Origin of the sequence: Kocuria sp. WN036 (genome assembly GCF_002287015.1) — a bacterium.
Classification (GTDB): Bacteria; Actinomycetota; Actinomycetes; order Actinomycetales; family Micrococcaceae; genus Kocuria; species Kocuria rosea.
In genome coordinates, this window is the sequence record NZ_NSKF01000010.1 from 1 (window position 1) to 57671 (window position 57671).

Here is a 57671-nt window from a genome sequence, read left to right on the forward strand (position 1 = left end):
GAACACTCTCTCCGGCAGGCTCAAAGTCCTCGGCATTGACGCCCAACGGGCCCGCAACGCCACCCTGCGCGACCTCACCCAAGAAGTCGACGCACGAACCCTGATCGATCTCCTCGGCTACAGCCCCGACATCATCGCCCAGCACGCCGCCCGATCCGCCACACCCATGTCCGACTACATCGACCTGAAACGCCAACAGCCCCGATGACCTCGATCACCGAAGAAACGGATAACGCACTTTCCCATCAGAGGATGCCATGTTGGCGGAATGTGCGAATTCGCCAGCGGGGACGACTCCCTCGTCACCGAGCCATTGTGGTGGTTCTCTGGGGGCGGTGTTGGCCCCGCGTGAAGCCTCAAAGCCCAGAAGGTGGTCGGCGGACCGTGCTCTGACCTGCGGTTTCTGTGGGGGTTGACCGGGTTTCGCGTTTCATGCGAAGCTTTCGCGTATTATGCGAGACGATCAGCGGGGTCCGGCCGGTGTTGTGCCGGCCCTACTGCGCTCCGGGACGGGTGTGCTTCACGAGGCCGAGACGGTGTGGGCTGCGATGTTGGATGGTTGGGCGGCCCAGCAGTTCGCGCGGAATCTTTCCCCTGGCACGGTCGAGGCGCGGCGGGCGACGGTGCTGCGGTTCCGCCAGTTCGCCGACTGCTATCCGTGGGAGTGGACAGCGGGGACCGTGGACGAGTTCTTCCTGGAACTGCGGGCCCTCAAGGGCGCGGCCCGCTCGACGGTTCTGGGGTATCAGAACGCGCTGCGGATGTTCCTGGAGTATCTGACGGATCCGGCCTACGGGTGGGCTGAGCAGTGCTGGGACCGGTTCGGGAATCACCCCGCGCAGGTCTTCCACGAGTGGAACACCGCCCGCCACGCCCAGGACACGGTCGGGTCCCCGGGCAAGCGCCCCTACACCCGTGACGAGCTCGAGGACCTCTTCGACTGCGCCGACGAGCGGGTGCTGCGCATCCGTCGGGCCGGGGCCAAGGGCTGGATTCCGGCATTCCGCACGGCAACGATCATGAAGGTCGCCTACGCCTGGGGGCTGCGCCGCAACGAGGTGCGCAGCCTGGATCTGGTCGACTTCGCCACCAACCCGCAGGCGAGGCAGTTCGGCGGGGCCGGGATCGTCTACATCCGGCACGGCAAGGCCATGCGCGGGTCCCCGCCCAAGCGCCGGGCCGTGCTGACCGTGCCGGAGTTCGGCTGGGCGGTTGATTGCGTGGCGCAGTGGGCCGAGGACGTTCGTCCCCTCTACGCCCCAGCCGGGTCGACGGGCATGTGGCCCAGTGAGCGTGGCCGGGGCGCGATCACGGCGGACTCGCTGAGCCGGGCGTTCACTGAGGTCAAGCGCGAGGCCGGACTGGACGAGGACCTGGACTTCCACTCGCTGCGCCGCTCCTACGTCACCCATTTGGTCGAGATCGGCTATGACGCGTTCTTCATCCAGCAGCAGGTCGGCCACGCCCACGCCTCGACGACCTCCATCTACACCGGTCTGTCCCCCGACTACCGGGCCCGGGTCGTGGACCGGGCCATCGCCCGCATGGCCGTAGCGGCGACGAGCACCGGCACTGACAAGGAGTCCTGAACGATGAAACGGCACGTGGAGTACACCTGGCGGCTACGAGAGATCATGGCCGCGCGCGGGATGAACAACCTCTCCGACCTAATCCCCCTCCTGCAGGACCGCGGGGTGAGTCTGTCGGCCTCCCAGATCTACCGGCTCATCGGGTCCAGACCCGAACGAATGAACCTGACTCTGCTGGCCGCGTTGCTCGATGCCCTGGACTGCACCTTCGAGGAACTCTGCCCCACCACCGTCGTCGCCACCGAGACCCGCCACCAGCTGACCGGCACCGAGGCGGGCTCGGCGAAGAAGGACGCCATCCGCCCGATCCGGGCCCAGATCCACCGACCCGAATGAGCAGGCCCGAATGAGCGGGCCCGCCCACGGCGGTGGCTGCGTCCGCTGCCACCGCACCGGCTGTTGCCCGGACTCCTGGAAGGTACTCCGGCCTGCACCGACTGCACCGGGATCCCGAGCAATTTCCGCTGCACCCGGTGCGGGCGCGAGGACGAACCCGTGCGCACCGGGTTGTGCGCGCACTGCTGCCTCGCCGATGACCTCACCACCGTGCTCGATGACGGCACCGGGGCCATCGCCGCACCGCTACGGCCGCTGTTCACCGCCCTGATCTGCCAGAAGAACGCGCGTAGCGCCCGGATCTGGCTTACCGTCAACCCGCAGGCCGAGCAGCTGCTGCGGGACATCGCCCAGGGACATCTGCCTCTGACGCACGAGACCTTCCGGGACCACCCGTCAGCGGCCAAGGTCGCCTTCCTGCGGGCCCTGTGCATCGAGCACCAGCTGTTGGAGCCGGTGAACCTCGACATCGAAGGCTTCCACACCTGGTTGCAGACCAAGACCGGCGCCCTGCCCGACCCGGACGCACTGCTGATCAGCCAGTACGCCCGTTGGACCCACCTGAATCGGATGCGCCGCCTTGAGAGCACCGGGGCGCTGAAGAAGGGCACCTTCCTGGCCGCCAAGCAGTCCACCACTATGGCCATCGGCTTTCTGGACCACCTCAGGGCACGTGGGCACGGCCCGCAGGAATGCACCCAGCACGACGTGGATTCCTGGCTGGCCGAGGGGCCCACGACCCGCAGCCTGGCCCGAAGCTTCGTGCGCTGGGCTGCCGAGCACGGACACCTGCCGGCCCTGGACTTCCCCTACCGCACCGCTCGCACCACACCGGTCATCAGTCAGGCCCAACGCCTGGCGCACATCCGCGCCCTCACCGACCTCTCGGCGCCGATTCCCGGAGCACAACGAGTCGCCGCCCTCTTCCTATTGCTCTACGGCCAACCTCTCACCCGCATTTCGCGCATGAGCCTGGACCAGGTCCACGACACCGGAGACCGGCTCACCGTGGCCTTCTCCAATGATCGGCTCGAGATCCCGCCCCCGTTCGACGAGATCGTTCGTGCCCACCTGAATGCCCTGCCGAACACGAACACCTCCGCGCACCGTCAGAACACCTGGCTCTTCCCCGGCACCCGGCCAGGGCAGCACATGCACCAAAACTCGATCATGATGGCCCTGCGTGAGCGCGGCATCGAGATCCTCGGCGCCCGCAACGCCGCACTCCGGGCCCTGGTCCTGGAAATGCCCGCGCCCGTGGTGGCCGATGCCCTGCACTACAGCTATCCCGTCACCGATCGCCACCGCCGCGACGCCGGCGCAACCTTCACCGACTACATCACCAGCAGAAGCACCGGCCCCTGAACGCCAGACTCCCCCGCCCCAAACCGCCCTGCTCACTCAGAAGTCGGTCGAATACGCCGGTCTCGAACACGCAAGGCCAGCACTCACAACGACTTTATTCGCGGTTTCTGCACATCGTGAGGTTCCGGGTAACGGCGTCACTGCACCATGAGGTGCCTCTGACGTGCGCCGATTCCGCATCAGCACCGCAGACGCCAGGTCGTGCATGGCGCGGAGTAAGCCTGCGCCCAGCGGACCCATTCGCATTCTGACCTCGGCATTCGTAGGCGGCGATTGCGTTGCACGCAATCTGTGTGCGAGGGCCGCAATCGGTTTCCGGGGACTGAGGACGATCTTCCGGGCCCGGATGGCGGCGACGTGCGGTTCGCTCACATCGGCGGGCACGCCCCTACTCCTGAGGTGTTCCTGGCCAAGGCCATGAACGGACGCACTTCTCTGCAGTCGGCGAAGGCCTTGTCGCCGGCGACGGCCCGGGTCCGACGCAATGTCGTGACGAGTCTCGTGGACCTTACTTGAAGTGCCAACAGCCCCGATGACCTGCGCTCACTGAAAAACCGGATAACGCGCTTTCCCATCAGTGGTAGCGCTCTTCGGATTCATCGCTGTGTTCATCCATATCTGAACATCAATGATGACCTCATAGGTAACTGCAGATTTGCTCGGCGTCGCACTGGGCGGGGTCGCCTTGGGAGGCGGCCTGGTAGTGCTCGGCCACGGAAGTCCGCAGAGCGGTGAGCTCAGCGATGTGCTGGTCGAGGTCAGTGAGTTGCTGGGCGAGCTGGGCGGCTACGTGGGAACACGGGGCCTGTCCGGCGTCGCGGATCTGCAGGATGTTCCGGATCTCGGCCAAACTGAGTCCGGCGGCCTTGCTGCGGCGGATGAACTGCAGGCGGGCGAGGGTCTCTGGTGGGTAGTCGCGGTACCCGTTGGGACCGCGGTGCACCGGGGGCAGCAGTCCTTGCTGTTCGTAGAACCGCAGGGCTTTGGTGGTCATGCCGGCGGCTGCGGCCGCTTCACCGATCCGCACGGTGCACCTCGATCCTGGACTGTTCTGTGGCCTTCCACGGTAGAGGAAGGTTCCGGTACCGGGCACTGCCTGACCCGGAGTCGTCGGTGGCCACCCGGGGTCGGTGGTCATCCGGGTTCGGTGCGGGCGCGGTCGGTCTCCACGGCCTGCCAGGTCTTGCGGGCGGCGATCAGCACCGGGTCCCACACCGGGGAAAACGGTGGGGCGTAGGAGAGGTCGATGTTCAGCAGCTCTTCCACTGGGGTCTCGTGCCACAAAGCGACGGAGAGCACGTCGATGCGTTTGGCCGCGCCTTCTTCTCCGACGATCTGGGCTCCGAGCAGTCGTCCGGTGCCGCGTTCGGCGATGAGTTTGGTGCGGATCGGTTTGGCTCCGGGGTAGTAGCCGGCCCGGGTGGTGGAGTCGACCACGGCGGTGACCGGATCGAAGCCGGCCGCCTGCGCCTCGGCCTCGCCGAGGCCGGTGCGTCCGACTTCGATGTCGCAGATCTTGGTCACGGCGGTGCCGAGCACTCCGGGGAAGGTGGCGTAGCCGCCGCCGAGGTTGATCCCGGCGGTGCGGCCCTCCTTGTTGGCGTGGGTGCCCAGCGGGAGGCTGACGTGGCGGCGGGAGACGCGGTGGAACTTCTCCACGCAGTCCCCGGCTGCCCACACCCCGTCGATGCCGGTGCGCAGCCGGCGGTCCACCGTGATCGCCCCCGTGGCCCCCAGCGGGATCCCCGCCTGGGCGGCCAGGGTGGTGTTCGGGGTCACCCCCAGCCCGAGGATCACCAGATCGGTGGGGATGGTGGCTTGGTCGGTGACCACGGCGGTGACCTTCCCGTCGGTGGTGGCGAAGCCGGTGACGGTCTCCTCCATCCGCACCTCCATCCCGAAGCCTTCCATCGCGGTGGCGATGAGCGCGCCCATGTCCGGGTCCAGGGCCGGCAGCGGGGCCGGGGGGCGTCCGATCACGGTGATGCCCACGCCCCAGGCGGACAGGGCCTCGGCCAGTTCCAGGCCGATGTAGCCGGCCCCGACCACCACGGCCCGGCCCGGCCGGTCCCGCTCCAGCACCGTCCGCAGGGCCAGGCCGTCGTCGAGGGTCTGCACCCCGTGGATGCCGGCCGCCTCGATCCCGGGCAGTGGAGGGCGGGCCGGGGTGGCCCCGGTGGCGACCATGAGCTGGTCGAAGCCCTCCCAGGCCTCCCGGCCCCGGACGAGGTCACGCACCAGCACGGCGCGCCGGTGCAGGTCTATCTCCAGGACCTCGTGGCCGGTCCGGGCGTCGATGGCGTGGTGGTCGCGGAACTGCTGCGGGGTGCGCGCGATCAGTGCCGTGGTGTCGGCGACGTCCTTGCCGATGAAGTACGGGATCCCGCAGGCCGAGTACGAGGTGTAGTGACCGCGCTCGAACGCCACGATCTCCAACTGGTCCTGGGGCAGCTGGCGGCGGGCGGCGGAGGCCGCGCTCATCCCGGCGGCGTCCCCACCGATGACGATCAATCGTTGGGCCATGGGCTTCCCCTTTCTCGAGCAGTGCTTCGGCTTGCTGTCGCCTTCTGCAGCGGATCATGCCCGGTTGCCCGGGGCGGCGCCCAGCCCCTAGACCTCGAGCTGATCCAGTGCGGCTTGGTAGGCCTCATGGTAGGTGGGGAACTGGGCGACCTGATCGCGCAGGAGCTCCAGCGGCAGCTGCGCCCGGATCGCCAGGGCGGCGTGGTGGATCCATTCCCCGGCCTGCGGGCCGACCGCCCACGCCCCGATCAGCACCCCTCGCTCGGCGTCGGCCAGCAGCCCCAGGTGCCCGCGCGGGTCCTGCTCGTAGGTCCACGGGCGGGCGATGGCGTGGGCCAGGTCCAGTTCGGTGGCGGTGGTGCGGATCCCGCGGTGCTGAGCCTGCTCGGTGGTGAGTCCGGCCGCGGCGATCTCCGGGTCGGCGAACACCACCCGCGGGATCCCCACATAGCTGGCGGGGCGCGGGCGGCCGAGGATCGCGTCAGCGGCGATCCGCCCCTGGTACTTCGCCACATGGGTGAAGGGCATCACCGCGGTGACGTCACCGATCGCCCACAGGTTGTCGGCGGCCCGGGCGTGCTCGTCGATGAGCACCTCACCGTGTTCACCCAGACGTGCCCCGGCCGCCTCCAAGCCCAGGCCCTGGGTGCGGGGGGCGCGGCCGGTGCCGAAGATCACCACGTCGGCGGCCACCTCGCTCCCGTCCTCGAGGATCACCATACTGTCCGCACCGTTCCTGTGGGCCTTGGCGGCCGAGGCGCCCAGGCGGATGTCGACCCCGGCCTCGGCCAGGTAGTCGTGGACGAGCTCCCCCACCCGGGGGTCCTCCCGGCCCAGCAGCCGGTCCCCGCGGTGGATGAGGGTGACCTGCACCCCGAAGCGGGCCAAAAACGTGGCGGTCTCCACCCCGACGGCGCTGCCACCGACGACCACGGCGCGTTCGGGCAAATCGTGGGTGGTGTAGGTTTCCCGGTTGGTCCAGGCCGTGATCTCCTCGATCCCTTCGATCGGGGGGATCACCGCTTCGGAGCCGGTGGCGATGATGATGTGCTCGGCGGTGATCTCCCGGTTCCCGACCCGGATCCGGCCCGGGCCGGTGAGGCCGGCCTCGCCCCGGATCACGGTCGCGCCCTGGGCGGTGTAGCCCTCGGCCTGGGCGGAGTCGTCGAGGTCACGGATCATGTAGTCGCGGTATTCCCGGGTGGAGGCCCAGTCCACCTCAGCCCCGGACACCCCGGCGGCCTTGTGCACCTCGGTGCGGGCCTCGGCCGGGCGCAGCACCGTCTTGGAGGGGATACACGCCCAGTAGGCGCACTCCCCACCGATCAGCTCCCGCTCGATCACGGCGACGTTCTTCCCCGCCGCCAGCAGCCGGCCGGCGGCAACCTCACCACCGGGTCCCATGCCGAGAACGGCCACGTCGAAATGTTCGCTCATGATGTGTCTCCTTCAGATGCGGTGGATCTTTCGGCTCTACTCGTCGTGGCGCCCCGTCCCATCACGGGCAGGGTGTGCGGTGTCCGCAACCGCCCGCCCGGTCGCGGAGGAGGTCGGCGGGGCCTGGGTGAGCCGCTGCTCAGCCGTGCTGATGCCTCCCGGCCGGCCATCGTAGAGGCCTCGTGGCCGGTCACGGTCGCCCCCCTGGGCGGGGGCGGCTGGTGGGGTCCGGGCCTCAGGCGGCGCAGCAGGACAGTTTCGAGACATCGGTGCGGAAGGACTGGGCGGCGATCTTCACACCCTCAGCCATCGTCAGATACGGGCACCACAAGGTCGCCACCTGGTCCACCGTCATCCCCGCGGACAAGATGTAGACCCCGGCCGCGGCCAGGTCCCCGGCCTCCTGGGCCACCGCGGTGATCCCCACGATCCGCCCGGTGTCGGCGTCGGCGACGATCTTGATGAACCCCCGGGTGTCACGGTTCACCAGCGCCCGCGGCACGTACTCCAGGGGCAGCACCCGGCACTCACACCGGATGCCCGCCTCCCTGGCCTGCTTATCCGTCATGCCCACCGCCCCCACCGCCGGGGAGGTGAACGTGACCCGGGGAAGGTGGGTGTAGTCGACCCGCTGTCCCGCGCCGTGGAAGGCGTTCTCCACCGCGGTGACCCCGTGGGCGGAGGCCACGTAGACGAACTCCGGGTGCCCGGTGACATCCCCGGCCGCCCAGATCCGCGGGTGCGAACTCGCCAGGGTGTCCTCCACGAGGATCTCCCCCCGCCCCCCGGTGGCCACCCCCACCGTGCCCAGGCCCAGGCCCTCGGTCACCGCCCGGCGCCCGGTGGCCACCAGCAACCGGTCCGCGGTGAACTCCTGGCGCCCGGCCCGGGTGGTGGCGGCCACCACGACACCCCCGGTGGCCGGATCGGTGCCCACGGACTCGACCGCGGCCCGGCGCAGCACCTGGATGCCCTCATCGGCGAAGACCCCCATAAGGGTCTTCGAGACCTCCGGCTCCTCCCCGGACAGCAACCGGGAACGGGCCAGCACCGTGACCTGCGAGCCCAGCCGGGCGAAGAGCTGAGCCTGCTCCAAGGCCACATAGCCGCCGCCGAGCACGATCATCGACTCCGGGACCTCCGGCAGCTCCATCGCCGTCGTGGAGGTGAGGTAGTCGACATCCTCCAGCCCGGGAATCGGCGGAGCCCACGGGGCCGAGCCGGTGGCCACCAGGTAGTGGCCGGCCCGCACCTCCTCCACCGCCCCGCCGCGGCCGGTGATCTCCAGCACCGGGTCCTGGGCCGTGCCGGTGAAGGCGGCCTCCCCGCGGCGCAAATCCCACCCGTAGTCGGCGATCAGATCCACGTACTTCTCCGAACGCATCCCCTCCACCAGCCCGTCCTTGCCCGCCATCAGCCCCGGCATGTCCACCGGGCCAGCCGAGGCGGCGAGCCCGGGAAACCGACCGGAGGCATCCAGGGCCACATGGCGGGCGCCGGCGGCGGCCAGCAACGCCTTCGAGGGCACGCACCCGGTGTTCACACAGGTGCCCCCCACCGTGGACCGCTCCACCATCACCACCCGTTGGCCCAGGCTCGTTGCCCGGATCGCCGCGGCGAAAGCACCACCACCAGAACCGATGATGGCCAGATCCGTCTCGATCACTGCAGTTCCACCCATGACAACCTCCGCAAATCGGTGAGGACCACTCCCACCGGAAACTTTCCGTGTGCCCTTCTCCGACCCAGCCTGCACCCTCCCCCACAGGGGGAGGTCAAGGTGTCACTGCGACAACAGCCCCCTGCCGGTGCCGGCTGAATACTGACCCTCGGGCGCCGGGCGGGTTCAACGGTGGGTTCACCCCAGGCTCATGGCCCCATCAGCATCAGCCTGGTCGACCCTGACGTGGCGATCCCGCCCAGAACGCAGGACGCCCACTGGGCCGTCCCGACCGCACTACTCAGCTCCTCAGGGGCCTCCTCAGGATGGCCGGCCGATGGTCAGCTGCTGCCGGTGATGGTCGTAGTGCTGAGTGCCGTAGTGGTAGATCTCGGCCAGGCTCATCCAGTCCCGGAAGTACGGGTCCCAGGACACGGGCATGTGCATCCCACGGGCCAGTGCGGCCGCGGCCTCGGTCTCCAGCTGGGCCTGCAGGACCTCGACGGTGCGGTCGAACCACCGGATCAGCCGCGGACCGTGGATCACCCGCGCGGCCCCACGGTCGCTGAAGTAGTTGATCAGGTGGAAGAGCCGGGTGCCGGCCTCCAGCACCCGGGCGAAGGTGCGGCTGACCGGCTCGGGGAGACGACCCATCAGACGCACCAGCGGCAACAGGCGCCGCACGATCAGGTAGCCGAAGAACATGTGGAACAGCAGCTGCCCGTTGGTCCACCGGGTGCCTGACGAGAGCCGGTGCACATCCGCAGGGGTCGCTTCAGTGACCAGGGCGTGGAAGTCCGCGCGGACCCGCTCCAGCTCCTCATGGATGGTTCCGGGGGTGATGGGCGCGCTATTCATCGGCTGCTCCTGGAAGTGATGTCGCTGCCGGGAGCGTTCTGGGCATTGCCTGGCTTGTGGGCGATAAAACGTATGACCCGACCGCCGAAGGACAGCCGGAGGGCGAGTGGGGCAAGGCCGGCCTGGTCGAGGACTGGTCCGAAGGCTTCCGGTTCGATGAGCCGGTGCGGTGACCGGTCGGCACGGTGCACCAGGGATGCCATCGGTGAGGCCAGCAGGTCGTATCCCACGAAGGCCCCGCCCGGTCGCAGGACTCGGGCCGCCTCGGTCACCGCGTGTTCCCACTCGATGACGTGGTGGAGCATCAGAAAGCTCAGAATCGTGTCGAACGACTCGTCCTCGAAGGGCAGCCGAGTGGCATCGGCCTGACGCGCCTGGACCAAGGGGTGTCCGGCCAGGCGGTCCTGCGCGGCCTCGACCATCACCGGGTCGGCATCGGTCATGGTGAGCCGCACCCGGGGGTGGGCTCGGGCGATGGCCTCGGCCATCGCACCGCTGCCTCCACCGATCTCCAGCACGTCCCCGGTGACGGGGAACCCCTGGGTCGCCCAAGGAACCATCCGCCGGGCCACAAGGCCCCATGGCGCGCTGCGACAGAAAGAGGCCTCTAAGGCGGACATCCTCGGCATGGTTTCCACCTTTCGGCGTACGCATCGTGTGCGCCGAGCCTAGTTCCACGATCGACGGTAGTGAACCGTTTAGGCAAAGGATGGGGGCGACCTGGCCATTCACACCGCCCGGGGGCGGGCCCGAGGGAGCCGGGGTCCCGTCGTAGGGCTGAGCTCAGCAGGCGGATGGGTTAGAGGCCGAAGGCGCCGCCTTCGAGGAGGATGACCACGCCCAGGCCGATCAGCACGATCGGGAACAGGATGTGTTCCCATCGTTCCAGGACTTCGGCGATGGGTTTGCGGGTGGCCACGTACTTGGCGATAGCCACCAGCACCGCGACCATGGCCAAAAAGGCGATGCAGTAGGCCACCATCGCGGTGGGGCCCACGGTGACGAATACGGGCACATAGACCCCGATGTTGTCCCCGCCGTTGGCGAAGGTGACTGCGGCGACGGTCCAGATGCTGACCTGTTTGCCGGCGACCTTCCCCTCGTCATCGTCATCATCGTCGTCGCTGCGCCAGACCTTCCAGGCCGCGATGAGGCCGAGGATCAGGGGGATGAGGCCGAAGTAGGGAATGGCCTCGGGCGGCAGGAAGGTGCTGGCGCCCAGGGTCACCAGCACGGAGGCGACCAGGATGCCGCCGAAGCCCAGGTACTGGCCGATCCCGATTTTGGCGGTGGTGCCGCGGGCCCCGGCTCCGCGGGCGAAGAACAGGGAGAGCACGATGATGTCGTCGATGTTGGTGGCCGCGAACAGGCCGATCGCCTGCAGCACGGGGGAGATGAGTTCCATAACCTGTCTTTTCTTCAGTGGGGAGAACCGCCGACCGGGACCTGGCGTGCTGCGCTGGGTCGGGCGGCCGAGCGCAGCAGGCAGGGGAAGGCTGCCGGGAGCCGATGCCCCGGGCACCATCACCGGGGCACTGTCACCGGGTATGGGTCGCGGCGCCCGTCATGGGCACCCGAAGGCGCATCAGCACCCGCTTTCACCCTCAGTGCGTGGGCGGGCCCGGTGAGGGTGATGTATTTGTCAGTGTTCTTGGGTGGAGGTGCCGTAGGCGGGACACAGCGCGACCTGGGAACCGGTGGCTGCCAGCAGGGTCTCGGCGGCGGCGAGCACATCCATCAGCTCCGGGCGGGTCAGAGCGTAGAAGATCTGCCGCCCCTCGGTGCGTCCGGCCACCAGCCCGCACTCGCGCAGGCAGGCCACATGGGCCGAGACGGTGGATTGAGCCAGGCCCGTTTCCTCCACCAGGTCCCGCACTCGGGCTTCACCGCCGGCCAGGCGCCCCACGATGGCCAGGCGAGTGGGATCGGACAGGGAGTGGAACAGGGCCACGGCCGGGGCCAGGCCGGTCGTACAACTAGTGTTCGTCATGACCCGATCCTATCGCCTAAGTCCGATTGATTGGACGGGGTGGATCTGACGTTGCCCGCAAGGGACGGTGCAGGGCCTTTTGTCCAGGGAGTGGTGGGTCTCGGGCTGGAGACTGCCTCGACCCGAGCCTACCCGGCAGAGAAGCTGTTGTGGCCGCCGTGCAGGGGTCTGAGATAGTCATCGGCTCGGTGCGACGGGCGGCCCGGGGGCCTCGCCTGCGGTGGCTGTGGCCAAAGAGCGGCGGGCATGGGCGTGACGAGTAAAGGCCCGGGGCGGGACCCGTGGTGGCCTGGGCCAGGGCCGCCGAGGAGGTCTCGGCGGCCCTGACGTTACGCGATGAGCAGGTGGGGGCTATTCGGCGGAGATGTCCTGGGGGCGCGGAGCCAGCAGCGTACCCAGGATCAAGAGGCCGACCCCGGTGGTGACGAAGACGTCGGCGAGATTGAAGGTGGGGAACCACCCGGTGTGCAGGTAGTCCACCACCCCTCCCCCGTCGAGGCGGTCCAGGAAGTTTCCGATAGCGCCCCCGAGCATCAGGGTCGCTCCGGTACGGGCCAGCCCGGTCAGGGTGGGTGCCGCAACGAGCAAATACCAGATCAGCCCGGCGATGATCGCCCCGGTCGCGGCGATGATGACCCAGGAGGGCAGGGCCGCCCCGAGGCTGAAGGCCACCCCGGTGTTGTGGTGCAGCTGCAGCGTGAGCGGCCCCAGATCTACCGTGGTCCCGTCGGTGAGACGGGCTGAGGTCACGGCTTTGAGAATCAGATCGACGGTGGCCAGCGCCGCTGCCCCGGCCAGCAAGAGGGTCCGGGACCGGCGAGCAGATCGGGACGAAGGGCCGACCTGCCCGGCGACGGGGGCGCTCATGCGGCCGGTTCCAGAGCCGGTGCGGGCTGGGCGGTGGGCAGCTGGGTGCGGCGGGAGATCCGCCCGGCGCGTACCCCGTTGGCGATGATCAGGATTTCGGCCACCTCGTGTACCAGCACCACCGCGGCCAACCCGAGGATCCCGAACAGGGCCAGGGGGATCAGCACCGCGATCAGCGCCAGGGACACCCCGACATTCTGCAGCATGATCGAGCGGGTCCGCCGGGCGTGCTCGAGGGCTTGGGGCAGGTGGTGGAGGTCCTCGCCCATCAAGGCGATGTCGGCGGTCTCGATGGCCACGTCGGTGCCCATTGCGCCCATGGCGATGCCGATGTCGGCGGTGGCCAGGGCGGGGGCGTCGTTGACGCCGTCACCGACCATCGCCGTGGGGCGCTGCGCCTTGAGGGTGCGGATGATCTCGGCTTTGTCCTCCGGGCGCAGGTCGGCGTGGACCTGGGTGATCCCGGCGGCTGCGGCCAGGGCATGGGCGGTGAGAGTGTTGTCCCCGGTGAGCATCGCGGTGGTGTACCCGGCGCGGTTGAGCCGGGTGATCACCTCCCGGGCCTCCGGGCGCAGCTCATCGCGCACCGCGATCGCCCCAAGAACCTTCCCGTCCTGCTCGATGAGCACGGCGGTGGCCCCGGAGCGCTGCATCCGCTCGATCTCGGCGGCCAGGGGCCCCGGGTCGATCCACCCGGGCCGGCCCAGGCGCAGGCGGGCGCCGTCCAGGGTGCCGTAGAGCCCGGCCCCGGGCACGGTGTCCACCTGGGTCACCTCGGCCCGCTCAGGTGTGGCGGCGAGGATGGCCCGGGCCAGGGGGTGTTCGCTGCGGGCCTCCAACCCGGCGGCCAGCCCCAGCACCTGCTGCCGGTCCACCCCGCCAGCGGTGGCGACCTCGATGACGGCCGGGGCGTTGCGGGTGAGGGTGCCGGTCTTGTCCAAGGCGATGGTGCCGATCTTGCCCAGGGTCTCCACCGCGGCCCCGCCCTTGATCAGCACCCCGATGCGGCTGGCGGCTCCGACCGAGGCCACCACGGTGACGGGCACCGAGATCGCCAGGGCGCACGGGGAAGCGGCGACCAGCACGACCAGGGCGCGTTCGAACCACAGGACCGGCTCCCCCACGATGAACCCGTAGGCGATGATCAGGGCGGCGACGATGAGGATGCCCGGCACCAGGCGTTTGGCGATCGCATCGGCCAGTCGCTGGCCGGGGCCTTTGCGGGACTGCTCGGTCTCGACGATGTGCACGATCTTCGCCAAGGAATTGTCCTCGGCGGTGCTGGTGACTTCCACCTCCAGCGGGCCGGTGCCGTTGATGGACCCGGCGTAGACCTCCGCGCCGGGGCCGGCCTCCACGGGCACGGACTCCCCGGTCAGCGCCGAAGTGTCCAGGGAGGTGCGCCCGGTGAGGATCCGCCCATCGGTGGCCACCCGCTCCCCGGGCCGCACCACCATCCGGTCCCCCAGTACCAGCTCAGCCGGGGGCACGGTGACCTGCACCCCGGCCCGGAGCACCGTGGCCTGATCCGGGACCAGCTCCAGCAGCGCGCGCAGCCCGCGCCGGGTGCGCGCCACCGAGTACTCCTCCAGGGCCTCGGCGATGGCGTAGAGGAAGGCCAGCATCGCCGCTTCCTCGATCTGCCCCAGGGCGACCGCTCCGACGGCGGCGATGGTCATCAGGGTCCCGACCCCGATCTTGCCCCGGGCCAGCCGGCGCAGCGTGGAGGGCACGAACGTCCATCCGGCCGCCAGCAGCGCGCCCGTCTCCAGGCTCAGCGCCACCCACAGAGGAACCCCGGCCAGCGACAGGATCCAGCCGGCCAGCAGCAGCACCCCGGCCGCGGCGGCGAACCGGACCTCGCGCACCTGCCAGAAGCCCTCGGCCTCCTCCCCGGCCTCACCGGTTTCGTTCTTCTCGTCGCTGCATCCGCAGGCATCGCTCATCGGGTGATCTCCTGAATCTGGGGGGTGTCACGGGCATCCAGCCCGTAGTTCGGGCACAGACTCACGGCGTTGCCGGTGGCCGCCAGCAGCACCTCAGTGGCGGCCAGCACGTCCATCAGCTCCGGGCGGGTCAGCGAGTAGTACACGCTGCGCCCCTGCGCCCGACCCTGCACCAGCCCGCAACCACGCAAGCACGCCACATGGCCGGACACGGTCGACTGGGCCAGCCCCAGCTCGCTGGTGAGATCACGCACCCGCACCTCCCCGGAAGCCAAGCGCTGCACAATCGCCAGCCGGGTCGGGTCACTGAGGGAGTGGAACAACGCCGCCGCCGGATCCAACACCTCACAAGGGGCATCCGGAACATACTCTGAAATCGTCATGGACCGATGATAACCGTGTTTTGGGCTGACAGTGGTCATGTGCGGTAGTCTCAGGGCGCCCCCTGGCCCGAGGAGATGGTGATGACGATTGGCGGCTACTTCGCCGAGACGGTGAACTCCGGGGCCCTGCTCATCGCCGTGCCCTTGGCGGTGATCGCCGGGATCGTCTCTTTCATCTCCCCGTGCATCCTGCCGTTGGTGCCCGGCTACCTCGGCTACGTCTCCGGGCTGACCGATCCGACCCGGGCCGACAACCGGCGGCGGGTGCTGGCCGGGGTGGGGCTGTTCATCCTGGGTTTCGCGGCCGTGTTCACTGTCTACGGGGCGGCCTTCGGCGCCATCGGGGGCTGGTTGGTGCGGTGGCAGGATCCGCTGATGCGGGTGTTGGGGGTGTTCGTGGCGCTCATGGGCCTGGTGCTGGTCGGGAAGTTCCCCTTCCTGCAGCAGACCAAGAAGCTGTCCTTCCAACCCCGCACCGGCATCGCCGGCGCCCCGCTGCTCGGGGTGGTCTTCGGCCTGGGTTGGACCCCCTGCATGGGCCCGACCCTGAGTGCGGTGCTGGCGCTGAGCACCACCACCGGCGGGGCCTGGCGCGGAGCCCTGCTGGGCTTCACCTACTGCCTGGGCCTGGGCATTCCATTCGTGCTGGTCGCGGCCGGGCTCAACTGGGTCACCACGACCCTGAGCTACATCCGCCGCAACATCCGCACCTTCAACATCGCCGGCGGCTCCGTACTGATCGCCGTGGGGCTGCTGATGGTGACCGGGATCTGGATGCAGTGGATCTATCAGCTCCAAAGCCTCGCCGGCACCTTCATCACTCCTGTCTGAGCCCGGGAGAACATCCCCGGCTTGTGACGCACCGAATCCCAACACCCACCGATTCACCACACCACCACCCAGGAGCACACCATGGCGAAGATCTACCACGACGTCACCGAGATCGTGGGCAGCACCCCGCTCGTCCACCTCAACCGGCTCGACGAGGGCCTGCCCGGCAACGTCGCCGTGAAGCTGGAGTTCTACAACCCGGCGAACTCCGTCAAGGACCGCATCGGGGTCTCCATCGTCGACGCCGCCGAGAAGTCCGGGAAGCTCAAGCCCGGCGGCACGATCGTCGAGGGCACCTCCGGCAACACCGGCATCGCCCTGGCCATGGTCGGCGCGGCCCGCGGCTACAAGGTGATCCTCACCATGCCCGAGACCATGTCCACCGAGCGGCGGGTCATGCTCCGCGCCTACGGCGCCCAGATCGTGCTCACCCCGGGTACGGAGGGCATGCGCGGGGCGGTCGAGAAGGCCCAGGAGATCGTCGAGTCGACCGAGAACGCCGTGCTGGCCAAGCAGTTCGCCAACGAGGCCAACCCGGCGATCCACTACGCCACCACGGGCCCCGAGATCTGGGAGGACACCGACGGCGAGGTCGACGTGTTCGTCTCCGGCGTGGGCACCGGCGGCACCATCACCGGCGCGGGCCGCTACCTGCGCGAGCAGAAGCCGGACATCCGCCTGGTCGTCGTCGAGCCGGCCGACTCACCCCTGCTCACCGAGGGCAAGGCCGGCCCGCACAAGATCCAGGGCCTCGGGGCGAACTTCGTGCCCGACAACCTCGACCGGGAGATCTACGACGACGTCTACGACGTGAGCGTCGAGGACTCCGTGCGGGTCGCCCGGGAGCTGGGCACCAAGGAGGGCATCCTCGGCGGGATCTCCTCGGGCGCCATCGTCTGGGCCGCCCTGCAGGAGGCCGCCAAGGAGGAGAACCGGGACAAGCTGATCGTGGCGATCGTGTGCGACTTCGGGGAGCGCTACATCTCCACCCTGCTCTACGAGGACATCCGCGGCTGAGGCCCTGCCAGGGTTGCCGACCCACATCACCGATCCGCAGCTGCCGTAAGCCATCACTAAGGCCGAGCTGATGGCCCGCGTGCTGGCCGAGAACGGCCTGGGGCACGTGGGTCTCGCCCTCGATTTGGAGTCCCCGTAGCTGTCCGCCGGAGGAGAACCGCGCGTGGTCATTCCCTGGAGTCCGCCCTAACCGCGGCACCTCCGTCTCGGGCCGCATCGCCATTGCCCGGAGAGCCAATGCCCCCGCAGCCGGTGGTCGCCGCCCCGACGGCAACGGTGATTCCCGTTGCTATGATCGACGTATAACGATCATCTCTGAGTGTGCCGGCGTGCGCCTCAGGTCCTCGACAACAGGCCCGCCGTGTTGCGCTCAGAGGCCTATCGGCTTCCCGGTTCATCGTTTCCGGGGTCAGCCCCTACCCGTCCCCGAGCCCGTTTCGACCCTGAGGTGAAATGCCCGTGCCCTCGAACTCTTCACTGCCCACCCACCCGTCCCGCCGCCGTGTGCTCTCCTTGGCCGGTGCAGGAGTCCTCGGGGTGGTCATGGCCGGCTGCGGTGCGGAGGAAGATCCCCTGGCCCAACAGGCCAACACGGGAGATGAGAAGGGCTACATCGCCGGGGACGGCACCGTCTCGGAGTACGCCCCGGATCAGCGGGGGGAGCCGGTGCAGTTCAGCGGCACCCTTTTCGATGGGACCGAGCTCTCGGCCGAGGACTTGCGGGGGAAGCCCGCGCTGCTGAACTTCTGGTACGCGGCCTGCCCTCCGTGCCGGGTGGAGGCCCCGGACCTCGCCGAACTCGCCCAGCAGTTCGAGGGGCAGATCGCCTTCTACGGGGTAAACCTGCGCGATGATCAGGCCACGGCCGAGGCCTTCGAGCGGACCTTCGGGATCCCGTACCCCTCCTTCGAAGACAAGGACGGGAAGGTGGTGATGGCCCTGAACGCCTATGTGCCCCCGCGGGCGGTGCCCACCACGCTGGTGCTCGACGCCCAAGGCCGGGTCGCAGCCCGCATCCTGGGGATCGCAGACCGGTCCATCCTCGAGACCCTCCTCGAGGACACGGTGGCCGAGACAGCATGACTTCCGGCACCCCCTCCGCCGTCCCCGCACAGGGAGCTGAAAGGTCACCATGAGCACCACTAGCAGCAGGCAGAGCACCCCTGAGGACACCCCCGGCAGGGGCCCCCGAGGCTCTTCGCCCACCGGATCCGGCAAGAACCCCAGGGATGTCGAGCTGCCGGCGCTGGGGCCGGTCGGGATGGCCCGGTGGGCGTGGGCGCAGCTGACGAAGATGAACACCGCCCTGTTCCTGCTGCTGTTGCTGGCGGTGGCGGCGGTGCCCGGCTCGACCTTCCCGCAGCGGATCCAGGACACGGGTGCGGTGGCCGACTACATCGATGCCAACCCGACCCTGGGCCCGTGGCTGGACCGGCTGCAGTTCTTCGACGTGTTCTCCTCCGTGTGGTTCTCCGCGATCTACATCCTGCTGTTTGTCTCCTTGGTGGGGTGCGTACTGCCCCGGGCGGGCAAGCACTGGCGGGCCTGGCGGGCGCAGCCCCCGCGCACCCCTAAACGGCTGGAACGGCTGCCCGAGCACCGCCGCCTGGTCCTCGGTGGGCCCGCGGACGCCCCGGCCCCCGACGAGGTCGTGGCCCAGGCCGCCCGCCTGCTGGGCAAGCGCGGCTACCGGGTGGCCGTGCGCGACACAGGAGGACCGGCGCCGTCGGTGGCCGCCGAGCGGGGAATGTGGAAGGAGGTCGGCAACGTCGTCTTCCACCTGGCGCTGCTGGGCGTGCTGGTCTCCGTGGCCGTGGGGTCCCTGTTCGGCTTCAAGGGCCAGAAGATCCTCGTGGAGGGCGATTCGTTCGCCAACTCGTTGATCAACTACGACGCGTTCATCCCGGGCACCAACTTCGACGCCGACCAGCTGGAGCCGTTCTCTCTCACTCTGGAGAACTTCGAGGTCGAGTTTTACCGCGACACCGCCGTTCCCAGTCAGTACGGGACTCCGGTGGACTTCACCGCCGAGGTCACCGTCCAGCAACCCGGAGGACAGCCGCGGCAGGAGACCCTGAAGGTCAACGCCCCGGTCAACGTCGACGGGGTGAAGTCGTTCCTGATCGGCAACGGCTACGCCCCCCTGATCCGGGTGACCGACGGCAACGGCGACGTCGCCTTCGAGGGGCCGGTGGTGGGCATTCCTTCCGACGGGGTCTACACCTCCTCACTCGTGCTCAAGGTCCCCGACGCTGCCCCGGACCAGCTGGGCTTCACCGGCCTGCTGCTGCCCACCGCCGTCACCGGGGCCGATGGGCTCCCGCGGTCGGCGGATCCGGGACTGGCCAACCCGAAGCTGATCCTGTCCTCCTACTCCGGGGACCTCGGACTGGACTCCGGAGTCCCCCAGAACGTCTACGCCCTTGACGTCGAAGGGCTCACCGAGCTCAACGGCATGCTTACCCCCGATGGGCCGATCACCCTGGATGCCGCGGGCCCGGTCTACGAGCTGCCCCAGGGCAAAGGCACGATCGAGTTCCTCGATGTGAAGCGCTACGTGGGCCTGGATATCGTCTACGACCCGGGACGGACGGGCGCCTTCGTGTCCTTCGTGCTGGCCTTCACGGGCCTGTTGATGTCGATGTTCATCGCCCGCCGCCGCCTCTGGGTGAGGGCCTCGGAAGGCGTCGACAAGGACGGGGCCCCAGCCACAATCCTGGAGTACGGTCTGCTGGCTCGCGGGGAGGACCCCCGGCTGGCGGCCGAGGCGCAACGGCTGGGCGAGCTGTTCACCCAGCAGTGGGGCACCGCGCCCCCGCCCGCTGACGCTGCCGCACACCCCAAAACGAGCAGGGCCCGCAGCGGCCCGGCCCACAACTGAGAGGACACCACCGATGACCGTCAATGAGGACCTGGGCGCCTGGAGCCAGTTGTTCATGCTCCTGGCCGCCATGACCTACCTGGTGGCCTTCGTGGCCTTCGCCTGGGACATGGCCTCCCACTCCAAGATCCTGCGCAGGACCCGCCCCGAGCAACACAACAGCTCGGAAGGGCAACTGGTCGGCGCGGCAACCATTGCCACGGTGAACACGGTGGAGGCCGATGATTCCCGGGCCGGGCTGGGCACCGGTGACCGCGGCCGCGGGTACCCGGCCTCCGCCCAGTCGGTGCTGGCCGAACACGTCGCTGACTCCTCCATGCGCTACACCGGGACCCGCCGCCCCGCGGCCCGGGCGGCCGTGACCGTCATGGTCCTGGCCTTCGCCCTGCACGCCGTGGCCGTGATGGCCCGGGCGGTGGCCGCCGGACGGGTGCCCTGGGGCAACATGTACGAGTTCGCCACCACCGGGGCACTCGTCGTGGCCGGGGTCTACCTGGGTGCGCTGCTGCTGAGGGACCTGCGCTTCGTGGGCACCCTTGTCACCGGGCTCGTGGTGATCATGCTCACCGCCGCCACCATCGGCTTCCCCACCCCGGTGGGCCCGCTGGTCCCCGCGCTGCAGTCCTGGTGGCTGGTCATCCACGTGTCCATCGCCGTGGCCGCCTCCGGGATCTTCACCATCACCTTCGCCATGGCCGTCCTCCAACTGCTGCAGGCCCGCCGGGAGAAAGCCATTCTGGCCGGTGAGGCCCCCGGCATGGGCTTCCTGGGCATGGTGCCCTCCGCCCAGGCGCTGGAGAACCTGTCCTTCCGGCTCAACGCGATCGGCTTCGCGTTCTGGACCTTCACCCTGGCCGCCGGCGCCATCTGGGCCGAGCAGTCCTGGGGCCGCTACTGGGGCTGGGACGTCAAAGAAGTCTGGACGTTCGTGATCTGGGTCGTCTACGCCGCCTATATGCACGCTAGGGCCACCCGCGGCTGGACCGGCACCCGCTCAGCCTGGCTGTCCATCGTCGGATACCTGTGCGTCATCTTCAACTTCGCCGTCGTCAACACGGTCTTCACCGGCCTGCACTCTTACTCCGGGCTGTAACCCCGGCGGCGTAGACCGCCAGCTATGGGGCGGGATTCGTCGTGATCCAGCAGGGAACGGATTGCAGAAACAGGCACGGAAAGAACCCATGGGCCGCTGCCCCGCGGCGCTGGGGCGCGCATCAGGGATACTCCCGGCGCCGCCCTGCGATGGCGTCCCGATCACGGCACCCCGCCCCAGCACTTCCTTGATTTCCGGGCCCGAGAAGGACCCCTTTCGCAGCGCCCATCCAGGCACCACCACGGCAAGGCGGATATCTTCTTGGCGCATCGACCGGCCGGTGCCGGTGCCCGGTACTCAGACATCCAGCAAAGGTCACCCGTGAAGCGCTCTGCCACCATCACCGCCCTCGTCCTGGGGTGCGCTCTGGTGCTGCCCGGATATACCGGCAGCATCGAAGAAGCAGCCGAGGAGAAATCCTCCGGAACTCCCGTTGCTGCAAGCGGAGTCAGCGCCCTGGAGGCGGTTGGCATTCACCTAAGGCTTCCCCCCAGTAACATGCACGCGAACCACGTGCCGGAGTGAATCGCACCAGGTCCCGTGGAGGCTCTGTCCCAGGTTTCGCCCTATTAGCGGCCGCCGGCTCCGGCCAGGAAGAAGAGAACGGCGGCAGTGCACAGGAGATATGCGATCAGAGCCCCACCGAGCATGACGACATCGCGGAGGATGAACCCGTAGGAGTCGTGGCGTTCGCGGCGGTAGCTCAGAACGGCGAAGAGTACCGGCATGAGCGCAACGAAAGCCATGACGGTGAGCACGACCGGGTAGTTCTGCACCGGCACGGTCACGATCGCCAGAGGCAGCACCGCAAGCGTGAAGGTCATGGTGTGGTCGGCGAAGACGCTGGTGATCCCGCTGGTCACCTGCCCACTGCGGACCACGGACCAGGTGGTGAACACCTGCGGCAGAGTAGTCATGAACGCGGTGATGAACAGCCCGCTGACCAGTGGTGCCAGGCCAAGCGCTGAACCGATCTGCTGGGTTCCGGTGACGAGGACGTAGGAACCCACGGCAAGTGCGGCTACACCGCCGAGCGTCAGCAGGGTCTGTTTCCCCGACCACGAGACTTGACCGCGTTCGCCGCCACGACCGCGGAAGAGGGCCTGCCCGAGGTAGATGACGTATGCGACCACGGCGATCAAGCCATCGATCGGCTGCAGCCCTCGCCAGGCCGGAGGCAGGATGAGCACCGCGAACAGGGCGACGACGGCAAGGTAGGGCAGTGCGTCGATGAGCACCGCGCCCTTCTCGATCCGCAGGCCCTCGCCCTGCTCGGCAGGTTTCTTGTCGCTGGTCGCCCGGTTCTACCGAAACGCCGCGTAGCCGACCGCGACGGTGATCGGGATCGAGACCACGGTGGAGCCGAGCATGCTGCCCAGTCCGATCGATCCGGCCCCGGTGGCCGCGCTGACGACGTTGATGCCGACATCGGGGCTGGCGCTGCCGAGAGCGACCAGTGGGCCGCCGGCGGCGCCGGTGAACCCGTACCGCTGCCGTACCGCCTTCAGGGGAGCGGCCAGTTGCTCAGCGCCCCAGCGGGTGGCGAATGCCGCCAAGACCAAGCCCACCACCCACACCCACGTCATCGCGGCCCTCCCCCCACCGTTGCGCTCGACGGTACGGAGCGCACGTTAGAGATCACGAATCCGCTGGATGGCAGGGTGGGCATGCGACGCAGGCTGATCCGCAGATCCTGGGACGGGACGTCATAGGTCATCTCCCGCGTCAGGATGGCCAGCGCCGCCTTCATCAGGGCGATGGTGATCCACTCCCCCGCGCACCGGTGGCCGATGTGGTGATCCCCGCCGCCTTGTGGGATGAGACCGTAGGCGCCGCCGTCCCAAGTGGTGAAGCGGTCCGGATCGAAGATCTCGGGGTTCTCCCACAGGTCGGGGTGGTGGTTGGTGCCGTACAGGTCCAGGAGCGTTCTACGCCCCTGGGGGAAGTGCACGCCCTGCCAATCGAAGGCGGTGCGCACCCGAGCACCGACCATCGGGAAGAAAGGATAGAAGCGGCGGACCTCCTGAACGAACAACTCGGCGTCGCGGTCACCGCCCTGGCGCAACCGGCTTCGCCACTGGGGGTGCTGGTGCAGGGCCAAGGCCGCGAAGATGATGAAGCGGTCGACCGCGACCGTGGGACGCACGAGGTTGAGCAGCTCGACCGCGGCAATCCGGCTGCCCAACAGCTGCCCACCAGGCTCGCGGTGAGTGGACACGACCTGCAAGGCGCTGCCCTCCGGGGCAGCGTGCTCCCCGCGGCGTACCCGATCCACCAGGTCCGCAATGGCTTGTTCGGCCCCGTGGCGGGCGCGCCGGCCCCGCCAGTGCCGGGGACCGACCGCAGCGGGAGCCTCGATCATGGCGTGCAAGGACTGGGTGCGGCCCCTGACCTGGGACTCGGTGACGGGGACACCGACCCAGCTACTGACCGCCTGGCACAGGATCTGCCCGACCTCCTCGTACAGCACGATGCGGTCAGCGGCTTCCCACCCGATAATCCGGGCTCTCCAGCCGTCGGCGACCAGGCCCGTCAAAGTACGGATGTCGTGCGGGGTCATGAGATCCATGAACATCTGCTTGCGCGCCCGGTGGGTCTGTCCGTCTAGGCCCTGCACGCCACCGACACCGAGCAGCGTCTTCTGCACCCGCATTGGGAAGGCACCTCGTCGCTGGAACCGGTCGGCGTCGTAGAAGACCTGCGCGGCCTCCGCACCGCGCAGACACACCGTCGGCTCCAGCAGCAGGCGGGTCTGGAACACATCGGTTCCGTACCGTTCACACCGCCGGGACACGAACTCATAGCCCTGCCAAGCCAAGGCCAGAGTGCTGTCCATACTGAGGTCGTACGCCATGCGTCCCATCAGGACTCCCTCTCACGGTGGACTCGCGGCATCGTGGCCTCGGACCTCGGACCTCGGACCTCGGACCTCGGACCTCGGAAAGCATGATCGCGACTGAAGGATGACATTACCCTGGCGAGGTACCAACGTCAGATGCCGATCGAAGCGCTACAGCGGTAATACCTTCCAAGACGGGATCCCGAGCCCCTGCGATGGCGACCTGATGCAACGCGTCCGACCGGACGCGGCCGGCGATCACCCGATGTCTGTCAGCGGAACATGGGCCACGGATGATGAGTCTGATGGGCAAGCTGGGTCTGACACCGTCGACGGTGTCGACCCCCGTGGGAGCACCGCGACCGGTGGGTGTCAGAGGCCGGTGAAGGCGGTGAAGAAGCGGAAGAACACCGAGGCGGCCACCGCGACGTAGGTGATGGCGACCAGGGTCCAGGCCCAGTCGGCGGCGAAGCGGGCCAGCCCGGGCGGGGCGGGGATGATGCCGTGGACCATGTTGCGGATGGTGAGCAGGATGGTCAGCGGGATCATCGCCGCCCACACGATCATGCAGTACAGGCACAGGATGTAGATGGAGAACAGCGCCTGGGACCACAACCAGATCGCGAACACCGCCCCGGCGGTGACCCCGACCTGCAGCCCGATCCAGTACCAGCGCCCGAACCGCGCCCCCGAGAGGGCCGCCATGGCGGTGGTAATGACCACGGCGAAGGCGACGATGCCGATCAGCGGGTTGGGGAAGCCGAACAGTTCCGACTGCCAGGTGCCCATGACCTGCCCGCAGGAGACCCAGGGGTTGATGTCGCAGCTGGTGACGTGGCCGGGGTCGCGGTAGAGGGCCAGGCGCTCGAGCACCAGGACACCGGAGGCGATCCAACCGATCACCCCGGTCACCAGCAGCAGGACCGCGAAGGGCCGGTACCGGGCGAAGCCGGGCAGGTGGGTCTCGGTGGCCGGGCCGGCGTCGGTGTGATGGGTGGTGCTGGTGGTGGGGTCAGCCATGGTGGGTGTCCTTGACGGTTCCGTTGTCGATGACAGGGGTGTCGGCCTGGGGTCTTCGGGCCAGGACGGCCAGGGCGGTGGCCAACAGGGGCAGGGCCCCGGCCAGGAGGATGGAGCTGGCCGCGGATTGCTGGTCCGCCAGCGGGGCGGGGCCCCAGTCCCTCCCCAGCCCGGAGAACCACTCCGGTTGGATCAGCGCTGGGGACAGGGCGGTGGCCCCCGCCCAGAGCCCCAGGGCGGTGGCTGTCCCGACCAGCGTCAGAGCTTGGGTGTGCACCGCAGCCCGGTCGCGTGGTGGGACCAGCACGGCGGCGGCGAAGATCAGGCCCAGGACCAGGGCGGTGGTATTCATCAGTTCGTGGCCGACGTGGGTGTGCAGGGCCAGGGCGAAGGCGGGGGTGTAGTAGAAGACACCGAGCCCGGCCAGGACCAGGACCGCGGCCGGGATCGGGTGGGCCATCAGCGCCCCGGTCCGGGAGGTGCGCCATGCGGTGGTGAGCTCGCGCGCCCCGGTGGAGCCGTCGGTGCGGGCCGGCACCAGGGCCGCGGCCAGAAGCCCGGGTCGTCCGGCGATCAGCAGCAACGGCACCGGGAAGGCCAGCAGCAGGTGGGCGGTGGTGTGGATGCTGAACAGGATCGGGGCGTAGACGGCCGGCAGCCCGCAGGTGACATAGACCAGCAGCACGAGTCCGGCCAGGAACGCCACCGTGCGCGCCACCGGCCACGGTGTCCTGGTGTAGCGCAGGCGTCGCGCCCCGGCCAGGTAGAGGCAGGCTGCGAGGATCGCCACGGCGATCCACAGCCAGTCCAGGCGCCACTGGGTGACCCACCCGGAGGCGCTCAGCGGTGGGGGCAGCAGGTAGCCGGTGAGGATCTCGGCGGCGGTGATGTCCGGTTCCCGTTCCAGGGGCACCGGGGTGGGGGTGCGCCCCAGGGCCACGCCCAGGGCCATCACCGCGCAGAGGATGAAGGCCTCCACGGTGATCAGCCGCCACACCCTGCCCCGGCTCGCAGGCCCGGCAGCAATGACCCGGCCGTTGAGGTACCCGAGCACCCCCAGGGCCACGGTGGCGATCGTCTTGGCGATCACCAGTGCCCCGTAGCCGGAGGCCAGCCCGTCCCACCCACCGATCCGGTAGACGGTGTTGATAACCCCGGAGACGGCCACCACGACGAAAGCCACCGCGGCCAGGGCGGAGAAACGCACCAGCACGCCGTGCGTGGCCTGCGGGGTGGTCAACAGCGGGACGAGCAGGGCGAGCACGATGATCCCGCCGGTCCAGATCCCGGCCCCGAGCAGGTGCAGGGCCAAAGCGTTGACGGCCCCGTTGTGGTCATCGACCCCGGCCACGTGCCCGAGCTGGGACAGCGGAATGACGGCGGCCAGGGCCACCACGGTGGTGGCGGTCACCGGCCCCGGGGAGCGGGCGAGCACGGCCAAGGTGGTGGTGAGCGCGGCCATCACCGCGGTCACCGCCCACGCCTGGCCGGGAATCAGGCGGGTCACGTAGTAGCCCAGCTGTCCGGTGAACTCGGTCGAGCCCGAGACGGGGGCACCGATGGTGTCGGCGTAGCTGAGCACGATGATCGCCACCGCGGCCAGCGTCCACACCGCCGCCGCCCCCGCGGCCACGTTCAGCACCCGGGCGAAGGCCGGGTGCTCGGCTCCGGGTGTTCTCGCGCCGTGGGCCGGGGTGGACCGGGGCACGACGGTGGTGGCGAAGACCAGCCCTGCCCAGGTGATGGACATGGCCAGATGGTGCACGGTCGTGGCCGCCGGCAGTCCCCAGCGCACCATCGCCCCGGGATCGAGCACCTCCCGGGCCGCGGTGGCCCCGGAGGAGCTCAGGGCCACCCACAGCACGGTGAGGGTCATCAGGCCGACAACGATGAGAGCAGCGGTGGCGACGCCCCGGCGCCGTCCAACCACTGCCAGGGCCGGCGCCGACGGGGCGGGCGGTGGTGTGGTGGTGGTGCGGGATGGACTGGTCATCGGGTCAGTCGGTGGCTGCGGTCTCGACAGCGGCCCGGAAGGCTTCCAGGGATTCGGGGTTGAGCACTTCTCCGTCGAGGTAGAACGTCGGGGTCCCGGCCACGCCCAGGGCTTCACCGTCAGCCACATCGAGCTTGATCCGCTCTTCGGTGGCCGGGTCGGCCACCGCGGCATCGAAGGCGGCCATGTCCAGGCCGAGGTCCTCGGCGAAGCCGCGGAAGAGTGCGCTCTGGTCCTCGGCCGATTCCCCCCATTCGGCCTGGGTCTCGAACATGCGCTGATACATGGCCTCGTACTGTCCCTGCTGGGCGGCGGCCTCCACGGCCACCGCGGCGTTGACGGAGTTGCGGTGACCCGGCAACGGGAAATAGCGGTGCACGAAGGTGACGGTGTCGCCGTACTCGGCCCGCAGGTCTTCGACGAAGGGGTAGGCGGCCCGGCAGGCCTCGCACTCGTAGTCCAGGAACTCCACCAGCACCGCCTGCTCATCCGGGGCCTTCGAGAGCACTCGGCTGTTCTCTCGCACCAGCTGCCCCACATCTTCGGGTACTTCAGGGGTGGAATTGGCACGGGCGATGAGGATCGGGATGGCCACGGCGGCCACGATGGCGACCAGGAGGATCCACACGAGGATCTTGGCCTTCGAGGGTTTCCGCTGGGGGGCGCTCGTACTGGCGGTAGTGCTCACAAGGGGTTTCCGTTCTGTCTCAGGCAGCAGGGCATACCGGGAGTGGAGGGGTTCTAGTGGCGGAGAGTCTCGTCCCCGCGGTGGGAGGCCGGTTCGATCTGGAAGGTGGAGTGCTCGATGGCCACGTCGAAGTCACGGGCCACACAGGCCTGCAGATCCGCCAGCACGACACCGGCGTGCTCGGCGCTCAGGCAGCCGTCGTGGACGGTGACGTGGGCCGAGAGCACCGGGGTGTCGGAGTCGATGCGTGAGGCGTGCAGGTCGTGCACCCCCACCACGTGGGGCAGGGACTCCAGGCGGGTGCGGACCTCATCCAGATCCAGACCCTTGGGAGTGGTTTCCATCAGGACCTCGATGGTGTCGCGCAGCAGAATCAGGGCCCGGGGCACGATCAGGGCGGCGATCAGCAGGGACACGATCGCATCCGCCTGGGTCCACCCAGTGGTGGCGATGACGATCGCGGAGACGATGACCGCCACCGAGCCCAGGGCGTCGTTGGCGACCTCCAGGAAGGCGGCCTTCATGTTCAGGTTCTCTCCCCGCCCCGAGGCCAGGATGATCAGCCCGATGATGTTGCCGACCAGCCCGATCACCCCGAACCACAGCATGGCCGAAGACTCGACCTCCGGGGGCTCCAGCAGCCGGCGGATACCTTCGACGGCAACGAACCCGCCCACGGCCAGCAGCACCGAGGCCTGGGCGGCCGCGGCGACGATCTCCGCCCGCTTGTACCCCCAGGTGCGTTTGTCCGTGGCCGGCTTCAGGGCCAGGGTCGCCGCGATCAGCGCGATCAGCAGCCCGGCGGAGTCGGTGAACATGTGCCCGGCATCGGCCAGCAGCGCCAGGCTGCCCGAGATCACCGCGCCGATGATCTCGGCGACCATGATCGTGGCGGTGATGGCGAAGACTACTGCCAGCTTTCCCCGCCGCCCGGTGGCACCGTGGGCGTGATCGTGCTCACCGCTCACGCCGGAACCTCTTGGGTGCTGGCCGCACCGGCGAGCTCCTCGGCGGCGCACTCCGGCGTGCCGCACTGGCACACCGCCTCGACGGTGAGAATCGTGCCCAGCAGGTCCTCCAGGGCGTGGGCCAGCTTCGGGTCCGAGAGCTCATAGCGCACATTGCGTCCGGCCGGCACGCCCACGACCAGCCCGCAGTCGCGCAGGCAGGCCAGGTGGTTGGACAGGATCTGCCGGCTCACCCCGATCTGGGCCGCCAGTTCCGAGGGCACCGCCGGGCCCTGCTGCAGCTGCAGCAGCACCGCGGCCCGGGTGGGATCGGCCAGTGCTTTGCCGAACCGGGACATCACCTCGACCGGGGACAAGATCCTCATGCCACAACCGTACAGCAGAATCTGTATCAAAGAGGGGCGGGGTCGAGCGAGGCTCGGGCAATGTCCAGCTTGTGTCCCTACGGTGTGGGCGGATGGGGGTGCCGTCCGCCACTGCGGCGCCCCCGTCCTCGAACCACCACGGCACCTCGTGCGGCCGTTGCCGCAATGCCCCTGCGGGGAGGGAAGGCGATTGTCTGCCTCCGGCAGGAGACGGGTGGAGCCCATGATCACTTTCTGCGCTGCTCCGCTGGGCAGCCCGCCCGTGCGCCGTTTCCCGACCGGGTGCAAGGCGGCCGGGCCGTGGCGACCGATCGACTCTGCGATCCAGGCACGAAGTACCCCAAATATGTCGCCGATGACGATCCTCTCGGAGCACTTCGCACCTGACGGAAGGCCTCCCGTCAACCGGCCACCACTGGTGGGGCGAAGCTCAGCGGTAGGTGTAGTACCCATCGAGGGGCATGGCGTTGACGGAGTGGACGAAGGTGCCCTGGGTCGGGTTCAGCGCAGAGACCATCTTGCCGCCACCGATGTAGATGCCGATGTGGTTGCCACCGTTCTGAGACACCAGGTCCCCGGGCTGCGGAGTGGAGGTCGGGGTGGCGGCTGCGATCTGCTGGAAACTGGTGCGGGGAATATCGATACCCTGCTGGGCGTAGACCCACCCGGTGAATCCAGAGCAGTCCCAGGCACCGAAGGAAGTGCCGCCCCAGACATAGCCGGTGCCCACACCCTGCATGGCCGTACCCACGATGCCGCCAGTGGCGGGGGCGATCTCGGTGATCGCGGTGGACTGCGGGCTCACGCTCGAAGCCGTCTGCGCCGCCACCGGGGCCGGGGTGACGTAGGAGCCCTGGCTCCCCAAAGAGGACGAAGCCGGGGCCCACGACGTGGCGGCCGGGGCAGCCGGGAGCTCCGCATAGGCCTGGGCCGGGGCCACGGATCCAAGGATTGCCACGCCAGCAGCAGCAGCGATGGTGGTGTTACGCGCCCGGCACGAGGGGGTCTCGGCGCGGTGACGAGCAGAAGTGTGCTTGAAGAATGCCATGGATGTACTCCTCCCTTTGCCTACGAGGTGAGCTGTCGGATGCGGGTGGGAGACACCCGGTCGCAGGGCGGGATGCTCTGGCGACTTAACCCCTAGGACCCGAATCATCGGGACCGCATGTGGTTCCCCCGCTTCTGCCAAGCAGTTTCTGTGTAATGAACCTCGGGCACCGGCAGAATTCGGCGATGTGCCCGAAGGCGCCGACAGGATCAGTGGCCGGCACGCATCGAAGAGTACAAGAAGATCACGAAACAATCACAATCCCATTCGGGAATGTATAGGAACTATAAAGAAAACAATCAAGATTTGATGAAGTTGTAAATTTTTCTCGACTTTTTCCTATTAATGTCCTGCAAATTATGGCGCCTCGTGGCGGGCGGCACATGCCTTTGTGGTGCGTGCGGACGGTACGGGGAGCCGTTGACCGCGCTGTGGCGGGGACGCGTGCCGCCCTAAAAGGCTCGGTGGCCGATGTCAGGGAAATTTCCACGGATGGCGGTACAAGAATCGTCCCCGAGCAGCTCCAGCTATGTGCGCTACGGTAATCGGCGTTTGAATACGTACGGCATTTGGGCCCGAGGAGACCGCATGGCTATTTATGATTACACCGCCGACCAGCTCCGAAGCACAGCCCACCCGACGGTCGTGCCGCGCTCCAAAGGCCGGATGGTGGTGCAGTGGTTGACCTCCACCGACCACAAGACGATCGGGTACATGTACCTGATCACCTCCTTCGCCTTCTTCTGCCTCGCCGGCGTCATGGCGCTGCTGATCCGCGCCGAGCTCTTCGCCCCGGGCATGCAGATCCTGGAGACCAAGGAGCAGTACAACCAGCTGTTCACCATGCACGGCACGCTGATGCTGCTGATGTTCGGCACCCCGCTGTTCGTCGGCTTCGCCAACGTCATCGTCCCCCTGCAGATCGGCGCCCCCGACGTCGCCTTCCCGCGGCTCAACGCCCTGGCGTTCTGGTTCTTCCTGTTCGGCTCGCTGATCGCGACCGCCGGCTTCCTCACCCCGCAGGGCGCGGCCTCCTTCGGCTGGTACGCCTACGCACCGCTGAGCAACGCTTCTTTCACCCCAGGCTCCGGTGGTGACCTGTGGGTGTTCGGCCTGATTTTGTCCGGTTTCGGCACGATCATGGGCGCGGTCAACTTCATCACCACGATCATCGCGATGCGCGCCCCCGGCATGACCGTGTGGCGGATGGGCCTGTTCACCTGGAACACGCTCATCACCTCGCTGCTCGTGATCATGGCGTTCCCGCCTTTCACCGCTGCACTGTTCGCCCTCGGCATGGACCGGACCCTGGGTGGGCACATCTTCGACCCGGCCAACGGCGGGGCGGTGCTGTGGCAGCACCTCTTCTGGTTCTTCGGCCACCCCGAGGTCTACATCCTGGCGCTGCCGTTCTTCGGCATCGTCTCCGAGATCATCCCGGTGTTCTCCCGCAAGCCGCTGTTCGGCTACAAGGGCCTCGTGTTCGCGACCATCACCATCGCCGCGCTGTCGGTGACCGTGTGGGCCCACCACATGTACGTGACCGGAGCCGTGTTCTTGAGCTTCTTCGCGTTCATGACCATGATGATCGCCGTACCCACCGGGGTGAAGTTCTTCAACTGGATCGGCACGATGTGGCAGGGCTCGATCACCTTCGAGACCCCCATGCTGTGGGTCCTGGGGTTCATGTTCACCTTCCTCTTCGGCGGCCTGACCGGGGTGATCCTCGCTGCCCCGCCGCTGGACTTCCACCTCAATGACTCCTACTTCGTGGTCGCCCACTTCCACTACGTCATCTTCGGCACCGTGGTGTTCGGCATGTTCGCCGGCTTCTACTTCTGGTGGCCCAAGTTCACCGGCAAGATGCTCAACGAGCGGATCGGCAAGATCCACTTCTGGCTGCTGTTCCTCGGCTTCCACATGACCTTCCTGATCCAGCACTGGCTCGGGGTCTCAGGGATGCCCCGGCGCTACGCGGACTACCTGCCGGAGGACAACTTCACCTGGATGAACCAGATCTCCACGGTCGGGGCGATGCTCCTCGGCGTCTCGATGATCCCGTGGTTCTGGAACGTCTACACCACCTGGCGCAACGGCACCAAGGTCGAGGTCGACGACCCCTGGGGCTTCGGCGGATCCCTGGAGTGGGCGACGTCCTGCCCGCCGCCGCGGCACAACTTCACCTCGCTGCCGCGCATCCGCTCCGAGCGGCCGGCGCTGGACCTGCACCACCCGGAGCTGGCCGCGGAGTCCCCGCAGCAGTCCCCGGTCGACGACGCCGCCATCGCCACGCGGAAGGAATAATTTTCTCGCTGCCAGGATCTTCATCGGTGCGGTGACGGCCAGGGAAACCCTCGTAGTGCTGCGGCACGGGAGGGGCGGATTGGCCCTGCAACCGAAAAGGGACGAGGCTCCTGCTGGTCGCCGACACACCACGGGGCTTCTCCGAAAAAGGGAGATGGCATGTCCGCTTCACCTCCCGGCCGAGTTCTACTGGTCGACGGCGAAACGAACCGGGCGCCACTCATCCAGGGACATCTGCCCAACGCCGGTGGTGAAGTTGCGCTACGGCACACCGGGACAGGGGCGAGATGTGGGCAAGGGTCACCACGCTTCCCCCCTAAAAGTACAGGTTTCCGTGTACTGTTAGGGGGTGGTTTGAGTATGCCTCCACGCCTCGCCAGGGCCAGCCCGGGGGCTGGAATGAGCCTGATCGAGGAGGACTATGATGGCCGCGGCTCTGGCGCTGAGCCTGTATCTGGCCGGCCTGGCGGTGGCCTTCGGTGCGCGGTCGTGGATCCATCGGCGCCGCACCGGGTCCACCGGTTTCCGCGGGTTGAGCGGGGCGCCTGGCTCTGCTGAGTGGTGGGGCGGAATACTTTTCGCGATCGCTCTGGTCCTCGGCGCAGCAGGGCCTGTCCTCGCCCTCACCGGCGCCGTGGCCGCGCCCCGACTACCAGCGGCTTTCACCTGGGCCGGGGCGTTCATCACCATCGTGGGGTTCTTCGGTGTACTGGCCGCCCAGGCCGGCATGGGCGCCTCCTGGCGGGTGGGCGTCGACGCCACCGAACGGACAGAACTGGTCACCACCGGGGCTTTCGCCGTGGTGCGCAACCCTATTTTCACGGCGATGCTCACCACCATGGCCGGCCTGGCCCTTCTGGTGCCCACCGCGGTCAGTGCAGCAGCCCTGCTGTGCCTGCTGGTGGCCGTCGAGCTACAGGTCCGTCTCGTCGAAGAGCCTTACCTGCTGCGCACCCACCGACAGGTATACGCCTCCTATGCCGCAGCCACCGGCCGGTTCGTGCCCGGCCTCGGCCGGCTCCGCCGCGCAACCCCGGGTAAGCCGAGATCCTGAGCGTGTCGTGCCACCGCCACTGGCCGGCAGTTCACCCGCTCCGGGAAGCCCGCACCTCTGACGTTCCGCGCCACTGTGATCGGCCGTCGATGCCATCCACCTTTCGTGGAGGCGAAGCCCGGGAAATCATGAGCGTGCCCGGCAGTCAGGCTTCCGGTTCCCCGCAGCGAAAAGTTCGTATAGGTTAACTTTCTATGAGGATCGGGACGGGGCGCACCGGCTCCACACGCACTGCCACCTCTTCCCCCGGGGAGCGGTGGGTGCGCCGGCAGCCGCTGCCGTGGTTACTGGGCCCGGCCTTCGTGGCCGCGGTCGCCTACGTGGACCCGGGCAACGTTGCGGCGAACCTCACCGCCGGCGCCCAGTACGGGTACTTGCTGGTGTGGGTGCTGGTGGCCGCCAACGGCATGGCGGTCCTCATCCAATACCTTTCGGCCAAGGTCGGGCTGGTCACCGGATCGAGTCTGCCCGAGTTGTTGGGCGACCGTCTGCCCCGGGGCCGGCGACTGGCCTACTGGGTCCAGGCCGAGCTGGTGGCCGCGGCCACGGATCTGGCCGAGGTGATCGGTGGGGCGATCGCCCTGCACATCCTCTTCGGGATCCCTCTGCTGGCCGGGGGCGTGATCGTCGGGGTGATCTCGATGCTGCTGCTGGTCCTCCAGACCCACCGCGGCCCCCGGTTCTTCGAGTTCGTCGTGACCGGTCTGCTGGCGATCGTCACCGCCGGTTTCGTCACCGGCCTGTTCTTCGGCCCCGTGTCCTGGGGTGAGGCCGTCGCCGGGATCGTCCCGCGGTTCGAGGGCACCCCGACGGTGCTGCTGGCCGCGAGCATGCTCGGGGCCACCGTGATGCCCCACGCCATCTACGCCCACTCCGCCCTGGCCCGGGACCGCCACGGGCACTCCGTGCCCACCGAGGCCTTGCCCCGGCTGTTGACCGCCACCCGGTGGGACGTGCTGCTGTCCCTGCTCGTGGCCGGGTCGGTGAACATCGCGATGCTGCTGCTGGCCGCGGGCAACCTCGCCGGGGTGCCCGGCACCGACAGCATCGAAGGAGCCCATGCGGCGATCACCGCCGCCCTGGGCCCGGCCGTCGGGATCGCCTTCGGCATCGGGTTGCTGGCCTCCGGGCTGGCCTCGACCTCGGTGGGCTCCTACGCCGGGTCGGCAATCATGGGCGGTTTGCTGCACCTGCGCATCCCGGTGTTCGTCCGTCGGCTGATCACCTTGATCCCCGCCTTGGCCATCATCGCGGTCGGAGTGGATCCGACCTGGGCGCTGGTGCTGTCCCAGGTGCTGCTGAGCCTGGGCATCCCTTTCGCTCTGATCCCGTTAGTGCGGCTGAGCAGCAACCGCGCCCTGATGGGGGTCTTCGTGAACAAGGTGGCTCTGACCGTCGCCGCCTGGGTGGTCGTGGCCCTGATCGTGTCGTTGAACGTGGCGCTGATCATCCTGACCGTCACCGGAGCCGATTGAATGGGCCCGGCAGCTCCGGTGCGGCACTCGATAGCGTGGGTCCTATGGACTTGAGTGAGATCACCCCGGTCGCCCAGGACTATCTCAAGGCGATCTGGTCGGCCACCGAATGGGGCGACCCGCCAATCACCACCACAGCCTTGGCGACACGGATGGGGACCTCTGCCCCCAACGTCACCGACACGGTCAAACGATTGGCCGGCCAGGGGCTCGTCGAGTACCAGCCCTACAAACCCGTCACCCTCACCCCTCAGGGGCGCGCGTACGCGGTGGCGATGGTGCGCCGGCACCGGTTGCTGGAGACCTTCCTGGCCACCACGCTGGGGTATCCGTGGGAGGAGGTCCATGACGAGGCCGAACGTCTCGAGCATGCCGCCTCCGACGCCATGATCGAACGCATCGACGCCCAGCTGGGTCGCCCCACGGCCGACCCGCACGGAGACCCGATCCCCACCGCGCAGGGGCGCACCCGCCGCCCGCTCAATACCACTCGACTCACTGAGGCGAAGCCGGGAGGATACGAGATCATTCGTCTTTCCGATGCCGACCCACAACGCCTCACCCGGTTCCGCGACTGCGGCCTCGTGCCGGGTGGGGCTTTTCGTGTCATCGCCCAGGAAGCCAGCGGAACGACCGGTGTACCGGAGTATCACCACACCGCGATCAAGCTGGCACCGACGGAAGCCGAAGCCATCTGGGTGACCCCCACCCTCAACACTCAGCGGAGCCTCTGAGAGCTGGTCACCGGAGAATCCCCCGACGGGTTCCGAGCTCAGCCGGCGGAGAGCACCTCGACGATGCGCTCCGGATGACGGGTCGAGGTCAACCAATACGGGGTGGGGTCCACGGGATCGATGATCTGGATACGCACCACCGGGCCCACGGAAACGCGGAAGTTCATGTAAGCGCGGGCGTCCAGTTCAGGGCCGCGCACCCGTTGCACGGCGCTGCCGCGAAACGCTTCAGCCTCACCCACGAATCGGCGCTCAATACGAGCGCGCCCCACCTGCAACGACTCCCCAGTGATCACGATCCCGGTGCTCGAGGCAATCAACGCCACGGCAGTGCCGCCGGCGACCACAGCCCCCACCGCCGCCCCGACCCACATATTGATCGGAGCCAGGGCGATCAGACCCACCAGACCCGCGAAGAGCACGAGCAACCACATCCACCACGCGGCAGACAATCTCTCCTCGTACAAGACCGTTTTCGGGTCGACCTTCGCGGGAGGGTCCTCGACAAGTCCGTCCGGCGACGTCCCCTGGGCGCCGCGGGATTCATTGGGCGGAAAGGCGCCGAGCGTCGCAGGGTATGACATGCTCCAATCTTCTCATGACAGCGATCCGGCGGACCGGCTGGTCCGCCATCGCAGAGCGCAGACCCAGTGCACGCTGAGGCTCCTTGGCTGATCGGACAGTCCAACCGTGTGCTCCGTAGCGCAGGCGATGGTCACCAACCGGCATCCGTGGTTGGCAGAGTGGAGTACCTGATCTAACACCTCACCCAGGACGGCCTGGTCCCTGGAAATCGGCTGTGAAAAGGGGTCCGACAGGGTGGCTCCCCTCCTGCCCCTCCATCCCGTGGGCTTCAGCCCTCACCCGTAACGGCAAAGCTTCCCTCCCGCCATCTTCGCGACGGCGCGAAGGACACCCTCTACGTGGAGGGGACGGAACCGTGCCGCTGCCCAAGGAGTTCGACCCCCGAGACCCGCACGGTTCAGTCCTGGTTCCGTCGCCCCAGAACTAGTTTTCGCGAGTAGTGCAAGACGGGATGCTGCGGGGCGCCGTGATCCGCTACGGCGGTGTGCGGAGAAGGCCCTCGCCGCGGTCGAAGAGTGAGGGCCAGCCGCGAGCCGGCTGGCCCCCACCAGAGCCCGATCAGTGCCCGAGGCTGGTCTTGTGGCTCACATCCTTGTACCAGTCCGACCAACCATGACCGTCCCAGTAGCGGTACTTGACCACGTGGTACACCTTCTTGTCCTGGTGGTGATTGACGTGGCGCCACTGTCCCCCGCCCCAGGTTTCACCGCCGTGGTGGTTGAAGCTGTACTGGTAGTAGTCGCTGCCGTGCTCATGGGAATTACCGTGCTTGTCCTCGGCGTAGTAGTACTGCTTCACCTGCACCTTGGTGTAGCCCTTGTCGCACTTCACCTTGAAGGGGAACGCGGCGTAATGCTTCCCCTGATACTTCTTGTAATGCGGCTTGTAAGCATCCACATCACAGCCCTTCTGCTGCTGTTGACCCTGGGTCTCCACCGCGGCGGACTGCACCTGGGTGGTCGGTGTGGCCGCGGCTTGGGCCGGTGCACCGAGGGTGGCGAGGCCGCCTGCGGCCAAGGTGAGCGAGGCCATGGACAAAATAGCCTTGGAGAAGAACCGCCGGCTGCTGAGATTGGCGGTAGGCGTGGACGATGCGGGAGTGGAAGACATTTTGATCTCCTGGCGAGATGCGGGGATTGAGTGTGCCAGAGTCCCTGCCCCCGATGTGGGGGCTAATTCTTGGTGGGCCGACATCTAAAGCATGTCGGCCAGGTCGTTGCGCAACGTCCACCCGGAGGTGGATTTCCCCGGTACACCCAGGGGTGCACACGAGCCAATCCGAAGGCCTGCCGTACGGCGCGACGAAACTTACTGACCCACCAGGTAGCCGACGCGGTGTGAGACCCGTGGGTCCGGTGCGGGGTTGTCCAGAACTCCGTCCGACCAGACCTCCCCCTGGCGCAGCACCGCCAGGCGGCGGGTGGCCTGACGCTGGCGGACGACGTCCTGTCGAGTCATGCGAGTCCCCTTGAGCTCGGAAGACCCGTGTGTCGACAATCTGCCGGGTTTAGCACGAGCTGGTTCAAACCGTTAGGGGCATGACCCTAGCTCGCGATCAGGAGGGAGAAGTAAAATAGAAGGGCAAGACTGGCGTTGGTCCCGCCAAGGACCGGGAAGTATCTAGATGGACATTGCTCCCCGCCTGGGGCGATGTCAGGAGCTCGGGGGCACTGCGGAAACCGCTGTGCGCAGTGCAGACTGTGCGCGGCGGAGAGCTCCGGGGCTGAGGGCGTGAACCATCCTTTCGTGGATGGGCACGCCCTTCTTGCGTGCCCAGTCCGTTATGGCCGACACCCACCACCAACAGGCCAGGCCCACGGGCGGGTGGCTTTCGGTGTGGGGATGACCGTCGGTGTCGACCCAGCCGGTCCTGGCATGGCTGGACGAGGGCGGCGGCCACGGTCGGCCTCCCGGATTCACCCTGGTCGCCCCACCAAACGTTGCGGCGATGCTGGGCATCCCCCAGCAGCTCGCCGACCTCGAGGACGCTGAGAGGGCAGAGGCCGGAAGAGGGGACCTGTAGTTGAGGATTCCCACCACCGGGCCGGCCCCGGCGGGGCTGCCGCCATCCCGGGGTGCACGGAGGGTCCTGCTGTGACCTCCTTGGCTCAGTCGATCGTTACCGGCCAGCCGTCCGAGATCCAGTACTTGGAAAATTTGCTGGTCACCCGCCGATATCCGAGCCACCCAGACACTGCGTACGGGGCGGCGAGATTCCCGGCGCAGCCCAGAAGGCCGTCACTGAGACCTGCTGAGGGGCAGAGCCGATCCTGTGGGGCTGGTGTGGGGTGCCCGGCAGGGACAATGGAGGCAACCCGCCTCCCCTTCTGCAGCGGCGGGTGAAGGAGATCAGCTCATGAGCACGAGAACGCCCGAGCACACCGGGCAGGCGCACCCCGGGCTGGGCAGGCGGGGCGGTCACCAGGTGAGGCCGTGGCAGCTCGTTGTTGCCTTGGTGGTGGCCTTGGTGGTGTTGATTCTGGCGATGTTCTACAGCGGCTCGGGGGCCGCTCGTCTGGCGGCTGACCCGGGGGCGTTGGTGCGCTGGGGTCTGCCCGTGGTCGAGGTGGTGCACAACAGCGCCTTGGTCGTGGTGCTGGGTTCCCTGCTCTTCGCTCTGGGGGTCGTGCCGAAAACACGTGGTGGGTTCCGCCGCCGCGCAGACGGGCGCAACGGGGGCCAGGAGGCGGAGCACCCCCTGTTCACGGCCACGATGGGTCTGGCCGAGGTGGCGTCGGTGGTGTGGACGGTGACTGCCGTCGCGGTGCTGGTGCTGTCCTATTCCGATGTGGCGGGGGTGCCGGTGGGTGGGGACGAGGCCTACGCGCAGCAGCTGTTGTACTACGCCACGGATCTTTCCCTGGGGCAGGCGCAGGCGGCGACCGTGGTGGCCGCTGCCGTGGTCACCACCCTGGTCTTCGGCGTCCGGGCCCTGATGGGGCTGTTGCTCACCTTCGGCCTGGCGTGCACGGCTTTGGTGGCGATGGCCCTGACCGGTCACGCCTCCGGAGGCACGGATCACATGGGTGCGGTGAACTCCTTGGGCCTGCACCTGCTGGGCGTGTGTCTGTGGACCGGCGGGCTGGTGGTGCTCGCCTGGCTCTCCCCGCAGCTGAGCGGATCGGATGCCGGCACCGGCAGCCTGCCAGCAGGGGCCGGCCGCGGCGCTGGTGCTCGACGTCAGGTGCCGATAGCCGCCGTGGTGCTGCGGCGCTTCTCCACGGTGGCCTTCGGCGCTTTCTTCTTGGTGTTTCTTTCCGGGACCATCAATGCGGCGGTGCGCATCGGATCCTGGGAACAGCTGTTCAGCCCGTACGGGCAGCTGGTGCTGCTCAAGGCCGCCCTGACCCTGGGGCTGGGTCTGGCGGGGGTGGCTCACCGCCGGTGGCTGATCCCGGCCCTGCAGGCCGGCCGCCTCACCGCCACGCGTGCCGTGTGGCAACTGGTGGCCGGGGAGGTACTGGTCATGGGTGCGGTCATGGGCGTGGCCGTAGCCCTGTCCCGCACCGCCCCACCGGTGCCCGAGGAGATCGCCCCGGATGCCACCCCGGCCGAGATCCTCACCTGGTACCCACTGCCTCCCCAGCCCACCGCCGCCGCCTGGTTCACCACCTGGCGGGTGGACCCGCTCTGGTTGGCGGTAGTGGTCTTCCTCGCCGCCCTCTACCTGTGGGCGTTCGTGCAGGTCCGCCGGCGCGGGGACTCCTGGTCGGTGCTGCGCAGCCTCTCCTGGCTGATCGGGCTGGCGGTGCTGTTCTACGTCACCTCCGGTGGGGTCGCCGTCTACGGCCTGGTGCTGTTCTCCGCGCACATGGTCGAGCACATGATGTTGACGATGGTGGTGCCGATCTTCCTGGTCCTGGGTGCGCCGGTGACGCTGGTGCTCAAGGCCCTGGAGCCCCGCCAGGACGGTACCCGCGGGCCGCGCGAGTGGATCCTGGCCCTGGTGCACTCCACGTTCTCCAAGATCGTGACGCACCCGATCTTCGCCGGGGTGAACTTCGCGGCCTCGATCGTCATCTTCTACTTCACGCCACTGTTCGGGTTCACCCTGCAGTACCACGTGGGGCACGTGTTCATGATCACCCACTTCTTGATCACCGGGTACCTGTTCATGCTCGTGCTGATCGGCATCGACCCGATCCCGTACCGCCCCGGCCACATGATGCGCCTGATTCTGCTGCTGGCCACGATGGTCTACCACGCCTTCGTCGGGGTGGCCCTGATGGGCTCCGACACCCTGCTGCAGGCGTGGTGGTTCGCGAACATGGGCCGGGATTGGGGCCGCAGCCCGATCGAGGACCAGCAGTTCGGCGGGGCCCTGATGTGGGGGATCGGGGAGTTCCCCACCGTCGTCGTTGCCGTGGTCGTGGCGATCATGTGGGCGATCGAAGGCAAGAAGGAAAACCGTCGCGTGGACCGCCAGGCGGACCGCACCGACGACGCCGAGCTCAAGGCCTACAACGCGATGATGGCCGGACTCGCCGAGCGGGACGAGAACACGAGACGCCCCTGAGCCAGGATCCTGCAGGAAGCCGCGGTCTTTACGGCACCCTGGCGACTGAGGGCGTCAAATGCACTGCGGTCCAGACCCGGCCGATGCCCATCTCCAGGATCTGTCGATTTGGTGGGGCCGTCCAGGGCGGCCACATAATGGGACCGCCAGGTCGACCAACTGATGAGCTGAGGGGGTGGAGGCGTGAGCGCACGGACGCGCCGCCTGGCCCGCGGGTGGGCCGGGGCGGCGATTGCCACCGCCTTCGCCGCTGCCTCGCACCTGGCCGCTGGCGGGGAGGTCCCTCCGGCATTGTTGGTGCTGCTGTCCCTGGCACTGTCCGGGCCGGTCTGCATGGCTTTGGCCGGCCGGGTCCTTTCCCGCTGTTCGTTGCTCGTCGGCGTGGCCATCAGCCAGGGCGTTTTTCATTGGCTCTTCACCGTCGCCGGACCCGTGGCCGCCGTGGGTGGCGCGCCCCACCACACCGTGGGGGCCGACCCTCTCGGGGGTCCGCTCCTCATACTTCAGCCGCAGGCTCACGGGGTGCACGGAGGCCTCGACATGCTGGCTTTCCACTTGCTGGCCGCGGCGGGCACATACGGGTTTCTGCGCCACGGCGAAAAGGCCGTCGTGGCGCTGTTGGACACCCTGCGGTTGCGCGTCCGCCAGCTGTGGCGGGTCCTGTCCGTTCCCGTCGTGGTGCACCGGCCCCGGCCTGTGCCACAGGGGCGCCCGCACACGCTGACGGATCAGTCGTTGCTGCGTCCGGTGCGATCCCACCGCGGACCACCGGCAGCCCGTCGTCGGAGTCTTCCGCTCTCGACCGGGCTCGCCCGGCTGTCCACCTGCTGAACACGGTGCCCCAGATCGGGGCCGGCAGTGGCCGTGGGCGGGCAAGACCGACTCGACGACGTACGCGCCGCCACCCCGGCAACGGGCTCGGCGGCTCTGTCTGACCCACACATTTCTTGCCCTCCGAAGGGAATCCTGCGCCATGCTGACCACTACTTCTGCCCTGCGCCGTACCGCCGCCACCCTGGGCGCGGTAGGCGCCCTGACCGCCCTGGGGCTGGCCCCCGCCGCCGCCCACGACGAAGTGCTGAGCACCTCCCCCGAGCAGGACGCCGTGCTGGAAACCGCCCCCGAGGAGATCGAACTCACCTACAGCGGGGAGATCATGGATATCGGCCACCAGGTGCTGGTGACCGATTCCGAGGGGCAGTCCGTGACCGAAGGCCCGCTCGAGCGCGACGGCTCCCAGGTGATCCAGCCCCTGGCCGACACCGGCGCCCAAGACGGGACCTACCAGGTGGTCTGGCGGGTGGTCTCCAGCGACGGCCACCCCATCGAAGGCACCTACACCTACGAGGTGGGTGACAGTGTGGACATCACCACCCCGGCCCCCACCCTCAGCACCACCCCGACCGAGACCCCGACCGGTGAGGGCGCCGACAGCTCGGACAGCTCCGCCCAAGCCCAGGACGCGGCCGTACAGGAGAATTCCGGAAGCTTCTCCGGATGGGCCGTCGGCGCCACCGTGGTGGTGCTGGCCCTGGCCGTGATCGGGCTACTGGGCTTGATGTCCCGTCGCCGCCGCAAGAACTGATTCCCCCACGCCGGGCCGGCAGATGCTCTACAGCACAGGCCCCAGGAGTGCGGCGACAGCCGTGCTCCTGGGGCCGCCGCCGACCGTCCGGTCAGCCCGACGGCGCACTCTGAGGAGCACGACCGCTGTGAAGTTCGACCTACTCGTATCGCTGTCACCGCGCGGCGCCGCAGCTCTCCTCCCGGTGGGGCCGGGCTCCCCGCCACTCTTCTGCCAGGGCTGCCGGGCCGATGGTGGGCTCTGACATGGGCACCTACCGTTTCCTACTCAGCGGCAAGTGGCTGGGCTTCTTCCTCCTCGCCTGCGCCGCCGCCGTGGTCTCGGTGTACCTGGGCGGCTGGCAGATGGACCGCAACGACCACCTGGTCGGTGAGAACGCCAAGATCACGCAGAACTACCGCGCCGAGCCCCTGGCCGGTGCGGCCGCCGTCGAGCAGTTCGCCGCCCACGACCCTTCCCTCACCTGGCGCCCGGTCGAGCTCACGGGCGAGTACCTGCCCCAGGACCAGGTGCTGGTCCGCAACAGGCCGCAGGACGGCCGCGTCGGCTACGAGGTCCTCGTCCCGTTCCGCACGCAGGACGGGGACGTCGTGGTCCTCGACCGCGGCTGGATCCCCACGGGCGAGGCGGCCAACGGGATGCCGGACGAGGTGCCGACCCCGCCCGCCGGCCGGGTCACGGTCACCGCCCGGCTCCAGCCCGGGGAGCCGGCCGTCAGCCGCGGCGCCCCCGCGGGCCAGATCGCCTCGATCGACCTCGAGGAGCTGCGCGAGCGCTGGGACCGGCCGAACGGGACGGCGGCCTACGGCGAGGTCTTCGCCGAGGACCCGGCCCCCGCGGCGGCCCCCGCGCCGGCTCCGGAGCCGGAGACCGACTCCGGGCCGCACCTGTCCTACTCGTTGCAGTGGTACGCGTTCGCGGCGCTGTTCTTCGTGGCCTGGGGCTACGCCGCCCGCCAGCAGGCCCGCAACGACGCCTGGGACCGCCAGTTCGCCCAGGAGATGGAGCGCCGGCTCGCACGGTTCTACGACGAGGACGGCAACTACATCGGCGAGGGCGACGAGGAGCTCGTCGTCCGCCAGCTCGAGATGGCCGACGACATGCCCGCCCACCTCAGGTCGCTCATGCGCCCCCGGCCGCAGCGCCGGCGCTCCCGCCCCACCTGTGAGGACGAGGAGGACGCGATGCTGGACGCCCTGGAGGCGTCGGCCGCGGACCGGAGCGGGAGCCGGGTCCCGCTCCGGTCCGCGGACGAATTGCACTGACCCGCAGCGTTGTTGATGCACTCCGACACGAGACGGTGGGCCGGGACGGACAGTCTCCGCTCACCGCTCACGGCCGGCTCAGGAACTGGCGTCCGCCCCTCTGGTGCCCTGCCGGACAGCCTTGGCCGCCAGGAGATAGGCGAGGATCCACGGTTCGACGAGGTACCGGTGGCCCAGCCGCCGCGGCTGGGTGGCCAGCCGGTAGGCCCATTCCAGGCCCAGGGGCCCGAGCCAGCGCGGAGCCGATTTCTGGATCCCGGAGTACTGGTCGATCACCCCGCCGACGGCCGCATAGATCGCCGTGGGCAACTCCTCCCAGTGCCGGCTCAGGAACTCCTCCTGCAGCGGCATCCCCAGGCCCACGATGACGAAGTCCGGCCGGAACTCCTGGAGGGTTCCGACGATGCGGTCCTCGAGTGCGAGGTTCCACCCTTCGCCGGGCCAGCCCTCGACCGTGCGCTCGGGGTCCCCCGCACGGAGGAGAGCAACCGTGGCGGCGTTGCTTTCGGGGCTCGCGCCAATGACGGCCACGCGCCGCACGGGGGTGCTCCGGATCAGGCCGGGCAACCAATCCATGGTGCCGATACGGTGGCGCCTGGCGCTGAGCGGCCGCCCGGAGCACCACTTGGCCATTTTCAGGATGGGAAAGCCATCCGTCAGCACCACGTCGGCCTTGTCGTAGAAAGCGCGGAACGTCGGGTTGACCTCCCACGTGTAGAGACTGTGCAGATTGTGGCCGAGAATCACGGTCTTGCGCCGCTCCTCCCAGGTGGCCGCAATCCACCGGTGCAGCTCATTGGTGTCCATCGGTGTCACCCGGATGCCGCTGACCGGGATCTCGATCTCGCCCCGCTTGTCCGTCTGAGTCTGGTACTTAAGCATGTGTTCCCCCACTGGCTCGGCAGTTGCTGCCTCATCGATTGTTGGTCGGCACGTTCGCCCACCGCCGTGGGACTCCCAGATCCTGATTGGCGCATGGGACACGATCCCGTGGGCGCAGCATTCGGGGACACCAGCCCGTATTCCCCCGAATACCCGCCAACATTCACGTTAGCAACGACGGGCCTCCCGGTGTGCCCCCACTTCCGGGTTGCGCCGTCCCCCAATATGTACCTATTTGCATTGATATGCCTCCGTGCATCCAGCGAGGTTGCGCCCTGCAGAGTGGATGCTCTATTGGCGTCAAGGCGCTGTGAGGTCGCGTTGGGCGGTCTCGTCGAGCCAGTGCTGACAGCGCTGGAGGAGCATGACGGTGAAAACCATCAAACCCATCGTGGTAGACGTATCCACGTCTCTCCCACCCAGGTGCAGTACCCCTTGCCCTGCTCGCCTGCTCCACAGGGCCTCGGCGAAGCCCAACCGCTAATCCACCACATGTAAGGCAGTGGGTGTTGTGTCCTGGATGCGCAACCCCGCCGGGGACAGCTGAGGGCCCTGCCAGACACAAGGCCCCTCAGCGTTGCGTGGTGATCGTGACCAGCGTGGTGGAACGGGATGTCGATCAGTCCTCGTCCTCGTCCTCGTCGTCGCTCTCGACAAGCTCGCCCCGGACTCCTTGCCCTCGGGGAGGGCGAAGGCGAAGAGGATAAGCCCGGCCACCGGGTCTACCCACGCCGCGCCGGTCAGCGGGAAGAGGATCAGCCCAGTCAGAGTGGAGACGGACAGCAGCGCGCAAATCCCGGTCTCGGCGGCACCAGCCAGGATCAGGTCGTCCCCCAGGGCCGTGCCGGCCTTCTTCTTGACCGCGACCAGCACCGGCATGATGACCAGCGAGAGCACCGGGATGATGATGCTCACCGGAGAGGGGTCGGGGGTCTTGCCCTCGGATTACCAATTGAGGGCCCGCGAGCCAGTCTCGGATCCGTCGGATTCTTCGGTCCGGGCTACGTCGCTTCTCCACATTATCGACGGGTGCCCCAGCCTAAGGGGAGCAAAGACTGGGGCACCCTAACGCCCGTGCACGGGGTGATGAGAACGGGGTGTTCTCACTCGCAAACTATGCCCTCACCGGTCCGGAAGAACAGCCCGTACAGCTACCAGAGGGCAAGTTATGGGGAATCTTCACGCCATCTTGAGGAAAACTATACAAACGACTTCGAAGTCAAAGCGGGAATCCTACGCTGAGCAGGGGCCACACTGCCGTGGGTGTCCTGATGACGGGGGGTCACTTCACCCCGTGTTGGCGGGTGAGTCCATCACCGGTCACGGCGACGACGGAAAGACACCGCAACGAGAGCCCCGCAGACCGCGACATCAGGCCCTGGGAGCACGGTTGCTCCCAGCGGGAACCCGGCTTCCTCCGCTACTGTCGAGGACGACACCTCCCGGCGCCGCGGCGCGGCCTGAGCCTGACGCGGGGCTGTCCGGTGAGCCTGCCCGAGTACCCTGAGGAGCACGACCGCCGTGGAGACCGACCGGCTCAGATCGCTGTCCCCGCACGGATCCGCGGCACCACCGGCCGGACCCGACAACTTGCAGTGCTCCCGCAAGGGCTGCGGCGCGGACGCTGCGTGGCGGATCCGCTGGAACAACCCGCGCATCCACACCCCACACCACCGCAAGAGCTGGCTGGCGTGCCCCGACCACCGCGAGAACCTCGAGAGGTTCCTCCGCGCCCAGGGCTTCTGGAAGGACACCGTCCCGCTCGGCCAAGGCGGGCCCGCCGGGCAGGACCGACCGTGAGCGACGACCGGTTCCAGCTCAGCGGGAAATGGCTCGACTTCTCTCTGTGGGCCGGCGCCGCCGCGGCGGTCTCCGTGGACCTGGCCGACTGGCAGATGGACCGCAACGACCACCCCCTCGGGTAGGAGGCGGTCATTTCGCAAGGGCATGGCAGGCGTCGCCACGGCGAGGCGGATATCTTGTTGGCGTCTCGAGCGGCCGATGCCGTTGCCCGCTCGCCCCGCCGGTTGGAGGCCCCCTGTGAAGCGCACCAGCACCGCCCTCGTCCTGGGGTGCGCCCTGGTCCTGCCCGGATATACCGGCAGTATCGAGGAAGCAGCAGACGAAGCATCCTCCGGATTTCCCGTTGCCGCAAACGGAATCAACGTCTTGGAGGCGGCCGTGTCGATGCCGTCTGAACACTGACCCCCGGGCGTGCCCCTAAGGCCATGCAGTCGAATCACCTGCCGGCGAACACATCGATTCCTGTCCTGCCCTTGAGCGTGCCCGTTCTTCCTCTACACGCTGAAGGCATGAAGATTCGATGAAGAAATGTGCTTCGTTCGGATGGCGGATGGCGGATTACGGCAGATATGAGTGCGCGCTGAATTTATCCTCCCGATATTCTCCGAAGCCACCGCCCGAGAGCCTCGATCGCTTTTCTTACCCTACGCGCGTAAACCGCCCACCGCAGCCACCGGCGGTCTCCCAGTGCTGACAGGCCGCCGCAGGCGTGCCGAGGGTGTGCATCTTCGGGCCCACCAGGGACTCTCCCCGGCCACGCCCCCGCTAACGGTGAACACCCTGACGTTCCCGCTCGAAACGAAGCTCCGCTGGGTCGGGAACACGGTGCTGAGCACCCTCGGCAACCAAGGCGACCACCCGATCAGCGGCCGTGACCAAAACGTGACATTAGGGGGTGGGCCCTGTATCGTCCTCCGCGTGCCGAGAGCTGATCTTCTTGGCGCCCCCGTGGCACATCGCCGAGTTCTGCCGGTGCCCGGGGTTCCTGAAGAGAAATCGCTTGGCAGAAGCGGGGGAACCATTACCGGTCCCGGTGTACCGGGGCCTTGGGGTTAAGCCGTGCAGAGCGCGTGCGTTCTGCGGCCGGGTGTCTCCCACCCGCATCCGACAGCTCACCTCGTAGGCAAAGGGAGGAATCCACCCATGTCGCTTTTCACGCAGAACACTGCCCGCCACCGCGCCGAGACCTCCTCGCGCGCCGTGCGCACCACCACCGTCGTCGCCGCCGCCGGCGCAGCACTGGTGGGCTCCATCGCTCCGGCCCAGGCCTACGCCGAGATCCCCGCCGCCTCCGGGTCCTCCTATGCGGCTCCGGCCTCGGCGATGGCCGATCTGGCCTCCTACACCTACCAGGCCCCGGTCGCCGCGCAGCCCGCCGCCCCCGCCGACCAGGCCCCGGCCCCGCAGCAGAGCGCCGCCACCTCGAGCGTGAGCCCGCAGTCCACCGCCACCACCGAACTCGCCCCGGCCGCCGGCGGCATCGTGGGCACGGCCATGCAGGGTGTGGGCACCGGCTACGTCTGGGGCGGGACCTCCTTCGGGGCCTGGGACTGCTCCGGATTCACCGGCTGGGTCTACGCCCAGAACGGCATCGACATCCCCCGCACCAGCTCCCAGCAGATCGCCGCGGCCACCCCGACCGCCACCCCGCAGCCCGGTGACCTGGTGTCCCAGAACGGTGGCAACCACATCGGCATCTACATCGGTGGCGGCAAGATGGTCTCTGCGTTGAACCCGACCCAGGGCACCTTCGTCCACTCCGTCAACGCCATGCCCGTCGACGGGTACTACACCTACCGCTGAGCCGGACTCGCTGCTGCGGTGCCCCACATGGTCACCGCAGCAGATCCCCGGACCGCTCTCACCCGGGGCCGGACCGCCTCTACCTCACGCGCACCTGCTGCGCCCTTCACCTGCTGCGGGAGTGCTCCTCTCCGAAAGCACCCCCGTCGGACATCGGTCGTTTCGGTGACACCGTCCGGGATCAGGCCTGCACTGGGGCGGTGAGTGATGCGCTGGGCGCGGCCTGAACCAGTTTCCGCGGCTAACCGGCCGACCACTTGAGTCCGGCGCCCGCGTCTCCACCGTCCAGACCCAGACCGATGTCCTCGTCGACTGCTCCCCGGGGGCGCCCACATCGGGGTCCATCCCGGCGGCGGCGAGGCCGTGCACGGCGGCCGGAACGGCCACCAGGCGGTCCTCGACAGCGTCAACGTCGGCTCCGGGCCGGTCCAGGTTTGCCTACGCTGAGCCGGTTCAGGCATCACATACTCCGGGTGCGTCCTCTTTGAACGACCAGCAAGGAGTGCGCACCCGGTCCTCACATCCCGCCCCAGGCCTGGATCTTCTGCGTCGTCGCCGTTAGCCACCGAGGACGCGCCTCTCCTGCGCTCGAGGATGCACACTCGCCGACATGTCCAGGAGTGGATGGTGGACGATCTTCCGAAGAAGGCCTTGCAGGAAAGGCTCAGCGCAGTGAGCTACTGTCCTGCCCGTTCATGAGGAGCAAGACCCTTTTTGGGCCTTTCAAGGAGGACGCATGGCTGGCGGTACGGACCCGGAGCGGGCGCGGCAGCAACGTGCTGCGCTGCTGGATCAGCACTGGGCGGCCGATGCCCGGGCCACCCGCAGGCGGCGGCTCCTGGCGGGCGCGGGCGCGGTGACGGCTGTCGCGGCGGTCGGGGCCCTGGTGACGGTGGCGGTGATCAACGATCCCCCGCCCCAGGCGCGGGAGGACATCGAGATCGCCGGGCTGCAGACCTACGAGGGCCTCGGCAACTCCCACGTGGAGACCGCGGTGGACTACGAGCAGTCCCCCCCGGTGGGCGGGGACCACGCCAGTGACTGGCTCAACTGCGGGGTCTACACCGAGCCGGTGCCCGAGGAGAACGCCGTGCACGCCTTGGAGCACGGGGCCGTGTGGGCCGCCTACGACCCCTCCGCCCTGTCCGAGGACCAGGTGGCTGAGTTACGCCAGGCCGTCCCGGACACCTACGTGGTGCTCTCCCCCTACGAGGACCTGGGCGCCCCCATCATGATCTCGGCGTGGGGGGCTCAGGTCGCCCTGGACTCCCCGGAAGATGAGCGCCTGGAGCAGTTCGTGACCAAGTACTGGCAGTCCCCCGACGCCCCGGAGCCCGGGGCATCCTGCACCGGCGGCATCGATGCCCCCAGCCGGGTCGCATGAGCACCAGCACCACCGGCGCCGCCTCCAGGAGCTCGGCAGGGCACCGGGGACGGTGGGTCCTGCTGGTGCTGGCGGCCGTGCTGTTGGTGGCGGCCGGCTGGGCGGTGGGGCAGCTGAGCGCTCCGACGTCGTCCACCCCGGCGGAGGGCAGCCCGGAAGCCGGGTTCGCCCGCGACATGCAAACCCATCACCTGCAGGCGGTGGAAATGAGTTCCTTGGTCCGTGACCGTACGGAAGACCCGGAGATCCGCCGGTTGGCATACGACATCTCCCGCACCCAGCAACAACAGGCCGGGCAGATGTACGGCTGGCTCTCCGTGTGGGGATTGCCCCAGGCCTCATCCCAACCGGCCATGGCCTGGATGGACGACGGCGACCAGAACCACACATCCATGCCCGGCATGGACTCCACGAGCCCTGGTCCGGACGCGCGAATGCCGGGCATGGCCACCGCCGAGCAGCTGGCCGAGCTGGAGGACGCCCAAGGCCAGGAGGCCGAACGGCTCTACCTCGAGTTGATGATCCCCCACCACCAAGCCGGAGCAGCCATGGCCCAAGCCATCCTGGAGCACACTGACAACCCCGTGGTGACCTCTCTGGCGCAATCGATCGCCACCAGCCAGACCTCGGAGATCAAGTACATGGAGGACCTGTTGGAGAAGCGCCGCAACCCATCATGATCTCCGTTCGCACGCCAGGATCAGCACCCGTGGCCGGGTCCGCGCAAAAGCTGACGGGCCCAGACGTGAACCGGTTCCCATGCTCGGCCCAGCTGTGCGCCGGGGACCGGAATCCACCGGGGCTCTTCGGCCCCGATCCCCAATATCGCGGGCAGGTCCGGGGAGAGGCCGGCGTGGCAGGCCCGTCCCTCCTGGACCGGTCCTGGGCTCAGGGCCCGATCCGGACCTCGGGACCGTTCTGTGGCATGCAAAAATGTCCTCATGGCAGTCGATGCTTTCCGTGACCATGGTTGACCGCAACATGGCCGGGCCGGTCTGGGTCCCGTCCGAGCCGCCGAGCTTGGAGAACTTCCTGGCCCCCACGTTGCAACCAATTCCACTCATCCCGGCCATCGCGCTGGTGCTGGCTGTGTTGTATTTGGTCGGAGCGGCCCGGCTGTGGAGGGCACGCCGGCGGTGGCCGGTGTGGCGGACCCTGTGCTTCTTCGCCGGGTGCGCGGTCACAGCGGTCATCATGGGCGCGGGAATTGAAGGCTACGGGTTGCGCATGTTCTCCGTGTTCATGTTCCAGCAGCTGACTTTGATGATGTTCGTTCCCGCGCTGCTGGTCCTGGGCAGCCCGGGCACTTTGCTGCTGCGGGCTGCACCCCATCGCGGGCCCGGCGCCGTGGTGCTGCGCCTGGCCCTGTGGGGGTTGCGTTCGAGGTGGGGCAGGCTCGCCATCCATCCTGCCTTCTTGGTTCCGTTGTTCCTGGTCAGTTTCTACGGGGTGTATCTCAGCGGACTTGACGACCGGTTGCTGCCCACCTGGTACGGCCACATCGGGCTGGAACTGCTGTTCTTGGCCTCCGGGATCCTGTTCACGATCCCGTTGCTGTCGGCCGACCCGTTGCCGGCCAAACAAACCTACGGCAGTCGCTTGGCCGACATCGTCCCCGAGATGCCGTTGCACGCCTTCTTCGGCGTCATCGTCATGATGGCTCCGCTACCCGTCGTGGAGTTTTTCGCCACCCCGCCAGGCAGCTGGAACCTTGACCCGATGGCCGACCAGGTCCTGGCCGGCTCGTTGGCCTGGTCCTACGGTGAATTGCCGTCCGTGCTGATTCTGCTGTTCATCATGAGCCAGTGGCACCGCGAGGATGCGCGCAACGCCGCCCGCGAAGAGGCCGAGGCCGCCGTCAGAGGCACCCCGGATTTGGATGCTTACAACGCCTACCTGGATCAGTTGCAGCAGCGCACCGAGGACCGCTAACCCCTATGTGGACCGGCTGACGTCACCGGAAGCCGGCTGGGACGGCCAGGGACGCCGACACGACCCGCCGCCCCCAACCGTTCCCAGGTGCGTGGCCTGCCGGTGGCCTGCAGGGTCCTATGGGACCAGGAGAGGCCGTCCAGGGTGTGGAAGACCCGGGCGCCGACCATCTCGGCCAGTTCTCGGCCTGGTGCACATCCGTGGTGCTGATGGTGGCGGACCTGGAGACGACCGTTCGCAGGCCCGCATGGCGCGCCCGGAGACGCGGCAGCGGACACAGCCAGGGCACAGGGAAAGGATAAGCCCGGGACAGTCCGCCCTGGTCAAATGGGGGTGGAGGGGCCTGGAGTGCCCGGACCGGTGGGCGGGGGCCCGCCGGTACATCCGAGAGAAGGAGCCCACCAGCATGGTCAGCATCCACCACCCGACCTCGGGGACGCGGGGGCCAACTGGGGACTCAGGTCTCCCGCTGGTGAAAAAATCCCGGCTGGTGGGCGTCGATGCCGCCCGGGGTCTGGCTCTGGTCGGGATGTTCTCCATCCACATCTTGCCGGCCTGGGACCCCGAGACCTACGAGGTCACCTTGCAGTGGCAGCTGTTCGCCGGCCGGGCCGCGGCCCTGTTCGCGCTGCTGGCCGGGGTCGGGCTGGCGTTCTCCACCGGCGGACGCACAGCCCACCGGGGCCGGACGATGACCGCCGACCGGGTGGGGCTGCTCATCCGGGCCGTGCTGATCACTGTGCTGGGCCTGCTCGTGAACCAGGTCATGCCGGAGGACCCGCCCGCCTACAACATCTTGACCTACTACGGGATGTTCTTCCTGCTGGCCATCCCCTTCCTGCACCTACCCGCACGGACCCTGTTCATCCTCGCCGGAGTGACCGCGGTGACCGCCCCGGTGCTGATGCAGACCCTGCGCGGCGTGCTGCCCGCGATGGAGGTCTACAATCCCACCATCACCGGGGTGCTCACCGACCCTGGCACGGTGCTCTCCCAACTGTTGTTCACCGGTACCTACCCTGCGGCCCCATACCTGACCTACCTGCTTGCCGGCGTAGCCATCGGCCGGCTCAACCTGCGGTCCCTGCACGTCCAGGTCCGGCTGCTCGGGGCGGGCCTGGTCCTGGCTCTGGCCGCGTGGTTGGTCTACTGGGTGCTGATCATGCAGGCCGGCGGCTTTGACCAGCTGATGAGCTCCACCCCGGGACTGAGCCAGGAGCAGATCGACGAGATCATCATCTGGGGCCCCGACCCCGTCCTGCCCGACACGTCGTGGTGGTGGCTGCTAATCCCCGGTCCGCACACCAACACCCCGATCGCGATCCTCTATGGCCTCGGCTCCGGTGCGGCCGTGCTGGGGGCGTTCCTGCTCATCGGGCGGAAGGCCGGCGCCTGGTTGCTGCCGCTCAGTGCTGCGGGCTCCATGACCCTGACCCTCTACACCGCCCACCTGCTGGCCCTGGCCGCCATGGTGCACTACGAGGTGCCCCTCCTGTGGTTCCTCATCCACGCAGGCGGGGCGGCGGTGTTCGCGGTGGCCTGGCAGCGCGCCTACGGCCAGGGCCCACTGGAGCTGGCCCTGGCCCGGACCGCCGGCGCCGGGCGTGGGCTCGTGCTCACCTCCGCTCGATGCGAAGACTGAGCCCGGACCCAACTGCAGCAGCGGGTGGGTCCGTCGAGGCGGCGGTATCAAGAATGGGCTCCCACAACACATCCGCTGAACCCACAGAATGGGAAAGCGCCTTCGCCAGTCCCCTCTCTGTCAGCCTTGAGTGAGGCGACCGACCAGCAAGGACCTGCTGTGGGGCCGACACATTTGAGCCCGTGCTCAAAAACCATTCAGCTAGCCGTGGTCCTATTGCAGCGGCGCCCGGCGCCCGGACTTACTGGCCTTCCCTTCTGGCCCTGCCGTGTCGATACAACGTTCAGGAGAACCCCTATGACCGACAACACCGCACAACCTGCTGCTGCGGGATCCACAGCGCCCGCCCGTGATGCTGGAACGGCCGCCCTCGACTTTCAGGATTTGGTGGCTCCGGTTCCGAAAGCGGTGCGCAAAGATTCCGGCACCAACGAGGTGTCCCCGGCTCCCTCCACCGGTGCCCGGTGGGCGGCGGAGTTCGCGGGCACTACCGTGCTGATTTTCGCCGGGGTGGGCACCGGGATTTTCGCCACCCAGGTCATCGATTCCGCACTGGGTTTCGGGCTGGGGCTGCTGGCGGTATTGGTGGCTTTCGGGCATGTCTCCGGGGGTCATTTCAATCCTGCCGTGACCCTGGCGGCGGTCGTGGCCGGGCGCACATCACCCAAGGTCGCCATCGGTTACGTGGTGGCCCAGGTGCTGGGGGCCCTGGTCGCGGTGGGGCTGCTGTGGGCGGTGCTGATGACACTGATCGATGCCGCCACCACCGCCCAGGCTCTGGGGGCGGTGGCCAACGGCTACGGGCAGAACTCCACTTCCCAAGCCGGCTGGCCCACCGTGCTTCTGATTGAGTTCGTGGCGAGCACCTTGTTCGTTCTCGTGGTCCTGGGCTCAACCGCCCCACGGGCCAACGCGGTACTGGCCCCGGTGGCGATCGGGGCGACCTTCGCGTTCCTGCTCACCATCCTGGCGCCGTTCGACGGCGGATCGATGAATCCGGCCCGCTCCACCGGCACCGCGGCCATCGGTGGCGCGCAGAGCCTGTCCCAGCTGTGGCTGTTCTGGGTCGCCCCGTTGTTGGGGGGTCTGGTGGCGGGTTTGATCTACCGTGTGGTGGATTTGGGCCGCGCACCCCGCCCCGCCACTACGCAATCCACGGAAGACGCCACAGCAAACAACAGCACCGACACTTCCACCGCCCCGGAAGTGTGAGGGAATCGAGCAGTGTCTCGTGACGGGACGGTTCTATGCACCATGACGTCCCGTTGGAGCCATGTGGATCAACCCGCGCCAGCGCAGGCCGGCCGAGCGTCGGCGGCTGAGGACAGGTCGCGCGGAGTCCCCGGGAGAGGTGTATCTCATCTGGGGCTGTGATGTCTTGGGAGATCGTCTGCGTTGGCGGGGCGGTCAGAGAACACGCGTCAGTGACCGGTCGCCGTTTCTGGCCTGCGCATGGTCCCTGGGTTGCGGTGGGCGGTGCTGGTGCACCCCTGGTAGGCGGAGGTGGACGTCTGCTCCAGCACGTTGTTCGGCGTGGTGGGTCACGAGCACGACGATGCGGTCGGACAGTGCTGAGCGCAGGTCGGAGATCAGCGAGTCGGCAGCTGGTGCGTCGAGGTGAGCGGTGGGTTCGTCGAGGAGCATGACGTCGGCGCGGGTGAGCAGTGCCCTGGCCACGGCGACGCGTTGACGTTGCCCCCCGGAGAGCTCCCCGCCGCTGGGCCCAACTGGTGTGTCCAAGCCCCGGGGAAGGCTGTCCAGGAAGGGGCCCAGGCCCACACGGGTGAGGACCTCGTACATGTCCTCATCGGTGGGCCGATCGTCTTTACCCCGGGCGAGCAGGAGGTTGCCGCGGATGGTGGAGTCGAACAGATGTGCCTCCTGGGGGCACCAGGCGAAGCACCGCCGCAGCTGCCGGGCGTCGAAGGTGGTGCTGTCGGAGCCGTTGACCTGCCATGAGCCCTCCGCGGCGGGCAAGTGGCCGAGGAGGGTCGCCAGCAGGGTGGACTTGCCTGAGCCGGAGGGACCTTCAACGACGAGCCACTGGCCGCGTCGCACGGTGGCCTGGAGGTGGCGGAATGCCGGGGCCGGCGCCTGGGGCCAGGTGACGGCCAGGTCGGCCAGCGTCAGCTCTTGGACCTGAGCCGGAACCAGCCCGGCGGGGGGCTGAGGTCGCTCGTGACGGGTGGTTGTGGAGGTGACGGCATGGACCTTGCGCAGTGACTGGGCCAGCGCGGACCACTGCTGTACCGCATCGACCACGCCGAGCAGCGGGTCGATCAGGCCCAGAGGCAGCAGCACGAGTCCGGCGACGACCGGTGTGGAAATCGTGCCCGCCGCCAGGGCTTCGGCGGTGGTAGCCAGCATCAGCACGGAGGAAAGAGAACAGGCCAGCACCACGACGGCCTCGCCCAGGCCCCGCGCCCAGGCACTGGAGCGGGTCGACGTGTCCGCGCGCTGCTCGAGGTCGTCCAGCCGGGCGAGCATGTCCTCGGTTCGATCGTTGGCGCGCAGCTCACTGGAGGCGGCGGCCATCGCGGCGAAGCGGCGGATCACTTTGGAGCGAACGACGGTGAGGTGGCGGGCCGCCGAGCGATCGGCCAGCAGCGCCGCGGCGGGCCCGGCGAGCAGCCCGCCGAAAACGGCGACCAGGAGCGTGGGCACCGCGCTGGGACACAGGACCGTGACGGTGACGACAGCCCCCAGGGCGGTGCCGGCCCCGGCCATCGGTGGCAGCAGGACCCTTGGTGCCAGGTCACGGACCCGGTCTGCGGCCTCGACCAGGTGCTCCAGCGCCGCCCCACCGGTGGCCAGGGCCCGGGAGGCCAGGCCGCGGGCGGCTAGCCCGGCCCAGATCCGGGACCTGAGCTCGGTGGTGGCGGACAGGACGGCATCGTGGGTGGCCAGTCGCTCGGCGTAGCGCAGCACGGCACGGCCGATGCCGAAGAAGCGGACGCCGACGATGGCGACCATCAGGTACATGATTCCCGGTTGCTCGCTGGCGCGCACGATCAGCCAGCCCGACAGCGTGGTGAGGGCGGCGGCGAACAGGGCTGAGGCCGTCCCCAGGGCCGCGGCCCCCAGCACGCGCCAGCGAGTGGAGGCGATGAACGCCCCGAGCTCGCCCAACGCACCACCGGAGGTCTCGGCGAGTGAAGAATTGGACGCCTCGCCCTGGCGATCGGGCACCGGCGGCTCCTCCGGGGCGGTGGTTCCTGGCCGGCGGTGCGCCCCCTCCCCGCGGGGGCTGGCGGGCTGCCCCAGGAGCACTGTCTGATCGGCGAGGGCAGTGATCTCGGTTTCGTGGGAAGCCAGGATCACGGTTGTGGTGCCGCGCAGGTTGTCGATGAGGTTTCTGATGCGGTGCGCGTTGGCGGGATCGAGGTGGGCGGTGGGCTCGTCGAGGAGCAGCAGCCTGGCCCCGGCGGTGATGCGGGCCAGGCCCCGGGCCAGGCCCAGGCGGCGCAGCTCCCCGGGACTGAGTTGGTTCGGGTCCGCCTCGGCCAGCCCGGTCAGTCCGACTCGCGCGAGGGCGTGGTGGGCGGAGGCGGTGTCGTGGGCGTAGAGCTGGATCTCGTCGAGGACGGTTTCGCCGACGGTGTGGATGTGCTGAGGCACCCAGGCCACTGCAGCCGGGTCGATCCCGTGGATGGTTCCTTTTTGGGCTTCGATGGTTCCGGCGAGGACCCCGAGCAGGGTGGATTTGCCGCTGCCGCTGGGGCCTTCGACGCTGGTGATGGTTCCGCCGAAAATTTCGGCGTCGAGACCGGATACTGCTGGGGAGGCCCGTCCTGGGTAGCGCACGACCACGCCGCTGATCCGCACCAGGGGTGCCTGGTCCGCCGGAGTGTCCGGCCGGGGGTTGATCGTTGCGGGGTTCGATTCCGGCGGCGTCGTTCTGCGGATGTCGGGGGCCGGGGACTCGGCGACGATCTCCCGGGAGCGATGCAGGGCTGCCATGCCGTCCTGGGAGGCGTGGAAGGCTGCGCCGAGGTCGCGGAAGGGGGCGAAGCATTCAGGGGCGAGGATGAGGGCAACGAGCCCCACCAGGAGGTCGAGGTCACCGTAAACGAGACGCACGCCGACGAACACCGCCACGACGGCGACCGAGAGCGTGGCGATCAGCTCGAGCACCAGCGCGGAGAGGAAAGCGGTGCGCAGCGTCACCATGGTCGTGTGCCGGTGCTGCTCGGAGACATCGCGCAACGCCGCAGCCTGCTCCTCGATCCGCCCCAGGCCCACGAGGACGGGCAGTCCACGGGCGAGTTCGACCAGGTGGTGGGAGAGCCGTTGAAGAACGGCGGAAGACTCCCCGGCCTTGTCCTGGGAGTGCAGTCCGATCAGTGCCATGAACACCGGGATCAGGGGCACGGTGAGCACGATGATGAGGGCGCTGACCCAGTCGGCGGCCAGAATCCTCGCCCCGACCAGCAGAGGCACGGCGGCGGCGGCGGTGACCGAGGGCAGCACGCGCGCGTAGTAGTCGTCGAGGGCGTCGAGGCCGATGGTGCCCACGGTGGTCGTGGCGCCGACGTCGTGGCCACCACCGGCCATGAGGCCGGTGGCGAGTTCTCGGCGCAGCCCCCGCTTCGCCCGACCGGCGGCGCGGACGGCGACGACCTGGGTGGCCCAGGTGGTTCCGGCACGCAGCAACCCGGCGCCGATCCCGACCAGCAGAGCCCGTTGCCAGGCCGCCGTGTCATGAGCGATGACCCCGACGATGCCGCGAGCCAGGGCTTCGGCCATGCCGATCAGGGCCAGAGCCTTGAGCGCTCCTAGGAGGCTGAGGGTAAAGACTGTTGCAGAGCCGCCGGGGCCCAGTGGGGGACGTTTCATGCCTGCCTGTTCCCGTCCGCGCCTCTCCCCGGCACACCCTCACGTGGGGTGCCCGTGGCGAGTTTCGGGGCAACGGCGGGAAGGACGGGGTGGGGGGCGGGAAGATGGCCGGTGGTCAGGCGCCGGCGGAACACCCAGTAGCTCCAGCCCTGAGCGAGCAGCACCGCGGGCAAG

General features: G+C 68.4%; 52 protein-coding genes, 1 pseudogene and 2 riboswitches (1 of these 55 running past the window's edge). Of the genes and pseudogenes, 26 read left to right on the forward strand and 27 right to left on the reverse strand.

Annotated elements, in window-relative coordinates:
* From CK505_RS18415 to CK505_RS08010, 4 genes and pseudogenes are all read left to right on the forward strand, one after another.
* Positions 1-208, forward strand: a pseudogene (locus tag CK505_RS18415) (hypothetical protein); the annotation flags it as partial.
* 340 nt (positions 209-548) lie between these two features.
* Positions 549-1589 (forward strand): tyrosine-type recombinase/integrase, encoded by a 1041-nt coding sequence (locus CK505_RS08000; protein WP_255250916.1) that lies wholly within the window; start codon positions 549-551, stop codon positions 1587-1589.
* 3 nt (positions 1590-1592) lie between these two features.
* Positions 1593-1925 (forward strand): helix-turn-helix domain-containing protein, encoded by a 333-nt coding sequence (locus tag CK505_RS08005; RefSeq protein WP_095650744.1) that lies wholly within the window; start codon positions 1593-1595, stop codon positions 1923-1925.
* A gap of 159 nt (positions 1926-2084) precedes the next feature.
* A complete protein-coding gene (locus CK505_RS08010) occupies positions 2085-3290 on the forward strand; it encodes a hypothetical protein (RefSeq protein WP_095650745.1) in 1206 nt (401 codons plus the stop codon).
* Positions 3291-3927: 637 nt separating this feature from the next.
* On the opposite strand, the gene CK505_RS08015 is transcribed toward CK505_RS08010, so the two are convergent.
* The 11 genes from CK505_RS08015 to CK505_RS08065 all read right to left on the reverse strand — a co-directional run bounded on the left by CK505_RS08015 (position 3928) and on the right by CK505_RS08065 (position 14954).
* Positions 3928-4317, reverse strand: coding sequence for a heavy metal-responsive transcriptional regulator (locus tag CK505_RS08015; protein ID WP_095650746.1), 390 nt, complete (start codon positions 4315-4317; stop codon positions 3928-3930).
* Between the two features lie 107 nt (positions 4318-4424).
* A complete protein-coding gene (locus CK505_RS08020; protein ID WP_095650747.1) occupies positions 4425-5813 on the reverse strand; it encodes an FAD-dependent oxidoreductase in 1389 nt (462 codons plus the stop codon).
* 87 nt (positions 5814-5900) lie between these two features.
* Positions 5901-7250 carry an NAD(P)/FAD-dependent oxidoreductase gene (locus CK505_RS08025; protein ID WP_095650748.1) on the reverse strand — a complete coding sequence of 450 codons (1350 nt, stop codon included), beginning with the start codon at positions 7248-7250 and terminating at the stop codon, positions 5901-5903.
* A 235-nt stretch (positions 7251-7485) separates the two neighbouring features.
* The gene (gene merA, locus CK505_RS08030; RefSeq protein WP_095650749.1) at positions 7486-8931 is read right to left on the reverse strand and encodes a mercury(II) reductase; all 1446 of its coding nucleotides are present in this window, start codon (positions 8929-8931) and stop codon (positions 7486-7488) included.
* Positions 8932-9231: 300 nt separating this feature from the next.
* The gene (locus CK505_RS08035; RefSeq protein WP_062737350.1) at positions 9232-9768 is read right to left on the reverse strand and encodes a DinB family protein; all 537 of its coding nucleotides are present in this window, start codon (positions 9766-9768) and stop codon (positions 9232-9234) included.
* Entirely contained in the window at positions 9765-10397 is a 633-nt protein-coding gene (locus tag CK505_RS08040) for a class I SAM-dependent methyltransferase (RefSeq protein WP_095650750.1), read from the reverse strand. Before CK505_RS08040 ends, CK505_RS08035 begins: the two co-directional genes overlap by 4 nt.
* A gap of 170 nt (positions 10398-10567) precedes the next feature.
* Positions 10568-11173, reverse strand: a complete 606-nt coding sequence (locus tag CK505_RS08045) for a cadmium resistance transporter (RefSeq protein WP_062737352.1) — start codon at positions 11171-11173, stop codon at positions 10568-10570.
* A gap of 237 nt (positions 11174-11410) precedes the next feature.
* Complete coding sequence (locus CK505_RS08050; RefSeq protein ID WP_095650751.1) at positions 11411-11758, reverse strand: helix-turn-helix transcriptional regulator; 348 nt, start codon at positions 11756-11758, stop codon at positions 11411-11413.
* Positions 11759-12109: 351 nt separating this feature from the next.
* Positions 12110-12625 (reverse strand): signal peptidase II, encoded by a 516-nt coding sequence (lspA, locus tag CK505_RS08055; RefSeq protein WP_062737354.1) that lies wholly within the window; start codon positions 12623-12625, stop codon positions 12110-12112.
* On the reverse strand, positions 12622-14571 hold the full coding sequence (locus CK505_RS08060) for a cation-translocating P-type ATPase (protein ID WP_095650752.1): 1950 nt from the start codon (positions 14569-14571) through the stop codon (positions 12622-12624). Before CK505_RS08060 ends, lspA begins: the two co-directional genes overlap by 4 nt.
* Positions 14568-14954, reverse strand: a complete 387-nt coding sequence (locus CK505_RS08065) for a helix-turn-helix transcriptional regulator (RefSeq protein ID WP_062737356.1) — start codon at positions 14952-14954, stop codon at positions 14568-14570. The genes CK505_RS08060 and CK505_RS08065 overlap by 4 nt, the downstream gene beginning before the upstream one ends.
* 81 nt (positions 14955-15035) lie before the next feature.
* On the opposite strand from CK505_RS08065, the gene CK505_RS08070 reads away from it, so the two are divergent.
* From CK505_RS08070 to ccsB, 5 genes are all read left to right on the forward strand, one after another.
* On the forward strand, positions 15036-15785 hold the full coding sequence (locus CK505_RS08070; RefSeq protein ID WP_095650753.1) for a cytochrome c biogenesis CcdA family protein: 750 nt from the start codon (positions 15036-15038) through the stop codon (positions 15783-15785).
* An 81-nt stretch (positions 15786-15866) separates the two neighbouring features.
* Positions 15867-16802, forward strand: coding sequence for a cysteine synthase A (gene cysK / locus CK505_RS08075; protein WP_095650754.1), 936 nt, complete (start codon positions 15867-15869; stop codon positions 16800-16802).
* A 453-nt stretch (positions 16803-17255) separates the two neighbouring features.
* On the forward strand, positions 17256-17885 hold the full coding sequence (locus tag CK505_RS08080; protein WP_062737359.1) for a TlpA disulfide reductase family protein: 630 nt from the start codon (positions 17256-17258) through the stop codon (positions 17883-17885).
* A gap of 49 nt (positions 17886-17934) precedes the next feature.
* Complete coding sequence (locus tag CK505_RS08085; protein ID WP_095650755.1) at positions 17935-19683, forward strand: cytochrome c biogenesis protein ResB; 1749 nt, start codon at positions 17935-17937, stop codon at positions 19681-19683.
* A gap of 13 nt (positions 19684-19696) precedes the next feature.
* A complete protein-coding gene (gene ccsB / locus CK505_RS08090; RefSeq protein ID WP_095650756.1) occupies positions 19697-20776 on the forward strand; it encodes a c-type cytochrome biogenesis protein CcsB in 1080 nt (359 codons plus the stop codon).
* A 569-nt stretch (positions 20777-21345) separates the two neighbouring features.
* On the opposite strand, the gene CK505_RS08095 is transcribed toward ccsB, so the two are convergent.
* The 9 genes from CK505_RS08095 to CK505_RS08135 form a co-directional block, all read right to left on the reverse strand.
* Positions 21346-22014, reverse strand: a complete 669-nt coding sequence (locus tag CK505_RS08095; RefSeq protein ID WP_176338570.1) for a hypothetical protein — start codon at positions 22012-22014, stop codon at positions 21346-21348.
* A gap of 66 nt (positions 22015-22080) precedes the next feature.
* Positions 22081-22362, reverse strand: coding sequence for a hypothetical protein (locus CK505_RS08100; RefSeq protein WP_095650758.1), 282 nt, complete (start codon positions 22360-22362; stop codon positions 22081-22083).
* Positions 22359-23630, reverse strand: a complete 1272-nt coding sequence (locus tag CK505_RS08105) for a cytochrome P450 (RefSeq protein WP_217987537.1) — start codon at positions 23628-23630, stop codon at positions 22359-22361. Before CK505_RS08105 ends, CK505_RS08100 begins: the two co-directional genes overlap by 4 nt.
* A gap of 357 nt (positions 23631-23987) precedes the next feature.
* Positions 23988-24635, reverse strand: coding sequence for a vitamin K epoxide reductase family protein (locus CK505_RS08110; RefSeq protein ID WP_095650760.1), 648 nt, complete (start codon positions 24633-24635; stop codon positions 23988-23990).
* Positions 24628-26628 (reverse strand): cytochrome c oxidase assembly protein, encoded by a 2001-nt coding sequence (locus CK505_RS08115; protein ID WP_229587029.1) that lies wholly within the window; start codon positions 26626-26628, stop codon positions 24628-24630. Before CK505_RS08115 ends, CK505_RS08110 begins: the two co-directional genes overlap by 8 nt.
* A gap of 4 nt (positions 26629-26632) precedes the next feature.
* Positions 26633-27316: a thioredoxin domain-containing protein gene (locus CK505_RS08120; RefSeq protein WP_062737365.1), complete on the reverse strand. Its 684-nt coding sequence runs from the start codon at positions 27314-27316 to the stop codon at positions 26633-26635.
* Positions 27317-27369: 53 nt separating this feature from the next.
* Positions 27370-28284: a cation diffusion facilitator family transporter gene (locus CK505_RS08125; RefSeq protein ID WP_062737366.1), complete on the reverse strand. Its 915-nt coding sequence runs from the start codon at positions 28282-28284 to the stop codon at positions 27370-27372.
* The gene (locus CK505_RS08130; protein WP_062737367.1) at positions 28281-28649 is read right to left on the reverse strand and encodes a helix-turn-helix transcriptional regulator; all 369 of its coding nucleotides are present in this window, start codon (positions 28647-28649) and stop codon (positions 28281-28283) included. Before CK505_RS08130 ends, CK505_RS08125 begins: the two co-directional genes overlap by 4 nt.
* Positions 28650-29079: 430 nt before the next feature.
* The gene (locus CK505_RS08135; protein WP_062737368.1) at positions 29080-29697 is read right to left on the reverse strand and encodes a C40 family peptidase; all 618 of its coding nucleotides are present in this window, start codon (positions 29695-29697) and stop codon (positions 29080-29082) included.
* 2 nt (positions 29698-29699) lie between these two features.
* Positions 29700-29892: riboswitch (cyclic di-AMP (ydaO/yuaA leader) on the reverse strand.
* A 393-nt stretch (positions 29893-30285) separates the two neighbouring features.
* Between CK505_RS08135 and ctaD the strand changes: the two genes are divergently transcribed.
* The 4 genes from ctaD (at position 30286) to CK505_RS08155 (ending at position 35264) form a co-directional block, all read left to right on the forward strand.
* Positions 30286-32001, forward strand: a complete 1716-nt coding sequence (ctaD, locus tag CK505_RS08140; RefSeq protein WP_062737369.1) for a cytochrome c oxidase subunit I — start codon at positions 30286-30288, stop codon at positions 31999-32001.
* 421 nt (positions 32002-32422) lie between these two features.
* Positions 32423-33055: an isoprenylcysteine carboxylmethyltransferase family protein gene (locus CK505_RS08145; protein ID WP_062737370.1), complete on the forward strand. Its 633-nt coding sequence runs from the start codon at positions 32423-32425 to the stop codon at positions 33053-33055.
* Between the two features lie 260 nt (positions 33056-33315).
* Entirely contained in the window at positions 33316-34530 is a 1215-nt protein-coding gene (locus tag CK505_RS08150) for an Nramp family divalent metal transporter (protein WP_095650762.1), read from the forward strand.
* 44 nt (positions 34531-34574) lie between these two features.
* Positions 34575-35264, forward strand: coding sequence for a metal-dependent transcriptional regulator (locus CK505_RS08155; protein WP_095650763.1), 690 nt, complete (start codon positions 34575-34577; stop codon positions 35262-35264).
* A 38-nt stretch (positions 35265-35302) separates the two neighbouring features.
* Here the strand turns inward: CK505_RS08155 and CK505_RS08160 are convergent, their stop codons facing one another.
* From CK505_RS08160 to CK505_RS18420, 3 genes are all read right to left on the reverse strand, one after another.
* Positions 35303-35848, reverse strand: a complete 546-nt coding sequence (locus CK505_RS08160) for a DUF3093 domain-containing protein (RefSeq protein WP_251356330.1) — start codon at positions 35846-35848, stop codon at positions 35303-35305.
* Between the two features lie 559 nt (positions 35849-36407).
* Positions 36408-36959 (reverse strand): hypothetical protein, encoded by a 552-nt coding sequence (locus CK505_RS08165; RefSeq protein ID WP_035930799.1) that lies wholly within the window; start codon positions 36957-36959, stop codon positions 36408-36410.
* 198 nt (positions 36960-37157) lie between these two features.
* Complete coding sequence (locus CK505_RS18420) at positions 37158-37307, reverse strand: hypothetical protein (protein WP_176475312.1); 150 nt, start codon at positions 37305-37307, stop codon at positions 37158-37160.
* Between the two features lie 898 nt (positions 37308-38205).
* On the opposite strand from CK505_RS18420, the gene CK505_RS08170 reads away from it, so the two are divergent.
* The 4 genes from CK505_RS08170 to CK505_RS08185 all read left to right on the forward strand — a co-directional run bounded on the left by CK505_RS08170 (position 38206) and on the right by CK505_RS08185 (position 43215).
* Positions 38206-40365: a cytochrome c oxidase assembly protein gene (locus CK505_RS08170; RefSeq protein WP_095650764.1), complete on the forward strand. Its 2160-nt coding sequence runs from the start codon at positions 38206-38208 to the stop codon at positions 40363-40365.
* 183 nt (positions 40366-40548) lie between these two features.
* Positions 40549-41196 (forward strand): hypothetical protein, encoded by a 648-nt coding sequence (locus CK505_RS08175; RefSeq protein WP_095650765.1) that lies wholly within the window; start codon positions 40549-40551, stop codon positions 41194-41196.
* Positions 41197-41338: 142 nt separating this feature from the next.
* The gene (locus tag CK505_RS08180) at positions 41339-41950 is read left to right on the forward strand and encodes a copper resistance CopC family protein (protein WP_095650766.1); all 612 of its coding nucleotides are present in this window, start codon (positions 41339-41341) and stop codon (positions 41948-41950) included.
* Between the two features lie 245 nt (positions 41951-42195).
* On the forward strand, positions 42196-43215 hold the full coding sequence (locus CK505_RS08185; RefSeq protein ID WP_062737380.1) for an SURF1 family protein: 1020 nt from the start codon (positions 42196-42198) through the stop codon (positions 43213-43215).
* Positions 43216-43293: 78 nt separating this feature from the next.
* Here the strand turns inward: CK505_RS08185 and CK505_RS08190 are convergent, their stop codons facing one another.
* Together CK505_RS08190 and CK505_RS08195 are read right to left on the reverse strand one after the other, a co-directional pair.
* A complete protein-coding gene (locus CK505_RS08190; protein WP_062737381.1) occupies positions 43294-44097 on the reverse strand; it encodes a WecB/TagA/CpsF family glycosyltransferase in 804 nt (267 codons plus the stop codon).
* A gap of 480 nt (positions 44098-44577) precedes the next feature.
* Complete coding sequence (locus tag CK505_RS08195; protein ID WP_062737382.1) at positions 44578-45012, reverse strand: hypothetical protein; 435 nt, start codon at positions 45010-45012, stop codon at positions 44578-44580.
* Between the two features lie 606 nt (positions 45013-45618).
* Between CK505_RS08195 and CK505_RS08200 the strand changes: the two genes are divergently transcribed.
* From CK505_RS08200 to CK505_RS08230, 9 genes are all read left to right on the forward strand, one after another.
* Positions 45619-45897 carry a hypothetical protein gene (locus CK505_RS08200; RefSeq protein ID WP_062737383.1) on the forward strand — a complete coding sequence of 93 codons (279 nt, stop codon included), beginning with the start codon at positions 45619-45621 and terminating at the stop codon, positions 45895-45897.
* A complete protein-coding gene (locus CK505_RS18840) occupies positions 45894-46022 on the forward strand; it encodes a hypothetical protein (RefSeq protein ID WP_255219702.1) in 129 nt (42 codons plus the stop codon). Before CK505_RS08200 ends, CK505_RS18840 begins: the two co-directional genes overlap by 4 nt.
* A 115-nt stretch (positions 46023-46137) precedes the next feature.
* A complete protein-coding gene (locus CK505_RS18425; protein ID WP_154676752.1) occupies positions 46138-46302 on the forward strand; it encodes a hypothetical protein in 165 nt (54 codons plus the stop codon).
* A 545-nt stretch (positions 46303-46847) separates the two neighbouring features.
* A riboswitch (cyclic di-AMP (ydaO/yuaA leader) is annotated at positions 46848-47038 on the forward strand.
* A gap of 5 nt (positions 47039-47043) precedes the next feature.
* On the forward strand, positions 47044-47703 hold the full coding sequence (locus tag CK505_RS08205; protein ID WP_062737384.1) for a C40 family peptidase: 660 nt from the start codon (positions 47044-47046) through the stop codon (positions 47701-47703).
* A 736-nt stretch (positions 47704-48439) separates the two neighbouring features.
* On the forward strand, positions 48440-49087 hold the full coding sequence (locus CK505_RS08210; RefSeq protein ID WP_062737385.1) for a DUF3105 domain-containing protein: 648 nt from the start codon (positions 48440-48442) through the stop codon (positions 49085-49087).
* On the forward strand, positions 49084-49767 hold the full coding sequence (locus CK505_RS08215) for a DUF305 domain-containing protein (protein ID WP_062737386.1): 684 nt from the start codon (positions 49084-49086) through the stop codon (positions 49765-49767). Before CK505_RS08210 ends, CK505_RS08215 begins: the two co-directional genes overlap by 4 nt.
* Before the next feature lie 286 nt (positions 49768-50053).
* Positions 50054-51019 (forward strand): cytochrome c oxidase assembly protein, encoded by a 966-nt coding sequence (locus CK505_RS08220; protein WP_062737404.1) that lies wholly within the window; start codon positions 50054-50056, stop codon positions 51017-51019.
* A 472-nt stretch (positions 51020-51491) separates the two neighbouring features.
* The gene (locus tag CK505_RS08225; RefSeq protein WP_219930791.1) at positions 51492-52661 is read left to right on the forward strand and encodes a heparan-alpha-glucosaminide N-acetyltransferase domain-containing protein; all 1170 of its coding nucleotides are present in this window, start codon (positions 51492-51494) and stop codon (positions 52659-52661) included.
* Positions 52662-52958: 297 nt separating this feature from the next.
* Positions 52959-53873, forward strand: a complete 915-nt coding sequence (locus tag CK505_RS08230; RefSeq protein WP_084271836.1) for an MIP/aquaporin family protein — start codon at positions 52959-52961, stop codon at positions 53871-53873.
* A gap of 195 nt (positions 53874-54068) precedes the next feature.
* Here the strand turns inward: CK505_RS08230 and cydD are convergent, their stop codons facing one another.
* Both cydD and cydB read right to left on the reverse strand, forming a co-directional pair.
* A complete protein-coding gene (cydD, locus tag CK505_RS08235) occupies positions 54069-57497 on the reverse strand; it encodes a thiol reductant ABC exporter subunit CydD (RefSeq protein WP_062737389.1) in 3429 nt (1142 codons plus the stop codon).
* A protein-coding gene (gene cydB, locus CK505_RS08240; protein WP_062737390.1) for a cytochrome d ubiquinol oxidase subunit II crosses the window boundary here: on the reverse strand, positions 57494-57671 show its final stretch. 917 nt of this gene lie beyond the right edge of the window; the window shows 178 of its 1095 coding nt (coding positions 918-1095); the start codon falls outside the window, past its right edge; the stop codon is at positions 57494-57496. Before cydB ends, cydD begins: the two co-directional genes overlap by 4 nt.

Bases quoted from the DNA above. Each gene is read 5' to 3' on its own strand.
- CK505_RS08000 (WP_255250916.1), top strand. From the start codon at position 549: ATGTTGGATGGTTGGGCGGCCCAGCAGTTCGCGCGGAATCTTTCCCCT.
- CK505_RS08005 (WP_095650744.1), top strand. From the start codon at position 1,593: ATGAAACGGCACGTGGAGTACACCTGGCGGCTACGAGAGATCATGGCC.
- CK505_RS08020 (WP_095650747.1), bottom strand. From the start codon at position 5,813: ATGGCCCAACGATTGATCGTCATCGGTGGGGACGCCGCCGGGATGAGC.
- CK505_RS08025 (WP_095650748.1), bottom strand. From the start codon at position 7,250: ATGAGCGAACATTTCGACGTGGCCGTTCTCGGCATGGGACCCGGTGGT.
- merA (WP_095650749.1), bottom strand. From the start codon at position 8,931: ATGGGTGGAACTGCAGTGATCGAGACGGATCTGGCCATCATCGGTTCT.
- CK505_RS08035 (WP_062737350.1), bottom strand. From the start codon at position 9,768: ATGAATAGCGCGCCCATCACCCCCGGAACCATCCATGAGGAGCTGGAG.
- CK505_RS08040 (WP_095650750.1), bottom strand. From the start codon at position 10,397: ATGCCGAGGATGTCCGCCTTAGAGGCCTCTTTCTGTCGCAGCGCGCCA.
- CK505_RS08045 (WP_062737352.1), bottom strand. From the start codon at position 11,173: ATGGAACTCATCTCCCCCGTGCTGCAGGCGATCGGCCTGTTCGCGGCC.
- CK505_RS08050 (WP_095650751.1), bottom strand. From the start codon at position 11,758: ATGACGAACACTAGTTGTACGACCGGCCTGGCCCCGGCCGTGGCCCTG.
- lspA (WP_062737354.1), bottom strand. From the start codon at position 12,625: ATGAGCGCCCCCGTCGCCGGGCAGGTCGGCCCTTCGTCCCGATCTGCT.
- CK505_RS08060 (WP_095650752.1), bottom strand. From the start codon at position 14,571: ATGAGCGATGCCTGCGGATGCAGCGACGAGAAGAACGAAACCGGTGAG.
- CK505_RS08065 (WP_062737356.1), bottom strand. From the start codon at position 14,954: ATGACGATTTCAGAGTATGTTCCGGATGCCCCTTGTGAGGTGTTGGAT.
- CK505_RS08070 (WP_095650753.1), top strand. From the start codon at position 15,036: ATGACGATTGGCGGCTACTTCGCCGAGACGGTGAACTCCGGGGCCCTG.
- cysK (WP_095650754.1), top strand. From the start codon at position 15,867: ATGGCGAAGATCTACCACGACGTCACCGAGATCGTGGGCAGCACCCCG.
- CK505_RS08080 (WP_062737359.1), top strand. From the start codon at position 17,256: ATGCCCGTGCCCTCGAACTCTTCACTGCCCACCCACCCGTCCCGCCGC.
- CK505_RS08085 (WP_095650755.1), top strand. From the start codon at position 17,935: ATGAGCACCACTAGCAGCAGGCAGAGCACCCCTGAGGACACCCCCGGC.
- ccsB (WP_095650756.1), top strand. From the start codon at position 19,697: ATGACCGTCAATGAGGACCTGGGCGCCTGGAGCCAGTTGTTCATGCTC.
- CK505_RS08100 (WP_095650758.1), bottom strand. From the start codon at position 22,362: ATGACGTGGGTGTGGGTGGTGGGCTTGGTCTTGGCGGCATTCGCCACC.
- CK505_RS08105 (WP_217987537.1), bottom strand. From the start codon at position 23,630: ATGGCGTACGACCTCAGTATGGACAGCACTCTGGCCTTGGCTTGGCAG.
- CK505_RS08110 (WP_095650760.1), bottom strand. From the start codon at position 24,635: ATGGCTGACCCCACCACCAGCACCACCCATCACACCGACGCCGGCCCG.
- CK505_RS08115 (WP_229587029.1), bottom strand. From the start codon at position 26,628: ATGACCAGTCCATCCCGCACCACCACCACACCACCGCCCGCCCCGTCG.
- CK505_RS08130 (WP_062737367.1), bottom strand. From the start codon at position 28,649: ATGAGGATCTTGTCCCCGGTCGAGGTGATGTCCCGGTTCGGCAAAGCA.
- CK505_RS08135 (WP_062737368.1), bottom strand. From the start codon at position 29,697: ATGGCATTCTTCAAGCACACTTCTGCTCGTCACCGCGCCGAGACCCCC.
- ctaD (WP_062737369.1), top strand. From the start codon at position 30,286: ATGGCTATTTATGATTACACCGCCGACCAGCTCCGAAGCACAGCCCAC.
- CK505_RS08145 (WP_062737370.1), top strand. From the start codon at position 32,423: ATGATGGCCGCGGCTCTGGCGCTGAGCCTGTATCTGGCCGGCCTGGCG.
- CK505_RS08155 (WP_095650763.1), top strand. From the start codon at position 34,575: ATGGACTTGAGTGAGATCACCCCGGTCGCCCAGGACTATCTCAAGGCG.
- CK505_RS08160 (WP_251356330.1), bottom strand. From the start codon at position 35,848: ATGTCATACCCTGCGACGCTCGGCGCCTTTCCGCCCAATGAATCCCGC.
- CK505_RS08165 (WP_035930799.1), bottom strand. From the start codon at position 36,959: ATGTCTTCCACTCCCGCATCGTCCACGCCTACCGCCAATCTCAGCAGC.
- CK505_RS18420 (WP_176475312.1), bottom strand. From the start codon at position 37,307: ATGACTCGACAGGACGTCGTCCGCCAGCGTCAGGCCACCCGCCGCCTG.
- CK505_RS08170 (WP_095650764.1), top strand. From the start codon at position 38,206: ATGAGCACGAGAACGCCCGAGCACACCGGGCAGGCGCACCCCGGGCTG.
- CK505_RS08180 (WP_095650766.1), top strand. From the start codon at position 41,339: ATGCTGACCACTACTTCTGCCCTGCGCCGTACCGCCGCCACCCTGGGC.
- CK505_RS08185 (WP_062737380.1), top strand. From the start codon at position 42,196: ATGGGCACCTACCGTTTCCTACTCAGCGGCAAGTGGCTGGGCTTCTTC.
- CK505_RS08190 (WP_062737381.1), bottom strand. From the start codon at position 44,097: ATGCTTAAGTACCAGACTCAGACGGACAAGCGGGGCGAGATCGAGATC.
- CK505_RS08205 (WP_062737384.1), top strand. From the start codon at position 47,044: ATGTCGCTTTTCACGCAGAACACTGCCCGCCACCGCGCCGAGACCTCC.
- CK505_RS08210 (WP_062737385.1), top strand. From the start codon at position 48,440: ATGGCTGGCGGTACGGACCCGGAGCGGGCGCGGCAGCAACGTGCTGCG.
- CK505_RS08215 (WP_062737386.1), top strand. From the start codon at position 49,084: ATGAGCACCAGCACCACCGGCGCCGCCTCCAGGAGCTCGGCAGGGCAC.
- CK505_RS08220 (WP_062737404.1), top strand. From the start codon at position 50,054: ATGGTTGACCGCAACATGGCCGGGCCGGTCTGGGTCCCGTCCGAGCCG.
- CK505_RS08230 (WP_084271836.1), top strand. From the start codon at position 52,959: ATGACCGACAACACCGCACAACCTGCTGCTGCGGGATCCACAGCGCCC.
- cydD (WP_062737389.1), bottom strand. From the start codon at position 57,497: ATGAAACGTCCCCCACTGGGCCCCGGCGGCTCTGCAACAGTCTTTACC.